This is a genomic window from Type-E symbiont of Plautia stali, assembly GCF_059731115.1.
Genome location: NZ_AP035906.1, coordinates 1,668,745 through 1,725,051, shown reverse-complemented (window position 1 = coordinate 1,725,051; position 56,307 = coordinate 1,668,745). Strand labels below are relative to the sequence as shown.

The 56,307-nt window shown below is 54.2% G+C and carries 58 protein-coding genes (2 of these 58 cut by a window edge); 24 read left to right on the top strand and 34 right to left on the bottom strand.

Annotation, left to right across the window (positions count from 1 at the left end; all coding sequences use genetic code 11):
• A protein-coding gene (treA, locus tag AC6I8L_RS07915; protein WP_058959683.1) for an alpha,alpha-trehalase TreA crosses the window boundary here: on the top strand, window positions 1-205 show its end. 1,475 nt of this gene lie to the left of the window's left edge; only the last 205 of its 1,680 coding nucleotides appear in the window; its start codon lies off the left edge, out of view; its stop codon occupies window positions 203-205.
• Window positions 206-603: 398 nt separating this feature from the next.
• Entirely contained in the window at window positions 604-2,700 is a 2,097-nt protein-coding gene (locus tag AC6I8L_RS07910; RefSeq protein WP_058959681.1) for a TonB-dependent siderophore receptor, read from the top strand.
• Window positions 2,701-2,759: 59 nt separating this feature from the next.
• On the opposite strand, the gene AC6I8L_RS07905 is transcribed toward AC6I8L_RS07910, so the two are convergent.
• Complete coding sequence (locus tag AC6I8L_RS07905) at window positions 2,760-3,008, bottom strand: GlsB/YeaQ/YmgE family stress response membrane protein (protein WP_038647498.1); 249 nt, start codon at window positions 3,006-3,008, stop codon at window positions 2,760-2,762.
• Between the two features lie 186 nt (window positions 3,009-3,194).
• Here AC6I8L_RS07905 and AC6I8L_RS07900 point away from each other — a divergent pair, with 186 nt between their 5' ends.
• Window positions 3,195-3,929, top strand: coding sequence for a flagellar brake protein (locus tag AC6I8L_RS07900; protein ID WP_058959680.1), 735 nt, complete (start codon window positions 3,195-3,197; stop codon window positions 3,927-3,929).
• Window positions 3,930-4,018: 89 nt separating this feature from the next.
• Complete coding sequence (locus AC6I8L_RS07895) at window positions 4,019-5,146, top strand: mechanosensitive ion channel family protein (protein WP_058959679.1); 1,128 nt, start codon at window positions 4,019-4,021, stop codon at window positions 5,144-5,146.
• 34 nt (window positions 5,147-5,180) lie between these two features.
• Here AC6I8L_RS07895 and AC6I8L_RS07890 read toward each other — a convergent pair whose 3' ends face one another.
• From AC6I8L_RS07890 to AC6I8L_RS07860, 7 genes are all read right to left on the bottom strand, one after another.
• On the bottom strand, window positions 5,181-6,668 hold the full coding sequence (locus AC6I8L_RS07890) for an FGGY family carbohydrate kinase (protein ID WP_498014374.1): 1,488 nt from the start codon (window positions 6,666-6,668) through the stop codon (window positions 5,181-5,183).
• 2 nt (window positions 6,669-6,670) lie between these two features.
• Window positions 6,671-7,615, bottom strand: coding sequence for a transketolase family protein (locus AC6I8L_RS07885; RefSeq protein WP_058962290.1), 945 nt, complete (start codon window positions 7,613-7,615; stop codon window positions 6,671-6,673).
• Window positions 7,608-8,438 (bottom strand): transketolase, encoded by an 831-nt coding sequence (locus tag AC6I8L_RS07880; RefSeq protein ID WP_058962291.1) that lies wholly within the window; start codon window positions 8,436-8,438, stop codon window positions 7,608-7,610. The genes AC6I8L_RS07885 and AC6I8L_RS07880 overlap by 8 nt, the downstream gene beginning before the upstream one ends.
• Before the next feature lie 198 nt (window positions 8,439-8,636).
• Complete coding sequence (locus AC6I8L_RS07875; protein WP_058962292.1) at window positions 8,637-9,737, bottom strand: ABC transporter permease; 1,101 nt, start codon at window positions 9,735-9,737, stop codon at window positions 8,637-8,639.
• 2 nt (window positions 9,738-9,739) lie between these two features.
• Window positions 9,740-11,254: a sugar ABC transporter ATP-binding protein gene (locus AC6I8L_RS07870; RefSeq protein ID WP_058962293.1), complete on the bottom strand. Its 1,515-nt coding sequence runs from the start codon at window positions 11,252-11,254 to the stop codon at window positions 9,740-9,742.
• Window positions 11,254-11,865, bottom strand: coding sequence for a DUF2291 family protein (locus AC6I8L_RS07865; protein ID WP_058962294.1), 612 nt, complete (start codon window positions 11,863-11,865; stop codon window positions 11,254-11,256). The genes AC6I8L_RS07870 and AC6I8L_RS07865 overlap by 1 nt, the downstream gene beginning before the upstream one ends.
• A gap of 13 nt (window positions 11,866-11,878) precedes the next feature.
• A complete protein-coding gene (locus tag AC6I8L_RS07860) occupies window positions 11,879-12,820 on the bottom strand; it encodes a D-ribose ABC transporter substrate-binding protein (RefSeq protein WP_034821972.1) in 942 nt (313 codons plus the stop codon).
• Between the two features lie 184 nt (window positions 12,821-13,004).
• Between AC6I8L_RS07860 and AC6I8L_RS07855 the strand changes: the two genes are divergently transcribed.
• The gene (locus tag AC6I8L_RS07855; protein WP_034821975.1) at window positions 13,005-13,952 is read left to right on the top strand and encodes a sugar-binding transcriptional regulator; all 948 of its coding nucleotides are present in this window, start codon (window positions 13,005-13,007) and stop codon (window positions 13,950-13,952) included.
• Between the two features lie 59 nt (window positions 13,953-14,011).
• Here AC6I8L_RS07855 and emtA read toward each other — a convergent pair whose 3' ends face one another.
• On the bottom strand, window positions 14,012-14,623 hold the full coding sequence (gene emtA, locus AC6I8L_RS07850; protein ID WP_034821976.1) for a membrane-bound lytic murein transglycosylase EmtA: 612 nt from the start codon (window positions 14,621-14,623) through the stop codon (window positions 14,012-14,014).
• A gap of 181 nt (window positions 14,624-14,804) precedes the next feature.
• Between emtA and ldcA the strand changes: the two genes are divergently transcribed.
• Together ldcA and AC6I8L_RS07840 are read left to right on the top strand one after the other, a co-directional pair.
• Window positions 14,805-15,728 (top strand): muramoyltetrapeptide carboxypeptidase, encoded by a 924-nt coding sequence (ldcA, locus tag AC6I8L_RS07845; RefSeq protein ID WP_058962295.1) that lies wholly within the window; start codon window positions 14,805-14,807, stop codon window positions 15,726-15,728.
• 23 nt (window positions 15,729-15,751) lie between these two features.
• The gene (locus tag AC6I8L_RS07840) at window positions 15,752-16,414 is read left to right on the top strand and encodes an MBL fold metallo-hydrolase (RefSeq protein WP_058962296.1); all 663 of its coding nucleotides are present in this window, start codon (window positions 15,752-15,754) and stop codon (window positions 16,412-16,414) included.
• On the opposite strand, the gene AC6I8L_RS07835 is transcribed toward AC6I8L_RS07840, so the two are convergent.
• From AC6I8L_RS07835 to AC6I8L_RS07820, 4 genes are all read right to left on the bottom strand, one after another.
• Window positions 16,415-16,828 (bottom strand): GNAT family N-acetyltransferase, encoded by a 414-nt coding sequence (locus AC6I8L_RS07835; protein ID WP_058962297.1) that lies wholly within the window; start codon window positions 16,826-16,828, stop codon window positions 16,415-16,417.
• A 22-nt stretch (window positions 16,829-16,850) separates the two neighbouring features.
• A complete protein-coding gene (locus AC6I8L_RS07830; protein WP_034821987.1) occupies window positions 16,851-17,234 on the bottom strand; it encodes a hypothetical protein in 384 nt (127 codons plus the stop codon).
• Window positions 17,235-17,366: 132 nt separating this feature from the next.
• Window positions 17,367-17,588 carry a YgdI/YgdR family lipoprotein gene (locus tag AC6I8L_RS07825; protein ID WP_058962298.1) on the bottom strand — a complete coding sequence of 74 codons (222 nt, stop codon included), beginning with the start codon at window positions 17,586-17,588 and terminating at the stop codon, window positions 17,367-17,369.
• A 175-nt stretch (window positions 17,589-17,763) separates the two neighbouring features.
• Window positions 17,764-17,943, bottom strand: coding sequence for a hypothetical protein (locus tag AC6I8L_RS07820; protein ID WP_034821992.1), 180 nt, complete (start codon window positions 17,941-17,943; stop codon window positions 17,764-17,766).
• A gap of 202 nt (window positions 17,944-18,145) precedes the next feature.
• On the opposite strand from AC6I8L_RS07820, the gene AC6I8L_RS07815 reads away from it, so the two are divergent.
• Together AC6I8L_RS07815 and AC6I8L_RS07810 are read left to right on the top strand one after the other, a co-directional pair.
• Complete coding sequence (locus tag AC6I8L_RS07815) at window positions 18,146-18,475, top strand: hypothetical protein (protein ID WP_034821995.1); 330 nt, start codon at window positions 18,146-18,148, stop codon at window positions 18,473-18,475.
• A 60-nt stretch (window positions 18,476-18,535) separates the two neighbouring features.
• A complete protein-coding gene (locus tag AC6I8L_RS07810) occupies window positions 18,536-19,087 on the top strand; it encodes a hypothetical protein (protein WP_034821998.1) in 552 nt (183 codons plus the stop codon).
• Window positions 19,088-19,112: 25 nt separating this feature from the next.
• Here AC6I8L_RS07810 and AC6I8L_RS07805 read toward each other — a convergent pair whose 3' ends face one another.
• Window positions 19,113-19,319 carry a DUF2767 family protein gene (locus AC6I8L_RS07805; protein ID WP_058962299.1) on the bottom strand — a complete coding sequence of 69 codons (207 nt, stop codon included), beginning with the start codon at window positions 19,317-19,319 and terminating at the stop codon, window positions 19,113-19,115.
• A 183-nt stretch (window positions 19,320-19,502) separates the two neighbouring features.
• Between AC6I8L_RS07805 and AC6I8L_RS07800 the strand changes: the two genes are divergently transcribed.
• Window positions 19,503-19,751: a DUF883 family protein gene (locus AC6I8L_RS07800; protein WP_034822005.1), complete on the top strand. Its 249-nt coding sequence runs from the start codon at window positions 19,503-19,505 to the stop codon at window positions 19,749-19,751.
• Window positions 19,752-19,783: 32 nt separating this feature from the next.
• On the opposite strand, the gene AC6I8L_RS07795 is transcribed toward AC6I8L_RS07800, so the two are convergent.
• Together AC6I8L_RS07795 and AC6I8L_RS07790 are read right to left on the bottom strand one after the other, a co-directional pair.
• Window positions 19,784-19,981 (bottom strand): hypothetical protein, encoded by a 198-nt coding sequence (locus tag AC6I8L_RS07795; protein WP_038647530.1) that lies wholly within the window; start codon window positions 19,979-19,981, stop codon window positions 19,784-19,786.
• A gap of 100 nt (window positions 19,982-20,081) precedes the next feature.
• Entirely contained in the window at window positions 20,082-20,279 is a 198-nt protein-coding gene (locus AC6I8L_RS07790) for a DUF6404 family protein (RefSeq protein WP_058962301.1), read from the bottom strand.
• A gap of 206 nt (window positions 20,280-20,485) precedes the next feature.
• On the opposite strand from AC6I8L_RS07790, the gene AC6I8L_RS07785 reads away from it, so the two are divergent.
• Complete coding sequence (locus AC6I8L_RS07785) at window positions 20,486-21,742, top strand: mechanosensitive ion channel family protein (RefSeq protein WP_058962302.1); 1,257 nt, start codon at window positions 20,486-20,488, stop codon at window positions 21,740-21,742.
• A gap of 125 nt (window positions 21,743-21,867) precedes the next feature.
• Here the strand turns inward: AC6I8L_RS07785 and AC6I8L_RS07780 are convergent, their stop codons facing one another.
• Window positions 21,868-22,716, bottom strand: coding sequence for a putative phage abortive infection protein (locus tag AC6I8L_RS07780; RefSeq protein WP_058962303.1), 849 nt, complete (start codon window positions 22,714-22,716; stop codon window positions 21,868-21,870).
• A gap of 113 nt (window positions 22,717-22,829) precedes the next feature.
• Window positions 22,830-24,080, bottom strand: a complete 1,251-nt coding sequence (gene icd / locus AC6I8L_RS07775; RefSeq protein WP_038647536.1) for an NADP-dependent isocitrate dehydrogenase — start codon at window positions 24,078-24,080, stop codon at window positions 22,830-22,832.
• Window positions 24,081-24,211: 131 nt separating this feature from the next.
• On the opposite strand from icd, the gene rluE reads away from it, so the two are divergent.
• From rluE to AC6I8L_RS07735, 8 genes are all read left to right on the top strand, one after another.
• Window positions 24,212-24,850 carry a 23S rRNA pseudouridine(2457) synthase RluE gene (gene rluE / locus AC6I8L_RS07770; RefSeq protein ID WP_236699797.1) on the top strand — a complete coding sequence of 213 codons (639 nt, stop codon included), beginning with the start codon at window positions 24,212-24,214 and terminating at the stop codon, window positions 24,848-24,850.
• A 45-nt stretch (window positions 24,851-24,895) separates the two neighbouring features.
• Complete coding sequence (locus AC6I8L_RS07765; RefSeq protein WP_058962305.1) at window positions 24,896-25,369, top strand: NUDIX domain-containing protein; 474 nt, start codon at window positions 24,896-24,898, stop codon at window positions 25,367-25,369.
• Between the two features lie 41 nt (window positions 25,370-25,410).
• Window positions 25,411-26,523, top strand: a complete 1,113-nt coding sequence (gene mnmA / locus AC6I8L_RS07760; protein WP_058962306.1) for a tRNA 2-thiouridine(34) synthase MnmA — start codon at window positions 25,411-25,413, stop codon at window positions 26,521-26,523.
• A 35-nt stretch (window positions 26,524-26,558) separates the two neighbouring features.
• Window positions 26,559-27,200, top strand: a complete 642-nt coding sequence (hflD, locus tag AC6I8L_RS07755) for a high frequency lysogenization protein HflD (RefSeq protein WP_034822031.1) — start codon at window positions 26,559-26,561, stop codon at window positions 27,198-27,200.
• A gap of 44 nt (window positions 27,201-27,244) precedes the next feature.
• Window positions 27,245-28,615, top strand: coding sequence for an adenylosuccinate lyase (gene purB, locus AC6I8L_RS07750; protein WP_058962307.1), 1,371 nt, complete (start codon window positions 27,245-27,247; stop codon window positions 28,613-28,615).
• A gap of 224 nt (window positions 28,616-28,839) precedes the next feature.
• Window positions 28,840-29,508, top strand: coding sequence for a two-component system response regulator PhoP (phoP, locus tag AC6I8L_RS07745; protein ID WP_034822036.1), 669 nt, complete (start codon window positions 28,840-28,842; stop codon window positions 29,506-29,508).
• Between the two features lie 3 nt (window positions 29,509-29,511).
• Window positions 29,512-30,972 (top strand): two-component system sensor histidine kinase PhoQ, encoded by a 1,461-nt coding sequence (phoQ, locus tag AC6I8L_RS07740; protein ID WP_058962308.1) that lies wholly within the window; start codon window positions 29,512-29,514, stop codon window positions 30,970-30,972.
• Between the two features lie 57 nt (window positions 30,973-31,029).
• Window positions 31,030-32,151, top strand: a complete 1,122-nt coding sequence (locus AC6I8L_RS07735) for a ribosomal protein uL16 3-hydroxylase (RefSeq protein ID WP_058962309.1) — start codon at window positions 31,030-31,032, stop codon at window positions 32,149-32,151.
• Window positions 32,152-32,284: 133 nt separating this feature from the next.
• Here the strand turns inward: AC6I8L_RS07735 and AC6I8L_RS07730 are convergent, their stop codons facing one another.
• The 6 genes from AC6I8L_RS07730 to lolC all read right to left on the bottom strand — a co-directional run bounded on the left by AC6I8L_RS07730 (window position 32,285) and on the right by lolC (window position 39,182).
• Window positions 32,285-33,601, bottom strand: coding sequence for an IS4 family transposase (locus tag AC6I8L_RS07730; protein ID WP_058962543.1), 1,317 nt, complete (start codon window positions 33,599-33,601; stop codon window positions 32,285-32,287).
• Between the two features lie 114 nt (window positions 33,602-33,715).
• Window positions 33,716-34,942: a peptidase T gene (gene pepT, locus AC6I8L_RS07725; protein WP_038647552.1), complete on the bottom strand. Its 1,227-nt coding sequence runs from the start codon at window positions 34,940-34,942 to the stop codon at window positions 33,716-33,718.
• Between the two features lie 119 nt (window positions 34,943-35,061).
• The gene (gene cobB / locus AC6I8L_RS07720) at window positions 35,062-35,895 is read right to left on the bottom strand and encodes a Sir2 family NAD+-dependent deacetylase (protein WP_034822045.1); all 834 of its coding nucleotides are present in this window, start codon (window positions 35,893-35,895) and stop codon (window positions 35,062-35,064) included.
• A gap of 149 nt (window positions 35,896-36,044) precedes the next feature.
• Entirely contained in the window at window positions 36,045-37,289 is a 1,245-nt protein-coding gene (lolE, locus tag AC6I8L_RS07715; protein ID WP_058962429.1) for a lipoprotein-releasing ABC transporter permease subunit LolE, read from the bottom strand.
• On the bottom strand, window positions 37,289-37,990 hold the full coding sequence (lolD, locus tag AC6I8L_RS07710; RefSeq protein ID WP_034822051.1) for a lipoprotein-releasing ABC transporter ATP-binding protein LolD: 702 nt from the start codon (window positions 37,988-37,990) through the stop codon (window positions 37,289-37,291). Before lolD ends, lolE begins: the two co-directional genes overlap by 1 nt.
• The gene (gene lolC / locus AC6I8L_RS07705) at window positions 37,983-39,182 is read right to left on the bottom strand and encodes a lipoprotein-releasing ABC transporter permease subunit LolC (RefSeq protein WP_479398300.1); all 1,200 of its coding nucleotides are present in this window, start codon (window positions 39,180-39,182) and stop codon (window positions 37,983-37,985) included. The genes lolD and lolC overlap by 8 nt, the downstream gene beginning before the upstream one ends.
• A 397-nt stretch (window positions 39,183-39,579) precedes the next feature.
• Between lolC and AC6I8L_RS07700 the strand changes: the two genes are divergently transcribed.
• The 3 genes from AC6I8L_RS07700 to AC6I8L_RS07690 all read left to right on the top strand — a co-directional run bounded on the left by AC6I8L_RS07700 (window position 39,580) and on the right by AC6I8L_RS07690 (window position 44,909).
• Window positions 39,580-39,789, top strand: a complete 210-nt coding sequence (locus tag AC6I8L_RS07700) for a hypothetical protein (RefSeq protein WP_034822057.1) — start codon at window positions 39,580-39,582, stop codon at window positions 39,787-39,789.
• A 140-nt stretch (window positions 39,790-39,929) separates the two neighbouring features.
• Window positions 39,930-43,373 (top strand): transcription-repair coupling factor, encoded by a 3,444-nt coding sequence (gene mfd / locus AC6I8L_RS07695; RefSeq protein WP_058962428.1) that lies wholly within the window; start codon window positions 39,930-39,932, stop codon window positions 43,371-43,373.
• Window positions 43,374-43,580: 207 nt separating this feature from the next.
• On the top strand, window positions 43,581-44,909 hold the full coding sequence (locus AC6I8L_RS07690) for an IS4 family transposase (protein WP_058962542.1): 1,329 nt from the start codon (window positions 43,581-43,583) through the stop codon (window positions 44,907-44,909).
• A gap of 64 nt (window positions 44,910-44,973) precedes the next feature.
• Here the strand turns inward: AC6I8L_RS07690 and AC6I8L_RS07685 are convergent, their stop codons facing one another.
• From AC6I8L_RS07685 to hinT, 8 genes are all read right to left on the bottom strand, one after another.
• On the bottom strand, window positions 44,974-45,516 hold the full coding sequence (locus AC6I8L_RS07685) for a glycine zipper 2TM domain-containing protein (RefSeq protein WP_034822117.1): 543 nt from the start codon (window positions 45,514-45,516) through the stop codon (window positions 44,974-44,976).
• A 295-nt stretch (window positions 45,517-45,811) separates the two neighbouring features.
• Window positions 45,812-47,116 carry an NAD(P)/FAD-dependent oxidoreductase gene (locus AC6I8L_RS07680; protein ID WP_034822063.1) on the bottom strand — a complete coding sequence of 435 codons (1,305 nt, stop codon included), beginning with the start codon at window positions 47,114-47,116 and terminating at the stop codon, window positions 45,812-45,814.
• 212 nt (window positions 47,117-47,328) lie between these two features.
• Window positions 47,329-47,871, bottom strand: a complete 543-nt coding sequence (gene ycfP, locus AC6I8L_RS07675; RefSeq protein WP_479398295.1) for an alpha/beta hydrolase YcfP — start codon at window positions 47,869-47,871, stop codon at window positions 47,329-47,331.
• Window positions 47,872-47,910: 39 nt separating this feature from the next.
• Entirely contained in the window at window positions 47,911-48,954 is a 1,044-nt protein-coding gene (gene nagZ / locus AC6I8L_RS07670) for a beta-N-acetylhexosaminidase (RefSeq protein ID WP_058959572.1), read from the bottom strand.
• Between the two features lie 15 nt (window positions 48,955-48,969).
• Complete coding sequence (gene thiK / locus AC6I8L_RS07665) at window positions 48,970-49,812, bottom strand: thiamine kinase (protein ID WP_374754035.1); 843 nt, start codon at window positions 49,810-49,812, stop codon at window positions 48,970-48,972.
• On the bottom strand, window positions 49,772-50,368 hold the full coding sequence (gene lpoB, locus AC6I8L_RS07660) for a penicillin-binding protein activator LpoB (protein ID WP_034822075.1): 597 nt from the start codon (window positions 50,366-50,368) through the stop codon (window positions 49,772-49,774). Before lpoB ends, thiK begins: the two co-directional genes overlap by 41 nt.
• Window positions 50,369-50,378: 10 nt before the next feature.
• The gene (locus AC6I8L_RS07655) at window positions 50,379-50,744 is read right to left on the bottom strand and encodes a YcfL family putative periplasmic lipoprotein (RefSeq protein ID WP_058959574.1); all 366 of its coding nucleotides are present in this window, start codon (window positions 50,742-50,744) and stop codon (window positions 50,379-50,381) included.
• An 18-nt stretch (window positions 50,745-50,762) separates the two neighbouring features.
• Window positions 50,763-51,113, bottom strand: a complete 351-nt coding sequence (gene hinT / locus AC6I8L_RS07650) for a purine nucleoside phosphoramidase (RefSeq protein WP_058959575.1) — start codon at window positions 51,111-51,113, stop codon at window positions 50,763-50,765.
• 358 nt (window positions 51,114-51,471) lie between these two features.
• On the opposite strand from hinT, the gene AC6I8L_RS07645 reads away from it, so the two are divergent.
• Entirely contained in the window at window positions 51,472-53,076 is a 1,605-nt protein-coding gene (locus tag AC6I8L_RS07645; RefSeq protein WP_058959576.1) for an MFS transporter, read from the top strand.
• The gene (gene bglB / locus AC6I8L_RS07640) at window positions 53,073-54,212 is read left to right on the top strand and encodes a beta-galactosidase BglB (RefSeq protein ID WP_058959577.1); all 1,140 of its coding nucleotides are present in this window, start codon (window positions 53,073-53,075) and stop codon (window positions 54,210-54,212) included. The genes AC6I8L_RS07645 and bglB overlap by 4 nt, the downstream gene beginning before the upstream one ends.
• 362 nt (window positions 54,213-54,574) lie before the next feature.
• Here bglB and ptsG read toward each other — a convergent pair whose 3' ends face one another.
• Complete coding sequence (ptsG, locus tag AC6I8L_RS07635; RefSeq protein WP_058959578.1) at window positions 54,575-56,008, bottom strand: PTS glucose transporter subunit IIBC; 1,434 nt, start codon at window positions 56,006-56,008, stop codon at window positions 54,575-54,577.
• A 283-nt stretch (window positions 56,009-56,291) separates the two neighbouring features.
• Window positions 56,292-56,307, bottom strand: partial view of a metal-dependent hydrolase gene (locus AC6I8L_RS07630; protein ID WP_034830707.1) — the end only. The gene runs 776 nt beyond the window's last position; 16 of the gene's 792 nt are visible here — the last part of the coding sequence; its start codon lies beyond the right edge, outside the window; the stop codon is at window positions 56,292-56,294.

The window sequence follows — 56,307 nt, the reverse complement described above, 5'->3', positions numbered from 1 at the left end:
TAAAGAGCACAAGCTGGTTGAAAAGTATGTGGTGGAAGGCGCGCAACTGGGCGGCGGTGGCGGCGGTGAATATCCGTTGCAGGACGGTTTCGGCTGGACCAACGGCGTGACGCTCAAACTACTGGATAAATACTGCCCGAAAGATCACACCTGTAATAACGCGAGCGATATCCCGAATATGCCCGCGCTGAGTGCGGGTAAATAACCCTCTCCCTCTACTTTAAAACCGCTGCTACTGCTTTGTTTGTCAAACGGTAGCAGCGCAATCGGTTCGCACTGTCAAAGCTAAGGTGCTCAATGCCATCATCTCAGGCAGGCGATGTCACCATTTAACGCAGCGAAGTCATCACCTCAGGTCTGCAAACCATCGTGCACCGCGACAGAGGGTATGACTGCATCATGAAACCTTTTCTCACATAAAGCCGCGCTCGCTACGCCACCGCTCCTGTTCATTTCCTCACAATCTCTTTCACTCACATTAACAACTTGAAACACACCCACTAAAAGATAATAATTCTCACTCTTAATTTTAATCGTATTCTCAATTTTCGGCATTGCCGGTTGAGTGCTGCTTTTGTTCTGCTTCCCGTTAAAGGATTTCCAATGACGCTTTTTACCCTTAATCGTACCCGCGTGCTCTGTGGACTGGCTCTGGCCCTCCCTGCTGCAACCTTCGCAGAAGAGTCCATCGTGGTCACCGCGCAACCGCAGGAGAGCGCCAACTCACCGACGCAAGGCTATCTCGCCACCCGCAGCAGCGGCGGCAGTAAAACCGATCAGCCGCTGATCACCACGCCGCAGTCCATCTCAGTGGTGACACGTCAGCAGATGGAAGATCAGGGTGCGCAGGATCTCAATCAGGTACTGAACTACACGCCGGGCGTATTCACCAACTTCGGCGGGGCCGCCACTCGCTATGACACCATTGCGCTGCGTGGTTTCCATGGCGGCGATGTCGATAACACCTTCCTGGATGGCTTGCGCATCATGAGTGATGGCGGCAGCTTCAACATCTTGCAGGTAGATAACTGGTTCCTCGATCGCGTTGATGTGATCAAAGGCCCCTCCTCCGCACTTTACGGCCAGACCGTACCAGGCGGATTAGTCAATCAGGTGAGCAAGCGGCCGCAGTTTGCTGAAGAGGGCCATTTCCGCCTGTCGACCGGCACCAACGCCACCAACAGCGCCGCCTTTGACTACACCAATGCGATTAACGATCAGTGGGCTTTCCGTCTCACCGGCATCACGCGTAACAGCGATACGCAATACGATCACACCCGTGAAGAAAAATATGCGATTTCGCCACAGCTGCTGTGGCAACCCAGCGAAGACACCAGTCTGGTGCTGCGTGCCTATCTGCAAAAAGAGCCATCCGGCGGTTATCATGGTTCCGTGCCCGCTGAAGGCACGCTTTATAGCCATAATGGCCGCAAGCTGAGTGATGGATTCTATGAGGGCGACAGCGCGCTGGATCAGTTCAAGCGCCACGAGCAGATCTACAGCTACGACTTCTCGCACCGCTTCAATGAAGTGTGGTCTGTATACTCCACCGCCAGCTATAGCCACGCCAATGTCGATCTCGATCAGGTGTATCAGATTGGCTGGGATGCCGCTAACCCGGACCTGCTGACCCGCTACTACTCCGGTGAACGTTCCTCGCTCAGCGCATGGGCCAACGATAACCGTCTGCAGGCCGATTTTGCCACCGGCGCGCTGCAGCATCGGGTGATCCTCGGTGCCGAATACCACCGTTATAAGAATGATTTGAGTAAAGCCAGTGGCTATGCGAGCTCATTAAACCCCTGGACGGGCGAAGCGGTCGGCAGCATGCCGGATTACAGCTGGACCGAACAAACGCGTCGCTATTATCAGACCGGACTCTACTTGCAGGATGAAATGCAGCTCGACCGCTGGCATCTGGATCTCTCTGGTCGTTACGATCGCATCGTCTCCAATAATGGCACCAGCCGTCGCCAGGATGACCACGTCAGCGGCCGTGCTGCGCTGCTGTATGCGTTCGACAGCGGTATTTCACCTTACGTCAGCTGGAGCCAGGCGATTACCCCGGCTTCTTTGACCGACCCAGACGGCAATCAGCTGAAGCCAACCACTTCCGAGCAGTATGAAGCCGGTGTGAAATACCAGCCGGTGGGCACACGCGATATGTACTCCATCGCGCTGTACGATTTGACGCAAAACGATGTGGCGAACCGTAACGTGGTGGACAGCACCTACAGTCCTTCCGGTAAAGTGCATTCACAGGGCATTGAGCTGGAAGCCCGCAACCAGCTGACGCCGCGACTCAGCACCATCGCCGGTTACACGCTGAACCATCTGCGTTTCAAAGATTCCGTTGACGGGAATGATGGCCATACGCCTTACGTCACGCCGAACAGCATGGCGTCATTCTGGGGTCACTATCAGTTTGATTACGGCTTGAGCGCCGGTGCGGGTGTGCGTTATATCGGTAAACAGTGGGCTGATAATGAAAACACCACACGTTTGCCGTCAGTGACGTTGTTGGATGCATCAGTCCGTGCCGACCTGAGTGCGTGGAATTCACGGTTGAAAGGGGCATGGCTGCAGATCAATGCCAATAACCTGACCGACAAAAAGTATCTCGCCGCCTGTTATGGCACCGGGTATTGCTATCGCGGCGCAGAGCGAACCATTACTGCCACCGTGGGCTACGACTTCTAACTGCCAAAAAAAATCCGCATCCCGGTGGGATGCGGATTTCATTAAATCAGGGTGTACTGCTAGGTGCGCACTTTACGGTAGATCCACAGCACCACGATGGCACCAATCACCGCCACCACGAAGCTGCCAAAGTTGAAACCGTCAACTTTACCGAAGCCAAACAGGGTACTGATCCAGCCGCCAACCACCGCGCCGACAATCCCTAAAACCACAGTGATGATGAATCCGCCGCCATCTTTACCTGGCATGATCCATTTAGCGATGATCCCGGCAATCAAACCAAAAATAATCCATGAAAGAATACCCATTTACTGCTCCTTACGTTATGAATCAAGGTGTTCACTGCGATTAGTATAGTCGGATATTTTTAATCTGCTTGATGAACATCACAGTAAATAGATAGTTAGCAGGCTAAAGCTTTCTGCCACCCTGTCGATAATAATGCGATAGCCGTGTCACCCGTGATAATAACAATCGGATAAGTGGAGCAGGATGTGAAAGAAGCCGATAACGAACAATATCTCAAACGAGGCACCCTTGCTGTTTTAAACGTAATGAAGGATTTGTTGCGTTTCCAGACCCCTTTAATGGTGAGTTTTTCGCGCGGTCAATTTATCAGTCGCATGCTGGATGCCGATGAGGATCGCGTGATCTTCGATCTCGGCAGCAATGCACTGGACAACGATTTAGCGCTGCAGGGCGGCGAAGTGAATATCGCGGCAGAAACGCAGGGGGCAAAAGTGGAGTTCGGCTTAATCAAACTGGAGCGCACCGAGTTCGAAGGCTTACCGGCTTTCACTGCCCCACTGCCTGAACTGCTGTGGCAGATCCAGCGTCGTGAGTTTTTCCGTGTTTCCGCCCCAATGGAGCCAGTGTTTTACTGCCATACGCAGTGGCCGGATGGCAGTAAGGCGCGTTTTCGTTTGCAGGATCTCTCTCTCGGCGGTGCAGGTGTATTGCTGGACGAAAGCTTGCCAGAGGGTCTGAACCGCGGTGACACCTTTAAAAATCTGCGCGTGGAGTTGGGCGAATACGGTCATTTTGAGGTCACGGCACAGCTGCTGAATATTGGCGAGCGCAGCACCGTCACCAGCAAGAATGAAACCCGCACAACCCCTCGTCTCAGCTTCCGCTTTACCGCCATTGAGCCGGTGCAGGAACGCCAGCTACAGCAGGTGATCTTTGCCCTGGAGCGTCTGGCGCGCGACAAAGCGAATCGCTTCCAGTAATTCCCTGCTGGCGCCACAAAAAGCGCCAGCCAGGCTATCCTTTCCTTGCTTTCACTTTTTATCGCCTCCCAGCAAGGAGAATCTCCCCAATGGAAAACTGGCTTTCTGCCCATCGTTTACAACTCATTTTTCTCAATCAAACCTTCTGGATAAACAGCGCCATCATCGTCTTCGGTACCCTGATGATGTATTGGCTTTTGCGTACCCTCATCCGTTTTGTATCCAACCGTATTGCGCACTACAGCGAGCAGCGGAATCACCGCGTCACCACACTGTTGGTGGAAATTCTGCGCAGTACCAGCCAGCCTTTGCTGCTGATTTTCTCATTACTGATTGCACTGAGGTTTGTCGACCTCCCCGCCAGCTGGAGCGTGACGATTGCACACGGCTGGTTCCTGGCCTTTATTCTGCAAATGACCATGTGGATTGACTGTGGCATCCGGCTCTGGCTACAGAGTTTGCTGCGTGATCCATTGCACGTGCGCAATCCGGTGACCACGGTGATCCTCGGCATTCTGCTGCGGGTGGTGGTGTGGGTGATGATGATGTTGGCAATCCTGTCCAACATGGGCATCAATATTACCGCACTGGTTGCCAGCCTCGGCGTCGGCGGCATTGCAATCGCCCTGGCGATTCAGACGGTGTTGAGTGACGTATTCGCCTCGCTGGCCATTGGCTTTGACAAGCCCTTTGAGCATGGCGATTTTATTGTGTTTGGCGATGTGGCTGGCTCAATCGAACACATTGGTCTGAAAACCACCCGGCTGCGCAGCCTGAGCGGCGAACAGATCGTTTGCTCGAACACCATCTTGCTGCAGCAGACCATCCACAATTACAAACGCATGCAGCAGCGTCGCATCGTGTTTAAGTTCGGCATTAATTACGGTACGCCTGCTGAGAAAGTGCGACAAATTGGTAGCATGGTGAAGGAGATCATTCAGGATGTGCCGGATACTCGTTTTGACCGCGCACATTTCCTCGCTTTTGATGAGTCGCAGCTGACATTTGAAGTGGTCTACTTCGTGCTCAGTGCCGAGTACAACAAGTATATGGACATCCAGCAGGAAATTAACCTCCAGCTGATGGCGCAACTGGAGCAGAAGCAGATTCGTTTTGCTTTCCCAATGCGTCGTGTCGAGTTTACGGGGGGTGTATTACCACGGATTAATCTCAGCGATGCCTCCAATGAATCCTCACCCCAGACGGCACAACGTTAGTGAGCGATGTTCAGGCGGTTACCCCGCCTGAACGCTAATGCGGTTGATAACGACAACGCGCCACCGCTTCCAGCCAGCCGCGATAATTCTCTTGCATAATGGTCGCGCGATCGCTGCGCGGCTCAATCACGCTGCCCCCCTGCAACGCCTGCATATCACTGCCCTGCTGCCACCAACCTAATGAACGCCCCGCCAGCAGCGCGGCACCCAGGGCGGAGACTTCAGCGGTAGGGGCACGTTTCAGCGGCCGCTGCAACACGTCTGCCTGCAACTGCATCAGCCAACTGTTTTCGGTTGCCGTGCCATCCACACAGAGCGCGGGTAACTGCACACCACTGGCCTGCTCCATAGCGAAGAACACATCGGCAATCTGGAAGGTGATTGATTCCAGCGCCACGCGCGCCAGCACCTCTGGCGTGGCGGCATCGGTAAGGCCACATACCATGCCGCGCGCCTTCAAATCCCACCAGGGCGCGCCCAGGCCTGACAATGCAGGCACGAAATAGATGCCCTGATTATGCTCGCTGCGTTGCGCCATCGCCGTCAGTTCACGCGGATCGCTGATGCCCAGCATGCGTCCCAGCCAGGCCGCGCCCGAACCGGTATGGGTGACGTTACCTTCAAAGGCAAATCGCAGCGTGCCATCGTGCCACGCCACCGTGGTGCTGAGGCCGTTCTCGGTCAGCAAAGGGGTGGCCATTGACATCATCAGCGATGAACCGGTGCCGTAAGTGGCTTTCACCACTTCTTCGCCTGCACTGCGTTGCGCCTGCAGTGCCGCATGGGAATCGCCAATGCGCGACAAAATGGGCGTACCCGCTTTCAGTCCGGCGATGTCCTGTACCGTGACAACACCCTGCGCACTGGCAGAGGGCACAATATGTGGCAGCGCCGCGCGCGGGATATGGAACAGCGCCAGCAGTTCCTCATCCCAGTCACCGCTGTGCAAATTGTAGAGTTGGGTGCGGGCCGCATTCGCGTGATCGGTAATAAAACTTTCGCCGCCGCTAAGTTGCCAGCTGAGCCAGCTATCAACTGTGCCAATGCAGAGTTCACCGGCTTGTGCACGCGCCAGTCCATCTGGAATCGTCGCCAGCATCCCGGTGAGTTTGCCTGCGGGAAACATGGGATCGACCGCCAGGCCCGTTAAGCCGGTGATGCGTGGCGCTTTACCCGCCATGCGTAAATCACGGCAAAAAGCTTCTGAGCGACGATCCTGCCAGCTCACCAGCGGCGTCAGCGGCTGACCGTCGCGGCGCTGCCAGATCAGCACCGACTCGCGCTGGTTGCTGATCGCAACAGCAGCCACCTCGGCTCCGCCGCACTGCGCCAGACAGCCTTCTATCGCCTGTTTCACCGCCTGCCAGATCGCCAATGGATCCTGCTCGGCCAATCCCGGCTGCGGATGGGCCAGCGTCAGAGGTTGACTGCCGCGTGCCACCACGTTGCCAGCGCGGTCCACCGCTATAGCTTTCGCGTTGGTGGTACCTTCATCAATTGCCAGTATTAATGGACCCGCCATGTTTACGCTCCTGCACACATGCGCACTGCACTCTTCACCACGCTGGCGGCGTCAATACCATGATGCGCGCGCGTGGAGGCACGATCGCCAGCAATCGCGTATTGACCATCGGGGATGCCCAGACGTAACAGCGGAATTCCGCAGCCGCCTTCAGCCAGCACTTCGGCCACCAGACTGCCGACGCCGCCGTTAACATTGTGCTCCTCTACGGTGATCACCGCCGGATAATGCTTTAACAGCTCTTGCAGCCGTTGGGTATCGCAGGGACGAATTGATGGAATGGCGATCACACCTGCGCTGATTCCCTGTGCATGCAATTGCTCGGCCGCACTCACCGCCTCATGCACGGTGGAACCCATCGCCACCAGCACGATGTCGTTGCCTTCACGCAACACATCGATCTGGCCGGGGCGGAACTGGTAGTTTTCATCGTGCAGCTGGGGCAGATCCTTGCCATCCAGACGGATGTAAACCGGCCCCACATGCGCAAGGGCATAATCGATGATCTGGCGGCACTCCAGCGGGCAGGATGGCGCGTAAATCTCGATATTGCCGAAGCCACGCATCACCGCAATATCATCAATGCTGTGGTGGGTGCTGGCCAGCGGGCCGTAACTGGCACCGGCATTCAGGCCAAACAGTTTGACGTTGGTATTGTTGTAACAGACGTCCACTTTTACCTGCTCGTTGGCGCGCGAAATCAGGAACGGAGCTGCATTACAGGTCACCGCCACTTTTCCACCGATTGCCAGACCGGCCGCCGTGCCCACCAGCGTTTGTTCCGCAATGCCAACGTTCACCAACCGATCGGGAAACGCCTTAATGAAAGGCGATATTTTTGCCGTTGAGGTGGAATCTGCCACCACCGGCACCAGATCCACACCGCGATTGACCGCGTCAATAAAGGCTTCCACCATCACCGTGGCCAGGTGTTTTGCATTACTCATCTTTTAATTCCTCCAGTGCCAGTTCGATCTCTTCCCCTTTCGGCACACGGTGATGCCACTCTGGTTTGCCCTGAATAAAGGAGATGCCAAAGCCTTTCTCGGTATGCGCCACAATCACCTGCGGTTTGCCATTACGTGGCAGGTTTTCAATGGTTCCCACCACGGAAGCCATGTCATTACCGTTGCATTCAGTGACCTCCAGACCGAAGGCTCGCCATTTTTCCGGCAGCGGATCGGTGTTCATAATGTCGCGCGTGTGCCCTGCCAGCTGCAGTTTGTTCTTGTCGTTGATGATCACCAGGTTATCGAGGTTGTAGTGCGCCGCCACCAGCGCAGCTTCCCAGTTACTGCCCTCGGCCAGTTCACCGTCGCCGGTGACCACGAAGATGCGGCGGTCGCTGTTGTCTTTTTTCGCCGCCAGCGCAATACCCACCGCCACCGGTAAGCCGTGGCCCAATGCACCGGTGTTGAGTTCCACGCCCGGCGTTTTCTGCCGCACCGGATGGCCCGGCAAATGTGAATCCGAATGCTGATAAGTGGGCAGCCATTCGGTTGGGAAGTAACCCGCCTCCGCCAGCACACAGTAATAGCCGCCGACCGCATGCCCTTTCGACTGGATGTAAATGTCACGCTGCGGATCGTTAGTGCGATCCGGTGCGCAATTCAGGATGCGGAAATAGAGCGCCGTCAGGATTTCGACCTGAGAGAGATCGGCACCGGTATGTCCACCCGCCGGACTACCGGCATTGAGCTGGATGATGCGGCGACGCACGGCGCGCGCTTTCGCTGCCAGGTCCGCCACCGAATATTTGAAAGGATTCATAGACACCTCTGCATTTTAAAGCGTTATTGAATATATATTCACAGCAGGTAAAAAAATTTACCCGGATTTTTCCCCTGAATAAGCTGAGTTGCGGGAAGGCGGCCAGCTCGTCAATCCCCCAGGAGCTTACTCAGGTCAGTGACTGGGGTGAGCAAGCGCAACCGACGCACCTGCGGCTCGGCTCATGACGGGTAACAATTAACCTTTGGCCTCACTTTCCTCAATCAATGCCTTCTGCGCCACCACGGCGGCTTTCTGCTGCATGCGGCTCTGCATCTGATCGATGATCACCGCCACGATAATCACGATGCCTTTGATCACCATTTGCCAGAACTCGCTGACGCCCATCATGATCAAACCATCCGCGAGGAAACCGATGACAAATGCCCCTACCAGCGTGCCGAGAATGGTGCCGCGCCCGCCAGCCAGTGAAGTACCGCCCAGCACGACCGCCGCAATCGCATTCATCTCGAATGAGGTGCCGTTCGCCGGATGGCTGGCCACCAGTTGCGAGGAGACCACAATGCCGGCAATCGCCGCACAGAAACCTGAAATGGTGTAAACCCAGATTTTCACCGACTTCACTTTGACGCCCGAGAGTTCCGCTGCTCGCTCGTTATCACCAATCGCATACACCTGACGGCCAAACGGCAGGCGACGTGCTACATAGGCAATCACCAGCGCCAGCACCACCATCATCCAGATCGCCCACGGTAAGCCGAGAAAATACCCCGCACCGATTTTGTCGAAACCGGTGTTACCCAGCAGCGGATTGCCCTGCAAGCCGGGGAAGGTTTCGCCGCCAGAGGTCAGCATCGCCGCCCCGCGCAGGATGTACATGGTGCCCAGCGTGCAGATAAACGGGGCCACGTTGTATTTGGTGATGATCCAGCCATTCACCGCGCCAATCAGTCCACCTACCACTAACACCACGGGCACAATCACCCAAACGCTGGGAAAGATGGCGATGCCAAACATCGGCAACACAATGCCTTTGGTAATCAACCAGCCGGCAATCATGCCGCACAAGCCCAGCGTGGCACCGATGGAGAGATCAATACCCGCGGTGATAATCACAAAGGTGATGCCGAGCGCCAGAAACGCATTGATGGCGATGTGTTTGACCATGATCACCATGCTGCCCACGGCGAGGAAATCCGGCACGGTGATAGCAAAGAAGCCGACGATGAGGAACAACGCGATAAAGGTGCGCAGTTTTAACAGCAGCAGAATCATGCCTTCACGCGAGTTGAAAACCTTACCTGGCGAAGCGAGCGCCATTGCGCCATTGTTTTTCATGCTCAGAACCCCTGTGCACTTGCTTTAACCAGCGCCGCCTCTTCCGCTTCCGCGCGCGGCAGGTCAGCTGTCAACTTGCCGCCAGACATCACAAGAATGCGATCGGCGACGGCCATAATTTCTTTTAAATCGGAGGTGGAGAACACCACGGCAATGCCCTGCTCTGACAGTTTCACCATCATGCGAAACACTTCCGCTTTGGCACCCACATCAATGCCCCGACTGGGCTCATCCAGCAGCAGTAAACGTGGATTGGTGAGCAATGAACGGCCAATCACCACTTTCTGCTGGTTGCCGCCACTCAGCGCACTGATCGCCACGTCGGGTGATGAGATTTTGATGGCCAGATTGCCTACCGTACTGTTTACCGCTTCGCGTTCAGCTTGTTCGGCGATCACGGTGCGATGCGATAAACGTCGCCACAGGCTGGCAATGGTGAGATTGCTGGCCACAGAGGAGACCGGGAAAATACCGGCCCGTTTGCGATCTTCCGGCACCAGGCTCATGCCCATACGAATACGTTCGGCCGTTGGCAAGCGTGTGGGTAACGGTTTGCTGTCCAGCCACAGTTTGCCGAGATAGTTGCGCTGGCTGCCGAGCAGGCACTCAAACAACTCGGTGCGCCCCGCGCCCATCAGGCCATAAATGCCGACGATCTCCCCGGCGCGCACATTGAAACTGACATCGTCCACCAGCGTATTGCCATGGGCACCGACACAGGTGATGTGCTCGGCTTCCAGCACCGCCGCCCCGAACTGACGATTAGGCGGCAGAAAGTTACTCACCGGTTCGCTGCCGAGCATTTCACGCACGATCCACGGCACATCGATGTCGCTGACCTTCGCTTCCGCCTGAAAGCGACCGTCGCGCAGGATGGTGATCACATCGCCAATCGCCATCAGCTCTTCCAGCCGATGTGAGATATAAATGATGGAAACCCCCTGCCGCGTCAGTTCGCGGATCACCCGGAACAGGATCTCCACTTCGGTTTTGCTCAACGCCGAGGTCGGCTCATCCAGAATTAAGATGTCGGCGTTTTCTGCCAGCGCTTTGGCAATTTCCACCAACTGCTGCTGACCCACTTTCAGGTTGCCGACCATCTCGTCCGGTGAAATTGGCTGGTCGAGACGTTGCAATAACGCAGCCGTGCGTCGCTTCTGTTCTGCTTCGTTAATCGGGCTGATGCCGCGCTGGATTTCCCGTCCCAGAAAGATGTTCTCCGCCACGCTGAGGTTTTCGAACAGGTTGAGTTCCTGATGCACCATGCCGATACCGTGGCGGGCGGCGTCTCGCGTACTGCTCAACACCACTTTTTCGCCGTTAAGGAACATTTCGCCGCTAGTGGGCTGCTGCACCCCGGCGAGGATCTTCATCAGCGTGGATTTACCTGCCCCATTTTCACCGATGATGACGTTCACTTTGCCGCGCCACACGCGATAATCGACACGATCCAGCGCCAGGGTGCCCGGAAACAACATCGACATCTGTTTGGCCTGCAGGATGATTTCATCGCTCATCATGGATTCCCTTGCTGCAACTGAATCGCCACCACGTCATTCACCTGATTCGGCTCCATACTGACGGCTAACAGCGCCTGCACCGGTTTGCCGACCCAACTGGCATCCACCGGCGGTAGTTGCTGGACGGCATGACGATTCAACGCTTTAGTCAGCTGTGCGTATTGCACCTGATTGGTGAACTCTTTAAAGCGATAGCCCGCCGCGTCACGAATCGCATTACTGCGCAGTACCGGCCCAATCAACACCTTGACCGGTTTGCCATTGATGGTGACAGTCAGGCTGCGTTCGCGTTCGTTGCTGTTATCAAAGGCGGTGACGGTTCCTCCGGCACGCACAAACACGCTTTCGCTGCCCCCGGCCTTGACGGTATGACTTTTGGTTTCCATATCCGCCCAGCTCAGCGCCTGCTTCTCAGCCGGTTGCTGCACCCGGCTGGCCCAGCTCGATTCGGCGATCTGCTGTGGCGTCTGGTTGCTGTAGCCGGGTTTGGCATTCGGATCTTTCGGCATGATGGGATTGCCGTTTGCATCGAGATCCACCACGGTGCAGGCGGTCAATATCAGCGATAAGAGCCCAACCATCAGCCCGGTTGCTGCTTTTCCCTTCATGCCGACCTCCGTATTATTTCGCCAGGTTGAAGTTTTTCAGCTTCGCGGCGTTACTGTCGTCGATCAGCACGCAATCCATCAGCTGCTTCTCTTCTTTTTGCGCTTTGCCGTTTTTCAGGTAGTAATCCACCTGCTCAACCGCCATTTGTGCCTGATCCCAGCCCGGCTGCAGCACCGTGGCTTTGATGTTGCCTTTATTGATGATGGAATCGCGCGTGTAATCGCTGCCGTCAAAGCCCACCACAATTACGTTGGTTTTACCGGCGGCTTTCAGCGCGGCTTCTGCCCCCAGCGCCATGGTGTCATTCCCGGAAATCACCCCGACAATGTTGGGATTTTTCTGCAGAATGGTTTCCATGCGGCTAAAGGCTTCGGTCTGGCTCCAGTTGGCACTCTGCTGCGCCACCATCTTCATATCGGGATAGTCATCCAGCACGTCGTGATAGCCCTGTGAGCGCACGCCCGCGTTGGTATCCGACTCTTTGCCCAACAGCTCAACGTAGTCGCCTTTGCCGTTCAGCAACTTAGCGAACTTCTCTGCGCCCAACTGCGCGCCCTGATAGTTGTTAGAGACAATCTGCGCCACGGCGACGCCGGTTTTGTTGATCTCGCGGTCAATCAGGAAGGTGGGGATTCCGGCATCTTTGGCTTTTTGCACCGGGCCAACGGTGGCGTCAGCACCGGCGTTATCCAGAATGATCGCTTTGGCTTTACGCGCGATGGCGGTTTCGATCAGCTGGTTCTGTTTGTTCACGTCATCATCGTGCGAGGCTACCAGCGTGGTGTAACCGAGCGCTTTGGCTTTCTCTTGCGCGCCATCGGCTTCAGCTTTAAAGAACGGGTTATCGTGAGAAGGCGTGATGATAGCAATCAAGCCTTTTTCTGCCGCCAGCGTTGCCGCTGAAGCTAACATCAGTGAAGCCAGTAGGGTCATTTTGAGGACAGAAGCTTTCATTGATTTTTCTCCGCTTGAATATATATTCAATTGCGATTTTATATGCATAATGACTATGCGCTGGCTTCCTGAACTCGTCCATCGCGCGATCCTGAAAAAGCGAAAACGATCACAAAATGTTCTGCGTTGTTATTTATGACAGCCTGATTAACAATACCAGGCAGGTTAAGAGAGAGAAAAAACCATGGCAAAACAGGACGAACAGCGGCTGATGGTAAAAATCGCCACGCTTTATTATGTGGAAGGCATGAAGCAGTCCGATATTGCGCAACTGCTGAAGCTGTCGCAATCCTTTGTGTCACGCATCCTCAATCGCAGCGTCAAAGAAGGCGTGGTGAAAATCAGCGTGGTGCCACCCGCCAATGTCTATCCCGAACTGGAGAAGGCGATTGAGCAGCAGTATCAGCTGCCACAGGTGATTGTGGTCGATGTGCCGGATCAGGCTTCCGCGCTGCAAATTAAACAGGCGATTGGCTCAGCAGCGGCGCACTATCTGGAAACCCGCCTGCGCGCCGATGAACTGATCGGCATTTCATCATGGAGTGGCACCATTCGCGCGATGGTGGACGCGTTGCATCCGCTGAGTGCGCCCTGCAAAGGCGTGATCCAGCTGCTTGGTGGGGTGGGTGCGAACGGCAACGTGCAGGCCACCATCCTGACGCAGAATCTTGCGGCGCTGCTGGATTGTCCGGCCTGGCTGCTGCCGTCGCAGTCGATTGAGCATTCAGTGCAGGATCGTCAACGCTTATCAGTAAACCCAGACGTGGCCGTGGTGCTGGAAAAGTTTGATCAAGTGGATCTGGCGATTGTCGGCATTGGCGATCTTGAGCCTTCCGCGCTGCTACGCAATTCCGGCAACTACTATGACGGCGAGATGCTGCGCACGCTGGCCGAGCGCGGTGCGGTGGGCGATATCTGTTTGCATTATTTTGATGCTGACGGAAAACCGGTGTTGAACGCCGAGGAAGATCCGGTGATTGGCATGGAGCTGGCGCAGGTTAAACAGTGTGCGCAAGTGGTGGCACTGGCGGGCGGCAAAGAGAAAGCCCAGGCGATTCGCGGAGCGTTGCGCGGTGGATATGTGAAAGTGCTGATTGTGGATTATCCCACCGCACGATTGCTGATGGAATGACCGATTTAACCGGGCACCTTAAGGCGCGGCCCTGACGAGCCGCGCTTCGCAAAGACGACTTATCCGATGGTTCGGTAGGCCGTTGTGACCTTCCACAAATAACGTGGTGCCTGTGCCGCCGGATGTTTATCCTGCACATGCTGATAAAACTCGTCTGGCGTCATGGAATTGATCATCGCAATCGCTCGATCGCGATTACGTGAGAAGGTGCGCAGCAGCGCGCCGGCGCCGTTGGCGTAGGAAACGATCGTCGCATAGCGCAGCGTGAGTGGATTTCGAATACCGGCCAACTCAGAATCCTGCAGCAGCTTGAGATATGCCGCACCGATATCGATATTTCTCGCTGGATCGCGCAATTCCGAAGACGTCGGCTGACCGTGACGCCCCTGAGTGCGATACACCGCACGCCCCGCCGTTGAGGCTTTAATCTGCATCAACCCTACCGCGTTTGAACGGCTGGTAACGGTGGGATTGCCCCCGGATTCGACACTAATAATGGCGCTGATTAACTTCTCATCAACGCCATAATGACTGGCGGCATCTTCGGTAAACATTGACCATGCATCATTCACTTTCGACGGTGGTGCCTGGGTTAATGGCGTATTTTTCTCTGGCACGACCGTTTTTTCTGGCTCACTGGCACAGCCCGCGAGCAACAGCGCAGATAGCATAAGTAGTCGAATTTTCACTGATTTTTGGTTCCGCAATAGAGTTGGCGCAAGCTATCATACCTGGCGCAGCGCAATGCAAAATTACCGTTTATCCTAAATACGTAAAAAACCTTGTGCTGCCGTGACATCGGTAACGGATTTCGCCATCATCGGCAGGCCACTTTAAATCAGGATGAACGCTATGCTTTCCCCCCGATCTATTCGTCTGATCGCCCCCTCCGGCTATTGCCATAATCAGGATGCGGCCCAACGTGCAGTGAGTCGTTTACAGGCTCAGGGACATCAGTTGGACAACTTATCAGCGATTACACGCCGCTTCCAGCGTTTTGCGGGCGAAGACGGGGAACGGTTGAATGATGTGAACCAGCTGGCAACACTGAGCACGCTGCCCGATATTGTGCTGGCGGTGCGCGGTGGGTACGGTGCCTCGCGTTTGCTGGATCAGATTGATTATGTCGGTCTGCAGCGCCGGCTGCTCAATCAACCTATCGCGCTTTGTGGACACAGTGATTTTACCGCGATTCAACTGGCGTTACTGGCGCAAACCGGGCTGGTGACCTTCAGCGGCCCGATGCTGGCCGGCAACTTCGGCGCAGAGGCATTATCCGAATTTACCCTGTCACACTTTTGGCAGGCGCTCTCTTCTCCTACAGTCAATATAGGCTGGCCGACCCACAGCCCGGATGCGGGACGCTGGCAAGGGACCTTGTGGGGCGGCAATCTGGCGATGATCTGCTCACTGATCGGCACACCCTGGATGCCACAAATTGAAAACGGCATTTTGGTGATCGAGGATGTGAATGAGCATCCTTTCCGCATAGAGCGTATGCTGATTCAACTGCAACAGAGCGGCATTCTGGCGCGCCAGCGGGCGATCATCACCGGCAGTTTCACCAGCACGTCACTGTCGGCTTATGACAATGGTTTCGATTTTGCCAGCGTATGGCAACGCATCCGCGATGAATACCAGATTCCGGTGATCAGCGATCTGGCGTTTGGCCACGATGCCGATACCGTTACACTGCCGCTCGGCGCCAGTGCGACCTTACAACTTGAGCAGGGCGAAGCACAGCTTGCCTTCACCGGCCACCCGACATTGCGCTAACGTTTTGCCGCAGGAGACCGACATTGAAGCCACTGTACGAAGATTTGTGGATCTCCACCCCGGAATTTCCCGCCGAAGAAACGGCGAATGATTTAATGATGCATGGCTTTATGCTGCGCCATCCGCGCGGCAATCTGGTCATCGGCCGTGTCGAACATCCGCTCGATCATGAGTTTCTCAATGATGCGGGCGGGGTGATTCGCCACTACCTCACCCACTGGCATGAAGCCGCGCCCGGCGCCGTGGCGATCCAGCAGCGTTTTAACAGTGCGCTCTACTGCCACAGCCGTTCACTGGGGCCCGTCAGTCTGATTGTCGAACCTGATGAGACCTTCATTCAGCAGGAAAGCCACTTTGGTGATTTCCATCTGCTGCCCACACCCGGCCACACACCGGGCAGCTGCAGTTACCTTTATCACTCCCCGCTGGGCCAGACCTATCTGTTTGTTGGCGATACCTTAACCTGTGACTACAACCGCTGGATCAGCGTGTTGGTACCGGAGAGTAATCCGCTGGAGTTACAGCAATCACTGGAGCTGTACCGCGCGCTGCGCCCCGATGTCGTGCTGATGAGTACCACGCGTGGTCACTTATCATGGGCCAAAGTTGATTTGCAGAGTTGGCTGGCGGCGATTGATGAGGCAGAGCAATCGCCGCTGGATTTACGCCAGCAGCCACTGATCTAGTTACAGCGATTTACTGAGGTAATGACGCTGATGCAGACGCGGATAATTATCGAGGCTAAAGCGTAAGGTGTAGCCCATCTTTTCATAGAACGGGCGCGCCTGGAAACTGGCCGTATCAACCTGCGCATAAAGGCAACCACGGGCGCGGGCTTCTGTTTCGGCGGCCTGAATCAACTGTGTACCAGCGCCCTGCCCACGTAACGCATCGCCGACCCATAGCAGGTCGATGCGCAGCCAGTTACCAAAGGTGGAACCGGTCAACCCGGCCAGCTTGCGGCCAGAAGCATCCTTAATGAAGACGCCAATCGCCTGCATCTCACTGGGATCGATAAAGCGTCTGTTATATTCGGTGAGGCCGAGACGAACATCATCCAGATCCTCTGCGGTAACGGTGTCGGTTACGCTTAATTGCATCGTCTTCTCCTTTGACAGGCAACTATGAATTGGGGCGCTGGCTATCGTCGTAACGTTCCAGCGAAAGAATTTCCGCATCGCGTTTTTCGGTGCGATTGCAGGGGATGAGTTTATCGCTATCGGCATAGACAAAGAACGTATCGTCATTGTTTTTGTTCACAATCAGCTGATCGCCATTACGAAAACGCGTGATCGCCACTTTATCCCCGCCTTGCAAACGCGTGCGCTGTTGCCCTGCTGCAATTTGAAAATGACGTGTTGGCCACATCAGCGTACTTAAACCGTATTCCGCACGCGATACCGTCATGGTCGGGCGCCCCGGACAGGTAATTTGAAATTCGGTTTCGCTCCAGGCCGGCGCGATATGGCACGCCATTAAGCCAACGGCAATAGCTATCGCCTTCATTGGGATCTCCGCTGAGGTTAGATGATGATTTCGTTGGGTTTTATGCAGAGAAGCCTAACACAGAAAAAAGTGAGAAGACGAATAATGGCCCGTTGAGTACGGGCCTGCAAGGATAGAAGGGTAAAGAAAACGTTAGTTAACCGAGTTCATGTCTTTGATTTGATTACGGTTTATCTGCTGTTCTTTACCATCAATATCTTTGTAAGTAATCATGCCGGTATCTTCATCCACTTTAGGTTTACCCTGCACCACAATGGTCTGCCCATCGGTGGTGTGCATGACGTGATCAGATGCGCAGCCCGCCAGCAGTAGGCCGAGGCTAAAAGTACCGATTAAAAGCAATGTCTTTTTCATCTCATCCTCCTTTTGGATTCACTGTCAGGTTTAGCACAGCGCGCAGTAATGTGAACCAGGAGAAAGATTAATCTGTGCAGAACAATTGCTGCGCATCAGCCGATATCGACTGAGCAGCAGCTATATTGCATGGATTTCCATCGCAAACGGATGGGGAAGGAATGACCGAAAGGGATTACTCTGCTGCAACCTGTGCGGCAACTAACATTAACGCCAGACCCGCATCTTCCGGATCGAAGCCTTGCATCACTTCTTGTATGGCCGCTACACAGTTCATTACCTGCTTTTTTTTGTCGGCTTCTAATTTATCAATCGCGTGCTGAAGAATCATTAAACTGGCTTCTTCTTCTTTCATAGATTTGCCCTTGTTTTGCTTACCTGATGCGCAACGCTGGCAAGAATAACGTTTATCTGCTACCAAAGTCACCCCTTTACATTCTTACCGCTTAACGATTAAGCAAATGACAAATGGGAAGCGGTGCCAGACCTGCTATGATCAGCATATCAGTGGGCATTGACGGGCCACTGCAAACAAGGAATCGAACCAGGACAGGATCATGTTGCGAATCACGGTAGTACTCACCCTTCTATTATTGGCTGGTTGCAGCTCCACGCCCAAAGGTGTCGACTGCCCGGGCGAAGTCGCGACCATTTATGGACAATCAATGGGGCAGACGCAGGCGCGCATTTTCGATTTGGTGAATGCCTTTACGGTCACGCGTGATGGCGTGGCGGTGAAAAGTGGCACATTGCACTCCAGCGATCGTTTCCAGTATGTCCCTTCTGCCGTGACGCCTGAGGGCTTCACCGCTCAGCGGCTGTCAGATAAGCAATTCCGTCTGATCAACCCTTATCAGAACACCATGATTACCTGGACGTGCCCTTAAACGTGCTTAGCCGGGAAAGATGGTTTATTGTCAGGCTTCCTCACGCTGCGGACCTGTACTATGGAAAAGAGTCTGGACAATAACGGCTACATCGATTTCCCCTTCCCCGCTTCCACCAACGCGGATGGCTCGGTGAATCCTTGTGGATTTGACCTCACGCTGGAGACCGATCGCATCGACGAAATCTCAGCGGGTAAACATTCCGAAAATTTACGGCGTTTACTGGAAGAGGTGAATTTGCAGGAGGGGGTATTTATGACCTTAGCCTGTGACTGGCAGCAGCGTGATGACGGCGTGTGCGGATTTATCGATGTGGCATTACGCCCGGCGCTATCGAGTGGCAGCAGTGAGGAGACGCAAAGTCTGGATCAGGCATTTGAACTCTATCTGAGCCGACAAGAGAAGCAGCACAACATGCAGAGCGGCACCCTGGTCAATTACGCCCGCGCCGTGCTGGATTGGGGCTGGTCACCTTTGCATCAGCGTCATATGCGCTATGAGAAAGTCACCATTCGCTATTATTGTCAGCAAGCCGACGATGCCGAGTGGTGTTTCGATCATCTTCGCCATTTTTTGGTGACCTGGTATCCGGCTTATCGCGGCAATCCCTAAGGGCGTCTCGTGACACCCTTAGGGATTAGGGTTTGACCAGACGAATCGCATGCTCCAGCATCCGCTGTTCGTCGCGTTCATCATGCGCGCGATGAGGGCGGGTTCGCTGCAATAAATCGGTGATTTCAGCGCGTTTAGTTTCGTGGCCACATTCGGATAGGACAATCACCGCGTCACCAATGACCCGACACACTTCATCGTAATCGTCTTCACTTAATACATCACGTTTCATCTCTCCTCCTGGTGTGACACGGCCTGATTTCCGCAAATCAAAAGGCCTGCTACTTCGTTTAAGCCTGGACAGAGTTCAACGATCCTGCAAACCACTGTTACAACCTCGTTGGCCTGCGGGTTGCTGGTCTGAAAATCTGTGACTACGCTGAATCGTAATATTCACAACCAGCAGGGAGTCATCATGACTGATAAAGCGGAAGCAAAATTGAATGAAGCAGCGGGCGCAGTTGAAGAAAAAATCGGGGAATGGACCGGCTCTCGCAAACATCAGGCTAAAGGTGCCGCGCGTCGTTATCCCGCGCAAGCCAGTTATGCTGTGCAGGATGCAGCAGATTGCGTGGTCAAATCGGTACGTGATAATCCGGCAACTGGCCTGGCGGTAGCGGCCAGCATCGGCATTATTGTCGGTTTCCTGCTGGGCAGGAAATAAGCGGCGATGGGGGGCCTTTCTGGCCCCAACGCTTATTGATGATGACCGGCCTCATCCAACCTTTCCTGAATATGTTCATCCGGCGTCTCTGCCACATCAGCCGTGCTGTTATTCACATCCAGATGACGCCCCTGATGCACAGTGATATTCACTGGCACGTCAGGTAATTGCGCACAGCTGCCAAATGACACCAGTAAAAAGAACCACGCGGCTAATGACGTCTTTGCCATCTTCACTTCCACCCACACTGTTTTGAGTCGGGCCAGATTGCCTGACAGAGTGCAAATTAGCGTCAGTGCTGCGCAAAGCTGTGTGGGGAGATGTGAGCAATCAGCCTTGCGAACGGCGTGCTTTGAAGCGCACCACCATGGTCATCAATGCCTGATAAATCAATCCAGCGTACAAGCTTTTCACCACCACCATACTGATGGCCTCACCCTGCGCCTGCCACGAAGTGAACCACATGAAAATGCCCCACAGCAGCGAAAACAGCAACCAGCCCTTAACGAATTTGATGACACCTTGCATACCACCTCCAGAATCTGAAGCGCAGAACATAGCGGGTTTTGCCGGAAAAGGCACGACGAGGGGTTCATGGATGCTATCTGTTTCAAAGTTTTGCGAAATGTATTGTCAGGCGCGAACCGCCGTTAAGAAATTGCGCACTTGTCGCATACAGTATGATCACAGTTTGTGATTGAATCCCCGCCATCGTTGTCAGGCATGTTGTGAATATGAATTATTTAAGCGATATCCAGAAATTTATTGAGAGTAACACCCTGCTATCCACCACTTTTAGCTTGCTGCTGCTGGTGATCGCGGGGATGGTGACGCATCTGATCTGCAAATTCTTTGTGGTAAAGGTGGTGCGCAAGGTCTTCTTCAGCACACACAAAAAACAGGTTCCACTTGATAAAGATGTGCGGCTATCTGAAAAGCTCTCAAACTTTATTCCGGTGATCACGGTTTATTACCTGCTGCAGTTTATGCCAGATCTGCCCGAGCATCTGCTGATTGCTATTAAGACTATCTGCGGCATTTTGTTCTTTGTTTATCTGTCGCTGTTCTTCACAGAAGTGCTGGAGATTGTTAACAACTCCTACTCCCGCAAATCAAAGCGTAAGAATCACTCGATCAAGGGCTATATTCAGGTCGGCAAGATCCTGGTGCACATTATTTCGGCGATCATGATTCTGGCCATTATGTCGAATAAATCGCCAGTGATTATTATCTCGAGTTTGGGTGCGGTTGCTGCGGTATTGATGTTGGTGTTCCAGCACACCTTAATGTCGCTGGTGGCGAATATTCAGGTGTCATCCAACGATGTGCTGCAACTTGGTGACTGGATTGAGATGCCGGATAAAGGCATTAGCGGCGAAGTGATTGATATTGCACTGCACACCATTACGCTGCGTAACTGGGATAACACTTTGTCACGCATCCCGACGAAAAACTTCCTCACCGAAACCTACACCAACTGGCAGGCGATGTTCTCCTCCGGCGCGCGCCGTATTATGCGTAGCTTCCACCTCGACCAAATGTCGATTCGCTTTCTCGATCACGAACTCATTCAGCAGATGAGCCAGATTCGCGGTGTTAACGAACAGCTGTCAGCGTTAATGGATGGCCGTGACAGCAATGCAGTGGGCGATCGTTGGTTTGCTGACAACGGCATGACCAACTTGACGGTGTTCCGCAAATATCTCACCGCGTGGCTGTCGCAGCGCGATGATATTAAGCAGGATATGTATATCGTGGTGCGCACCATGAAGCCCTCGCCGGAAGGTTTGCCGGTAGAAGTCTATTGCTTCACCTCGTCGATATTTTGGGTCGAGTATGAGAATTCGCAGTCAGCGATCTTCGAATATATCTATGCGATTGTCGGCCAGTTTGGGCTGCGCATGTATCAGCATCCGGGCGGCAATGATTTCTGGCGCTTGTCGCAGCAGCATGCGTCATCCGTCAAATCTGTTGAACAGCAGGCCGATTAACTTAGCGCATAAAAAAACGGGAGCCATAGGCTCCCGTCTCAATTTCTGGCTGGCAGAAATTACATGTTCGCGATGATCGCGTCACCAAACTCTGAACATTTCATAAAGTTAACGAAAAGTCAGCATCAAGGCATTAATCTTATCTTCCCACTATTAATTATTGCTAAAGCGCCTTTATTATCACCCCAGCACTTTTCATTCACCAGTAAAACATGGTTTCTATATGTCAATTTCAATACAGGTAGATTATCTAGGACCTCATATTTTTCAAAATAGCTTTTGAATTTTTCACCATTTTCTGATAGGGAGTTATAAAACAACATCAATAGTTCATAATTAGATATTTGCGCTCTCAATATATTAGCGTATTTCTTTTTATCCTCATTTTCTATATCTGACTCATCAATAAATTTATAAAAGTTAAATAAGAATCGATAATAATGAGATAGATTTTGTGATCTATTGTTAAAATGATGGCTGTATTGTAGGCCTATATTTTTCGCGGAAATTTCTAACTCATTCTGATTGCTGATTTGGCTTACACGATATTCCCCTTCCCTTAACATCTTACTTCTAAATGGCTTATAAAAATAAAGAAATACGCCTCTTCCTTCTGCAAGAACATCTTTCGACATTTTATTTACAACTCTCATGTCATTAATTATAACTTGAAGTAGATTCAGCATATTAAAAAATGAATTTTCAAAATCTCTCTTGGCTTCATTTTTTTCCTTTCGACTGCTCTCAATTTCAACTCTTCTTATTGATTCATTCTGAGTTTTGAGCGTCCAAAGCACACCACAGAAACCTAACGCTGAAAAAAAAGAGGTTAGCGCTCCCCATGAATCTCCAAAGGTTCCACTTTGACTAAAGTCAAAACCTCCAAAAATATTGGGAATTTGCAGAATAAATAGTACATATAAAATAGAAATAATCATTACGCCAAGAATTGCTATAAATATGAACTGAACCATAATCTGTCCTTGAATTGTGTCAAACTTATTTGATTAATTCTTGATTAACATCTGAAAATTAATAATAAAAACGGGAGCCATAGGCTCCCGTCTCAATTTCTGGCTGGCAGAAATTACATGTTTGCGATGATAGCGTCACCAAACTCTGAACATTTCAGCAGTTTAGCGCCATCCATCAGACGCTCGAAGTCATAGGTCACGGTCTTAGCAGCGATTGCGCCTTCCATGCCTTTAACAATCAGGTCTGCAGCTTCGAACCACTCCATATGACGCAGCATCATTTCTGCGGACAGGATAACGGAACCTGGGTTCACTTTATCCTGGCCAGCGTACTTAGGTGCCGTACCGTGGGTTGCTTCGAACAGTGCGCACTCGTCACCGATGTTCGCGCCAGGTGCGATACCGATACCGCCAACCTGTGCCGCCAGGGCATCAGAGATGTAGTCACCGTTCAGGTTCATACAGGCGATAACGTCGTATTCTGCTGGACGCAACAGGATCTGCTGCAGGAAGGCGTCAGCGATCACGTCTTTAACGATGATCTCTTTGCCAGTGTTTGGATTCTTGAACTTCATCCATGGACCGCCATCGATCAGCTCGCCGCCGAACTCTTCTTTCACCAACTGGTAGCCCCAGTCTTTGAATGAGCCTTCGGTGAACTTCATGATGTTGCCTTTGTGAACCAGGGTCAGAGAATCACGATCGTTGGTAATGGTGTACTCAACCGCAGCACGCACCAGACGTTTAGTGCCCTCTTCAGAGCACGGCTTCACGCCGATACCACACTGCTCAGGGAAGCGAATTTTCTTCACGCCCATCTCTTCGCGCAGGAACTTGATCACTTTGTCCGCTTCTGGTGTGCCCGCTTTCCACTCGATACCCGCATAGATATCTTCTGAGTTCTCACGGAAGATCACCATGTCGGTATCTTCTGGGCGTTTAACCGGGCTTGGGGTGCCGGTGTAGTAGCGAACCGGACGCAGACACACGTACAGATCCAGCTCCTGACGCAGCGCCACGTTCAGAGAACGAATACCGCCGCCAACTGGCGTAGTCAGTGGGCCTTTGATGGCAACGCGGTACTCTTTGATTAAATCGAGGGTTTCTTGCGGCAGCCAGACGTCCTGGCCGTAAAGTTCTACTGATTTCTCACCAGTATAAATTTCCATCCAGGAAATTTTGCGCTCGCCGTTGTAGGCTTTCTTCACAGCGGCATCAACCACTTTCAGCATAACAGGGGAAACATCAACGCCGATGCCATCACCTTCGATGTAAGGAATGACTGGGTTATTCGGAACAGTGAGTTTGCCCTGAACCAGGGTGATTTTTTGACCTTCCGCCGGAACAACTACTTTGCTTTCCATCAACCTCTCCTTCGAGCGATTTTTTGTTAATGATTTGTAAGATGCGGGTCAATACTACTTGAATATTTCCGCTACGCCAATCACCGCAGTTTCGCGTTATAATGCGCCGATTGTTTCTGACTGCAAAGCCCATGCGAAAAACTTCTCAACGAATTCACCAGGATAAGCGTCCAAACACCGCAGCACGCCAGCCCGTGCGCCGTGACACACGTCCAAAAGGACCGCGACGCGTCATACTCTTTAACAAACCTTTCGATGTTTTACCGCAGTTCAGTGATGAAGCGGGACGCCGCACGCTCAAGGATTTCGTGCCGGTTAGCGACGTTTATGCCGCCGGCCGCCTCGATCGCGACAGCGAAGGTTTGATGATTCTGACCAACGATGGCGCGCTACAGGCGCAACTTACGCAGCCCGGAAAGCGCACCGGAAAAATCTATTATGTGCAGATTGAAGGTGCACCACAGGAATCAGATTTATCCCTGTTACGCAACGGCGTCACCCTCAATGATGGACCCACGCTGCCTGCTGGCGTGGAATTAGTCACTGAACCAGAGTGGCTGTGGCCGCGCCAGCCGCCGATCCGCGAGCGTAAAGCGATCCCGACCAGTTGGTTGAAAATCACCCTGTACGAAGGACGTAACCGTCAGGTGCGGCGCATGACGGCGCATATTGGTTTTCCCACCTTACGCCTGATTCGCTTTGCCATGGGCAAATATCAACTGAACGATTTAGCCCTGGGAGAGTGGCGCGATGTCAGTGCCAACGTTTAGATCACGACTTTTCAATAACTTTTAGTTAACAAATTCGGAGGAAGGATGTTTAAACCTCATGTAACCGTAGCCTGTATTGTGCAGGCACAAGGCGAATTGCTGGTGGTCGAGGAGCGTGTTCATGGCCGTATTACCTGGAATCAGCCGGCGGGCCATCTCGAAGCTGATGAAACGTTGCTCGAAGCCGCACAGCGTGAGTTATTTGAAGAGACGGGAATAGACGCTAAACCTGAGTATTTCCTCGGTGTGCAGCAGTGGATCGCGCCTGACGATACACCTTTTGTGCGTTTCCTGTTTGGCCTCGATCTGCCAGACAAATGCGAGACGTCCCCGCACGATCGCGACATCGATTGCTGCTGGTGGCTGCCGCCAGAGCAGATTCTGACGGCGAATCGCCTGCGTTCACCGCTGGTCGCTGAGAGTGTACGATTGTGGCAGCAAGGCGCACGTTATCCGCTGCAACTGGTGGCGCCGTTCCAATGGCCGTTTCACGAAGGTGCGCGCCCGGCTTCGGCATGATAGAATGCGCCGCCTGTTTTTATCGTAATTAAGAGTGCGTCATGTCTGACAACAGCCAGAAAAAAGTGATCGTCGGGATGTCCGGCGGCGTCGATTCTTCCGTATCCGCCTGGTTACTGCAACAGCAGGGCTATCAGGTTGAAGGCCTGTTCATGAAGAATTGGGAGGAAGACGACGGCGAGGAGTATTGCACCGCCGCTGATGATCTGGCTGACGCTCAAGCCGTGTGTGACAAGCTCGGCATGAAACTGCACAAAATCAACTTCGCCGCTGAATACTGGGACAACGTGTTCGAACACTTCCTGGAAGAGTACAAAGCGGGCCGCACGCCAAACCCCGATATTCTGTGCAATAAAGAGATCAAATTTAAAGCCTTCCTGGAATTCGCGGCTGAAGATCTCGGTGCAGACTTCATCGCCACCGGTCACTATGTGCGCCGCGCCGATGTGAATGGCACCAGCCAGTTACTGCGCGGTCTCGACGGCAATAAAGATCAGAGTTACTTCCTCTACACCCTGAGCCATGAACAGATTGCGCAAAGCTTGTTCCCGGTGGGTGAACTGGAGAAGCCTGAAGTGCGCCGTATCGCTGAAGAACTGGATTTGATCACCGCGAAGAAGAAAGACTCGACCGGCATCTGCTTTATCGGCGAGCGCAAATTCCGCGACTTCCTTGGTCGTTACTTACCTGCACAGCCGGGCGAAATCGAAACCGTTGAGGGTGAGATTGTCGGTGAGCACCAGGGGCTGATGTATCACACGCTGGGTCAGCGCAAAGGATTGGGTATTGGTGGTCGCAAAGAGAGCAATGACGATCCCTGGTATGTGGTCGACAAAGACGTCGCACGCAATCGCCTGGTGGTGGCTCAGGGTGCGGAACATCCACGCCTGATGTCCGTAGGCTTGATCGCTCAGCAACTGGATTGGGTTGATCGCCAAACGATGACGGCCCCGTTGCGCTGCACGGTGAAAACCCGTTATCGCCAGACCGATATTCCCTGTGAAATCATTCCGCTCGATAGCAATCGTATTGAAGTGCGTTTTGACGAGCCGGTTGCGGCCGTCACGCCTGGCCAGTCGGCCGTATTTTATCTGGGTGATGTTTGCCTCGGCGGCGGCATTATTGAACAGCGCCTGCCATTGGCAGAAGCCTGAGGTCGGCGCTGCCGACGCGATGACAGGAGTTAAGCGTGGCCAAGAACTATTATGAGATAACGCTCGCGCTGGCGGGTATTTGTCAGTCCGCGCATCTGGTGCAGCAATTAGCGCATCAGGGCAGTTGCAACAATGCCGCATTAACCGTGTCGCTGCGCAGCCTGCTGGATCTGAACCCCGGCTCGACGCTGGCGGTATTTGGCAATGATGAAGCGAATCTGCATCTCGGCCTGGAATCGCTGATGGCGGTGTTGAACAGCGGCAGCCGCCAGGGTGCCGGGGCCGAACTGACACGTTACACCCTGAGTATGATGGTGCTGGAGCGCAAATTGCACGGCAACAGCGCGGCGCTGAACACCCTTTCTCAGCGTATTGCCCAGCTTGATCGCCAACTCGCGCATTACGAGCTGGAATCTGAAACCATCACCAGTGCCATGGCAGGGATTTATGTCGATGTCATTAGCCCACTGGGTCCGCGCATTCAGGTCACCGGTTCGCCGCAGGTATTACAGAATTCTCAGGTACAGAGTAAAGTGCGTGCCACCTTACTGGCAGGTATTCGTGCTGCTGTGCTGTGGCAGCAGGTTGGCGGTGGCCGCCTGCAGCTAATGTTCTCGCGTCAGCGTTTGCTGCGTGAAGCCAAAACCATTTTATCCCGGTTGGGCCCGGCGTATTAAGCGCCGCCCTGCCCTAATTTGTTAACGATTCAGGAGTTGCACTGATGGAATTATCCTCTCTGACCGCCGTCTCACCTGTCGATGGCCGTTATGGCGATAAAGTCAGCCCGCTGCGCGCCATTTTCAGCGAATACGGTTTGCTGAAATTCCGCGTTGAGGTTGAAGTTCGCTGGTTACAGAAACTGGCTACGACCGCAGAGATCAAGGAAGTTCCTGCATTTGAGGCTGACGCAAACGCTTTCCTTGATGCCATTGTCGCCAATTTCAGCGAAGAAGACGCGGCGCGCATCAAAACCATCGAACGCATCACCAACCACGACGTCAAAGCGGTTGAGTACTTCCTGAAAGAAAAAGTGGCTGATGTCCCTGCGCTGCATGCGGTATCAGAGTTCATCCACTTCGCCTGTACTTCTGAAGATATCAACAACCTGTCGCACGCGCTGATGCTTGAAACCGCTCGCCGTGACGTCATCGTGCCTTTCTGGAACAAAATTATCGATGCGGTGAAAGGTCTGGCGCAGGAGTATCGCGATATCCCGCTGCTGTCGCGTACGCATGGCCAACCCGCTACGCCATCCACCATGGGTAAAGAGATGGCTAACGTCGCTTACCGTATGGAACGTCAGCTGCGTCAGTTGAGCAAAATCGAAGTGCTGGGCAAAATCAACGGCGCGGTCGGCAACTACAACGCCCACATCGCTGCGTATCCGGAAGTGGACTGGCATCAGCTGAGCGAGCAGTTTGTCACCTCACTGGGTGTTACCTGGAACCCGTACACCACTCAGATCGAACCGCATGATTACATTGCGGAACTGTTCGATTGCATCGCGCGTTTCAACACCATCCTGATCGACTTTGACCGTGATATCTGGGGTTACGTAGCTCTCAATCACTTCAAGCAGAAAACTATCGCGGGCGAAATTGGTTCTTCCACCATGCCGCATAAAGTGAACCCAATTGACTTCGAAAACTCAGAAGGCAACCTCGGTCTGGCGAATGCGGTGATGCAGCACCTGTCGAGCAAACTGCCGGTTTCCCGCTGGCAGCGCGATCTCACCGACTCTACCGTACTGCGTAACCTCGGCGTCGGCGTGGGCTATGCGCTGATCGCTTATCAGGCGACGTTGAAAGGTATCTCTAAACTGGAAGTGAACCGCGATCGTCTGCTGGACGAACTGGATCACAACTGGGAAGTGCTGGCCGAGCCGATCCAGACCGTGATGCGCCGCTACGGTATCGAGAAGCCATACGAAAAACTGAAAGAGCTGACGCGTGGCAAACGTGTAGATGCAGCCGGTATGCAGGCCTTCATCGACAGTCTCGAACTGCCGGAAGAAGAGAAAGTGCGTCTGAAGCAGATGACACCGGCCAACTATCTCGGCCGCGCCATTCAGATGGTTGATGATTTAAAATAATCATTAAGGGTGTGCCTGTGCGCACACCCTACCCTTTCCCTCAGGCAGTCGAGCACCAGCAAATCGGCAAGTACATCAATCCTTTGTTGCCTGCGTCCGGAATGAATGCTCGCCGCTTTTTGCTGCTGTCGTTCAAACGATGACAATCAAGTGTTGTTCTCTTGTTTAGCTCGCTTAACATATACTCTTGCCATCATCACTGAGTTTGAAGGTAAGGAAATTCTATGCGTGTTCTGGTTGTGGAAGATAATGCACTGCTGCGTCATCATCTCGCCGTGCAGTTACGTGAAATGGGTCATCAGGTGGATGCTGCCGAAGATGCCAAAGAAGCCGACTATTTCCTGCAGGAACACATTCCCGACATTGCGCTGGTCGATTTAGGCTTGCCTGATGAAGATGGCATGTCGTTGATTCGTCGCTGGCGCGGCGATGCTGTGCGTCAACCGATTCTGGTGTTGACGGCACGTGAAGGCTGGCAGGCTAAAGTGGAAGCACTCGAAGCCGGTGCCGATGACTACGTCACCAAACCTTTCCATATCGAAGAAGTCGCTGCACGTTTGCAGGCGCTGATGCGTCGCAATAGTGGACACGCTTCGCAGATCATTGCGATGCCGCCGTTCCAGGTTGATCTGTCACGTCGTGAAGTCACCGTCAATGATGCACCGGTCAAACTCACCGCCTTTGAGTACACCATTGTAGAAACCTTGATCCGCAACGCCGGAAAAGTGGTCAGCAAAGATTCGCTGATGCTGCAACTCTATCCCGATGCCGAACTGCGCGAGAGCCACACCATTGATGTTTTGATGGGGCGCCTGCGTAAAAAGATTCTTGCGCTCCATCCGACCGAAGTGATTAACACCGTGCGCGGCCAGGGCTATCGCTTTGATCTCTGATTTATGAATTGGCTGAATCGCTTACGTCCTTTCTCATTACGCGCCCGGTTTTTACTGGCGACTGCCGCTATTGTCCTGTTTCTGTCGCTCTCCTACGGCATGGTTGCCGTAGTGGGCTATGTGGTGAGTTTCGATAAAAACACCTATCGCGTGATGCGCGGCGAGAGCAACCTGTTCTTCACCCTGGCGCAATGGCAAAACAATAAGCTGACCATTGCCCAGCCAGAGCGGATGACGCTCAATTTCCCGACGCTGGTGTTCATCTACGATGAACACGGCAAGTTGCTGTGGCAGCAGCGTGATGTGCCTGACATCCGCAAAAACATTCGGCGTGAGTGGCTGCTCAAGCCCGATTTTTATGAAATCGACACCACAAATCGCACCAGTCTGGCCGCCATCGGCAACAACTCCGAGGTCAAAGAGCGGTTACATCAACTGGACAGCGACAACAACGACACCTTTACCCACTCGGTCGCCGTCAACCGTTACGATGCCACCACCAACTTACCGGCACTGACCATCGTCGTGGTGGATTCCATCCCTCAGGAACTGCAGCACTCGGATGTGGTGTGGTCATGGTTTAGCTATGTGCTGGCAGCAAACCTGCTATTAGTGATTCCGCTGCTGTGGCTGGCCGCGCACTGGAGCCTGCGCCCTATTGGTGATTTGACCGCGCAGGTGCGTGAACTGGAAACGGGTCATCGCGAGAATCTGGACGACAATCCACCGCAGGAGTTGCGCAGCCTGGTGCGAAATCTCAACCTGCTGCTGACCAATGAGCGCCAGCGCTACACGCGTTATCGCACCACCCTGTCTGATTTAACGCACAGCCTGAAAACCCCGCTGGCGGTGTTGCAGAGTACCTTGCGATCCCTGCGCAGCGGCAAGGAGCTCACCGTGGAGCAGGCCGAGCCGGTGATGCTGGAGCAGATTAGCCGTATTTCACAACAAATTGGCTACTACCTGCATCGAGCCAGTATGCAGGCCGATCATAATCCGCTGCAGCGCGATCTGCATTCGGTGTCGGCACTACTGGATAGCCTTTGCTCGGCGCTGAATAAGGTTTATCAGCGCAAAGGTGTCGAAATCACCCTGGATATCTCCCCCGAGTTGACCTTTATCGGCGACCAAAATGACTTTATGGAAGTGCTGGGCAATGTGCTGGATAACGCCTGCAAATACTGCCTGGAATTTATTGAGGTCAGCGCACGACAAACCGACAAGGCACTGCATCTGTTTATTGATGATGACGGCCCCGGCATTCCTGAAAGCAAACGCGATCTGATCTTCGTGCGCGGTCAGCGTGCCGATACGTTACGTCCCGGCCAGGGCCTTGGCTTAGCCGTGGTCCGCGACATCCTCGAACAATACGCCGGTAAGGTGATCGCCAGCACCAGCCCACTAGGCGGTGCCCGCATGGAAGTGATTTTCCAGCGTCAGGAAGTTGAACATCACCGCGAGTAGAAAGGCCTGCGGGCTGTTATACTTGCCTGCATTCATGGCCCTAACCGGAACACTCGTATGGACTATCAGCTCGAAATTAACTGGCCCGACTTTATTCAGCGCTACTGGCAAAAACGTCCGGTGGTGCTCAAGCGTGGTTTTAAAAACTTCATTGATCCCATTTCTCCTGATGAGCTGGCGGGTCTGGCGATGGAAAACGAGGTGGACAGCCGCCTGGTGAGCCATAATAACGGCAAATGGCAGGTTAGCCATGGTCCGTTTGAAAGCTATGATCATCTCGGCGAGAGCAACTGGTCGCTGCTGGTGCAGGCGGTAAATCACTGGCATGAACCTTCTGCTGCCCTGATGCGCCCGTTCCGCTTCCTGCCAGACTGGCGCATTGACGATCTGATGATCTCTTTTGCCGTTCCGGGCGGCGGCGTAGGCCCGCACTTCGACCAGTATGATGTGTTTATCATTCAGGGCACCGGCCGTCGTCGCTGGCGCGTAGGCGAAAAAGTGCCGATGAAACAGCACTGCCCGCATCCCGATCTGCTTCAGGTTGAGCCGTTTGATGCCATCATCGATGAAGAGATGGAGCCGGGCGACATTCTGTACATTCCACCAGGATTCCCGCATGAGGGCTATTCGCTGGAAAATGCCATCAATTATTCGGTCGGTTTCCGTGCACCTAACGGTCGTGAATTGATTAGCGGCTTCGCTGATTACATGCTGGCGCACGAATTAGGCAGCTATCGTTTCAGCGATCCGGATGTGCCGTCGCGTGATTGCCCGTCACAAATTTTGCCTTCTGAAGTGGAAGGGATTCGTCAGGTGATGCTGGATGTCATTAATCAGCCAGAACAGTTTAATCAGTGGTTTGGTGAGTTTATCTCACAGACACGTCACGAACTGGATATCGCACCTCCTGAGCCGCCGTATCAGCCTGATGAGATTTACGATGCGCTGCAGCAAGGCGATGCGCTGACACGTCTTGGTGGCCTGCGCGTGTTAACGCTGGGCGATGCGGTGTTTGTGAATGGCGAGCGCGTGGCGTGCAGCCACCCGGAAGTGCTGGCGGCACTGGCACACAATCAGGTGTTAACGCTGGAAGATTTCGGCGATGCGCTGGACGATCCGTCGCTGCTGGCACAGCTTGCAGCGCTGGTGAACAGCGGCTACTGGTTCTTTGGTGAGTAATCTGTTGCGCTAAAATCGCGCCTCTTTATCACGGCGCGATTTACCACAGATGTTTGCCGCGACAGAGACGCTGTTGACTGCGCCGCCACGTAAGATGTTGATAAAAGGCCTGCTTAGCAGTAATGCTTGTCAGTTAAGATCTTAATGGAGGCCGCAACGGATAACGTTGCGGCTTCTTTTTTACCGCCCTTGGGTAATGCCGCACTCTTCTTTCCGGCAACACCAGCCCTGGCGCCATCGCCATTATCTCTTCCATTATCCGCGGTATTTTTCCCGGTGAGATGCCCGGTAGCAGGCTCAGATGACTTCTCAGATACAGTGCGGACTGCTTAAAACTCATCTGATAAGGTTCCACGCCTTTCAGACTGTACGCCATTTGCGCCATCATGAACCTCAGAAGGTTATAGGCCAGGACCACGCCCCACAGCTCCTGACGCACAAGTTCTGGCTTTTTGCTTCTCAGCGTCAGCTCATTATTCAGCAGGTGTTGTTTCATCTCGCGGAACCCATGCTCTATTTCCCAGCGATGGCTGTACAAATCCACGACATCTGCTTTGGGATACCTCAGGGGGTCGCACATAGATGTCAGGATTTGAACCGTTTTTCCGTTGAGTTCTTTGCTGATAAGCCTTGCCGTCAGCGTGTCTCCAGCACCCTGCCATTTTTTCTTCGCCTGCGGCGACAGCTGTAATTCCACCAACTCCTGCCCGGCTCCTAAGCTACGGACTACACGGTACTGTGCTCCTTTGCGCAGCGGCAGCATCCAGTGTCTTTCCGTTCCCGCTGAGTGCCAGGCGTGCAGCAGACCCAGCGCATAAAAACCTTTATCAAAGAGAGTCAAAGAGTGGTCGGGGGTCTGTGGGATAAGCTGAGCGGCAAGATCGGCTTCGCCGACAGCTGAGACGCTGTCGAACGCTACTGCTGACAGCAGGTGACTGGTGACTTCCATCTGACAGACCATTCGCACCTGCGGCCACTCAGAGCACTTATTAATATTGGCCGTTCGCCCGAAGGCGGCATCATTCTCTGGTGTGTCAGGGATGCGCCATACGGTGCCATCCACCGCCATCAGAGTCAGTCCGTTCCAGTGCGACAGCGGTGTCTTTTCAAACCACAGGCGCTGCGTTTTCTCAAACATTAACCGGATAACATCTTCTCCAAATCGCTGTCGGGCCTGCACAACCGCGCTGGGCGCAACAAAGGGCCTTTTCCCCGGCAGAAGGATATCCAGGTGTGAGACGAGCTGGGTCATCGAATGGGAGCGAAAAAGTGCCATGCCGGTCACAGCCCAGACCATCATTTCCATCGATAACCGGCGCTTCCGTAACGTCACTGTGCCGGTATCAGCAAGACACTCATCAATGAGCTCAGGAGAAAGGAGATCAGAAAGCGCCGAGAATTCCTGAGGCGTAAAGTGATGAACGATATCGAGAGCCTGACTGAGAAGCATAAAAAAATCCGTAATCCCTGAGAGATTACGGATTCTTGCAGAACTGCCGGATCGTTCAACCGATCATTTTTGTCTTAACTGATCGGCATTACTGCTTAGCAGGCCTTTTTCATATTATTTCTTCTCTGCTGCCAGCGCAGACAAGCGCACAATCACATCCACCGCCTGCGACATCACATTTAATGACGCGAACTCGTGTTTACCGTGGTAGTTATAGCCGCCGGTGAACAGGTTCGGACACGGCAAACCTTTCCACGATAGCGCAGAACCGTCGGTGCCACCGCGAATCGGCTTCACCACTGGCTCGATACCGCAATCACGAATGGCCTGCAGCGCCAGCTCAATAATCTGCGGATGTGGCTCAACTTTCTCACGCATATTGCGGTAGCTGTCGCTAATCTCTACTTTCACTGAGCATTCAGCCTGCAGCCCCTTCCCAACGCGCGCAGCAATCTCTTCCAGCAGCTGTTTACGCTGTTCATAACTGTCGGCGTCGAAATCACGAATCAAATACATTAACTCGGCATGCTCAACCGTGCCTTTGATGGTATGCAGATGGAAAAAGCCTTCATAACCGTCGGTGAACTGAGGTTTTTCTTTGGCGGGTAGCTCCGCGTGGAAACGCATTGCCAGATCCAGTGCATTCACCATGACGTTTTTCGCACTGCCGGGGTGCACGTTATTGCCGGTGATTTTCACCATCGCGGTAGCCGCATTGAAGTTTTCAAATTCAAATTCGCCGAGGTCGCTGCCATCAATGGTATACGCCCAGTCCGCAGCAAAACCTTCAACGTCGAAATGAGAGGTGCCGCGACCAATCTCTTCATCAGGGGTAAACGCCACACGAATCGCGCCGTGCGGAATATTCTCTTTCACCAGGCGCGCCATCGCCGTCATGATTTCAGCGATACCCGCTTTATCATCTGCGCCCAGCAAGGTTTTGCCATCGGTGGTGATCAGCGTATGGCCAATCAGCTTGTGCAGGATCGGGAACATCACCGGCGAGAGGATTTCATCGCCATTGCCCAGCGCAATATCGCCGCCACGGTAGTTTTCGATAATCTGCGGATTGACGTTTTTAGCGGTGAAATCCGGTGACGTATCCATATGCGAGATAAAGCCGATCACCGGGGTCGGCCAGTCAACGTTGGCGGGCAAAGTGCCCATCACGCAGCAGTGATCGCTCAGGGACACATCAACAAATCCCAGTGCAATCAGCTCTTCCTGTAACTGACGCGCCAGCGTCCACTGCCCTTCACTGCTGGGCACCTGACGCGCCTGCGGTTTTGACTGAGTTTCTACGGCCACATAACTGAGAAAACGCTCAAGTAATTGATCCATTTGTCATCCCTCTAAAGAACCTGCGTTATTATCATGGCGCGTGAGGCGCGCCATGTTGCGTCAAATCATTATCCTTCAGGTTAGCGTTCTCAGCGCAAAGTGCTTAACCAGATATCGTCTTACTTATACAGCCCGCGTAGAAAGGTATGCACAAAATCCGGTACCACCTCACTGGCCAAGCCGTACTGGCTTTCCGCGAACTCATTGCCCACCTGACTCGGCTCCAGATTAAGCTCAACGGTATGCGCACCCTGCAGTTTTGCTTCATGCACAAAACCGGCGGCGGGATAGACATGCCCGGAGGTGCCAATGGCGATAAACAGATTGGCTTTCTCTATCGCCTGATAAATCTCTTCCATGCCGAGCGGCATTTCTCCAAACCACACCACATGCGGACGGAGTCGGGCCGGGAACTGGCAGCAGGTGCAACGATCGTCCGGCTTAACATCTTCCGTCCAATCCAGCACCTGGCCACTGCTTTCACAGCGCACTTTTAGCAATTCACCGTGCATATGCAACACGCGCTGACTGCCTGCCCGCTCATGGAGATTATCAATGTTCTGCGTCACCAACAGGAAGTTGTCGCCCAGCACCTGTTCCAGTTCGGCCAACGCTTTGTGCGCGGCATTTGGCTGAATCTCCGGCTGTTGCAACTGACGGCGGCGCGCATTATAGAAACCCTGCACCAGATCGGGATTACGATGAAAACCTTCTGGCGTGGCGACATCTTCAACCCGATGCTCTTCCCATAATCCGTCGGCAGCACGGAAGGTTTGAATGCCTGACTCGGCGGAGATGCCAGCGCCGGTCAGTACCACGACGCGCGGTTGCGGGTGCGCAGCCAGTTCAGCTTTGCGATCGCGTTCAAAGATGCGCTGGCGAAAGCGCTGATGCACTTTGCGGCGATTTTTCTTGTCGCGGGCGAGTCGTAGGCGGCGGCGCGGTATGCGCATAAAAGCTCCTTATGCTGCGGTGGTTGTCACCGCATGTCGGGTGTTTGGCTCGGGATAATGGTTCCCGATAATAGCGGCTGCGCATGACGGCTGCATGCCACAGACGCTGAAAATGTGCGCAGCCGCGAAGGCGGCTGCGTTTTTTATCATTACTGTCCGCTCAGTACGCGAGCCGGATCGATTCGACTGGCACGCCGCGCCGGATACCAGCTGGCAATCAGGCTGAGCAGGATGGCGGTCACCAGCACCGAAATCACATCAATCCAGTGCAACTCCGATGGCAGGAAATCAATAAAGTAGATATCCCCCGCCAGCAACTGATGACCGGTAAGGTGCTCCAGCCCACGCACGATCGGCGTCAGGTTGAGCGCCACCAGCACGCCCACCACCACGCCGCTGATGCTGCCGAGCAATCCGGCCAGCAAGCCATACCAGATAAAAATGGCGCGGATCAGTCCATCTTTAGCACCCAGCGTGCGCAGCACCGCAATATCACTGCTCTTGTCTTTCACCGCCATCACTAATGTGGAGACGATATTGAAACAGGCCACGCCAATCACCAGCACCATCGCCAGATACATAATCGCGCGTATCATCTGGATATCGCGGTACATGTAACCGTAAGTGCCAATCCAGCTTTTAATGTAGACATAAGAGTGCGTCACTTCACCGGCATCGCGAACCAGTTTTTGTGCCTGGAACGGATCGCTCATCTTCAGCGCAATGCCACTGACGCTGTCACCCATATCGAGATATTTCTGTGCATCCGCCAAGGGTACCAGCGCCAGACTGTGATCCAGCATCCCACTGAGTTGCAGAATGCCCGACACCTGCAGCCGAATACGCTTCGGCTGCAGCAGCTTATTTTCACCGTCGTTATTCGGGATCATGATGGTGATCCAATCGCCCTGCTTCACGTTAAGCGATTTCGCAATGCCGCCACCAAGGATGATCTGCTGTTTATTCGCGCCGAATTGCTGCCACGCATCGCCATCGACAAAGCTCGGTAAAGCGCTCAGGTGTGATTCCTGTTGTGGATCGACACCTTTTACTTGCAGCGCCTGCATCTTCGCGCCGCTCTCAATCAAGCCGGTGAAGTTAACGTAGGGCGCCGCTGCTGCAATGCCGGGCACCTTTTCAATCGGTGCGATCATCGGCTGCCAGTTGCGGAAAGGCTGATTCACCGGTTCGATTTCACCGTGCGGTACCACGGCCAGAATGCGTTTGTTCAGCTCGCGTTCAAAACCGTTCATCGCGCTCAGGCCAATAATCAACACGGCAACACCCAGGGCGATGCCGATGGTCGAGATGATGGAGATCAGTGAGACCATGCCACCACGCCGCCGACCGCGACTGAAGCGCAGGCCAAGCAGCAGGGATAATGACGAACCCATCAGATGGCTCCCAGCGTCAGATGCTCGCTCAGCTGACCGTCGCGCATCTCCATCTGGCGATTCAGACGTTTAGCCAGATTCAGATCGTGCGTCACCACCAGAAATGCGGTGCCCTGCTGCTGATTCAGCTCGCCCAGCAGTTTGAAAATCGCATCGGCATTACGCGCGTCCAGGTTACCGGTCGGTTCATCCGCCATCACCAGGCGCGGACGGTTCACCAGCGCACGCGCGATTGCGACACGCTGACGCTCACCGCCCGACAGCTCAGAAGGACGATGCGCAGCGCGTTTTTCCAGCCCGACCGCTGCCAGCATTTCCAGCGCGCGCGAGGCGGCCTCCGCTTTTGCGGTTTTGCCAATCAGCAATGGCATCGCCACGTTCTCCAGTGCCGTGAAGTCTGGCAATAGATGGTGAAACTGGTAGATAAAGCCCAGCTCGCGGTTACGCAGCTCGGCTTTGGCAGCAGAGGACATCGCATTCAGTGATTTGCCGTCGAACACCACGTCACCCGAAGTGGGCGCATCGAGGCCGCCGAGCAGATGCAGTAAGGTACTTTTACCCGAGCCGGAGCTACCAACGATGGCCGTCAGTTCGCCTGGCTGCAGGCTAAAAGCCACATTGCGCAGCACATCGGTCTGCACGCTGCCTTCCTGATAGCGTTTGCACAGGTCACGACACTGCAACAAAGGGGTATTACTCATAACGTAAAGCCTCAGCGGGTTGAACGGCGGCAGCGCGCCATGACGGATAAAGGGTTGAGAGCAGCGCAACGATCATCGAGACCAGCGCAATCGTGACCACCTGCCAGACGTTGATATCGACCGGCAATGCCGCGCCATCCAGGAACAGGCCAATCACTGGCATCAAATTATTCAGCTGGCTGGCGAGCAGCACGCCGAGCAGCGTACCGAGCAAGGTACCGATAATGCCAGCACTGGCGCCCTGCACCATAAACACCGCGACGATCTGTCGGCGGGTTAAGCCCTGTGTTTGCAGAATCGCCACTTCACCCTGCTTTTCCATGATCAGCAGGCCGAGTGAAGTAATGATGTTAAACGCCGCTACCGCGATGATCAGACTCAGCAGCAGCCCCATCATGTTTTTTTCCATGCGTACCGCCTGGAACAGATCGCCTTTGCGCTCGCGCCAGTCTTTCAGCGTCAGGCCATCCGGCAATTTCTGTTCGCTGAAAGCATCCACATTCAACGGTTTCTCCAGCCACAGACGCCAGCCGGTGATATTCCCCAGTGGATAGCGCATCACGCGGGAGGCATCCTGCTGATTCACCAGAATCTGATAGGCATCGACTTCGCTGTTGGCGGCATAAGTGCCTGCGACGGTGAAGATACGCTGGCTCGGCAAGCGGCCCACCGGCGTAAACTGGCTCACCGTCGGCACCATCAGACGCAGCTGGTCGCCACGTTTAACGCCCAACTGAGACGCCAACTGTTCGCCGAGAATCACATTGTATTGGCCCGGTTGCAGCACGTTCTGTTGCGTGTTCACAAGATAAGGGGTGAGCGGATCTTGTTCGTCCGGGTTGATGCCCAGCATCACGCCCACTGAGACATTGCGCGCGCTTTGCAGCACCACATCAGCGGTCGTCAGCGGGGCCACACGCGTGACGCCCTGCAGTTTGAGGCTCTCCGCCGTCACCTGTTGTGGATTGATGCTGCCTTTGTCGCTGGTGACCAACGCTTGCGGCATCAGGCCGAGGATATTGCCCTCCAGCTCACGCTCGAAGCCGTTCATCACCGACAGTACGGTGACCAGCGCCAGCACGCCCAGCGTGATACCGATGGTCGAAAGCCAGGAGACGAAGCGACCGAAGCGGTCTGAGGCACGTCCACGCATGTAGCGCAAACCGATGAATAACGCGACTGGTTGATACATGAGATCCGTCTTGGCAGTTGCCTGAAAATAAGTAGTGGGATGATAAAGGAGCAGCCCTGTTTATGAAACCTCTAACCCTCTGAGTCTGTGGCAAAGTTGCATCCAAATACGTCGCAATCTGCGTCAATGCATAAAATTGCGACAAAATAATGATACTTATTGTGCGTTTATTAGGCATACCCTACGGTAGACTTCTCCATGTAGCACAAATTTATGTCCAGCCGGCACCGCAGTATGCCCGTTTAATCAGCACCGCAGTCAGCCCAAAGATTTCGTGCTGTGGCAAGGCGGCAAGCCTGCTAATCCCCAGGAGCTTACATCAGTAAGTGACTGGGGTTAGTAGGCGCAGCCAACGCCGCTACGGTGCGAAAGATGCCGGGCGAAAAGGAGTATACCCATGTTCAGATTTCCGAAGGGCAGTATCGTGAAACACAAATCGGGAGAAATCAGAGGCGAGATCGTCAACGTCTTTGAACAGGGAGATGCGGCAACCGGCTATTACGTGAAGTGGGACGACGGCAATCACAGCTATCATCTGGAAAAAGAGCTGTCCTGGGCTAACGTCGATCGTCCGCGCATGCACTACACACAGCAATCAAGTAAGTGAACGGGGTTCGCAGACGCAGCTAACGCGGCCACAGCGCGAAGTACGAAGGGCGATGAGAAATAGCACCGCGACAGATGATCCTGGGGGCGGATTATGGAATGATGACGCCCTGGAATCCAAGGAGAGAATGTCGAGTCCTTATGTCGGAACAGAGTCGTTATACCCTGCCTGCGAAAGCGGGCGATCATCGTCAGCTCGGCGAACTGATTGGCGCCGCGCAGGCGGTTGAGTGCGCCAGTATCACCGAACGCCACCCGGGTCCGGTGCTGATGATTACGCCGGATATGCAATCTGCCCTGCGTCTGCAGGAGGAGATTCGCCAGTTCACCGATCTGCCGGTCACCAATCTCGCCGACTGGGAAACGCTGCCTTACGACAGCTTCTCGCCGCATCAGGACATTATCTCTGCCCGTCTTTCGACCCTTTATCAACTGCCCAATCTGACGCGCGGCATGCTGATTATGCCGGTCAACACGCTGATGCAGCGCGTCTGTCCGCACAGCTTCCTGCATGGCCATGCGCTGGTGATGAAGCAGGGGCAAAAACTCTCACGCGATGCGCTGCGTGATCAGCTGGAGCAGGCTGGCTATCGCCATGTCGATCAGGTGATGGAGCACGGCGAGTACGCCACGCGCGGCGCGCTACTGGATCTGTTCCCGATGGGCAGCGATCAGCCCTATCGTATCGACTTCTTTGATGACGAAATTGACAGCCTGCGCCTGTTCGATGTGGACAGCCAGCGCACGCTGGAAGCGGTTGAGGCTATCAATCTACTGCCTGCACATGAATTTCCGACGGATAAAGCGGCGATTGAGCTGTTCCGCAGCCGCTGGCGCGAGCTATTTGATGTGCGACGCGAGCCGGAGCATGTCTATCAGCAAGTGAGCAAAGGCACGCTGCCTGCCGGGATCGAATACTGGCAGCCGCTGTTCTTTGAGCAGGAGTTGCCCACCCTGTTCAGCTATCTGCCTGCTAACACGCTGGTACTCAACAGTGGCGATCTGCACGGCAGCGCCGATCGCTTCTGGCAGGATGCTAACGCGCGTTTCGACAATCGCCGCATCGATCCTATGCGCCCGCTGCTGGAGCCTGCAACGTTGTGGCTGCGCCCGGACGCGTTGCTCGGCGAACTGAAAGCCTGGCCACGCATGCAGCTCAGCAGCGAAACGCTGCCAGAAAAAGCCGCCAATACCAATCTCGGCTATCAACCGCTGCCGGAACTGACGGTGCAGGCCCAGGCGAAAGCGCCACTCGATCTGCTGCGTCAGTTCATGGAGCAGTTTGATGGGCAGATCATTTTCTCAGTAGAAAGTGAAGGCCGTCGTGAAAGCCTGCAGGAATTGCTGGCGCGCATCAAACTGCGCCCACAGCCGATTGAACGCTTTGAAGAAGCCGCCAAACAGCCGCACAGTTTAATGATTGGTGCCAGCGAACGCGGCTTTATTGATAGCACGGGCCATCGCGCGTTGATTTGTGAAAGCGACCTGCTGGGTGAGCGTGTCAGCCGTCGTCGCCAGGATAATCGCCGTACCATCAATCCCGATGTGTTGATCCGCAATCTCGCCGAGCTACATCCCGGCCAGCCGGTGGTGCATCTGGAACACGGTGTGGGCCGTTATATTGGCCTGACTACACTGGAAGCCGGCGGCATTGTCGCGGAATATCTGATGCTCTCCTATGCGGGCGACGCCAAGCTGTACGTGCCCGTTTCATCACTGCACCTGATCAGCCGTTATGCGGGTGGCGCGGATGAGAATGCCCCGCTGCACAAGCTGGGCAGCGATGCCTGGTCACGCGCACGCCAGAAAGCGGCGGAGAAAGTGCGTGATGTGGCGGCCGAACTGCTGGATATCTACGCCCAACGCGCGGCCAAAACCGGCTTCGCCTTTAAGCACGATCGCGATCAGTATCAACTGTTCTGCGAAGGCTTCCCGTTTGAGACTACGCCGGATCAGGGCCAGGCCATTAATGCGGTGCTGAGCGACATGTGCCAGCCGCTGGCAATGGATCGTCTGGTGTGCGGTGACGTAGGCTTTGGTAAAACTGAAGTGGCGATGCGCGCCGCCTTCCTCGCGGTGGAGAATGCCAAACAAATCGCCGTGCTGGTGCCCACCACCCTGCTGGCGCAGCAGCATTACGATAACTTCCGCGACCGTTTCGCCAACTGGCCAGTGCGCATTGAGATGCTGTCCCGCTTCCGTAGCGCCAAAGAGCAGAGCCAGGTGCTGGAACAGGCACGTGAAGGCAAAGTAGATATTCTGATCGGCACGCATAAGTTGCTGTCAAACGACCTGAAATGGCACGATCTCGGTCTGTTGATTGTCGATGAAGAGCACCGCTTTGGCGTGCGTCACAAAGAGCGTATTAAAGCGATGCGCGCGGACGTTGATATCCTGACGCTCACTGCTACCCCCATCCCACGTACGCTGAATATGGCGATGAGCGGCATGCGCGATCTGTCGATCATTGCAACACCGCCAGCCCGCCGTCTGGCAGTGAAAACCTTTGTGCGCGAGTACGACAGCCTGGTGGTGCGTGAAGCGCTGCTGCGTGAAATTTTACGCGGCGGTCAGGTTTACTATCTCTACAACGATGTTGAGAACATCGAAAAAGCCGCACAGCGTCTGGCGGAGCTGGTGCCGGAGGCCCGCATCGCCATCGGCCACGGCCAGATGCGCGAGCGCGAGCTGGAACGGGTGATGAATGATTTCCACCACCAGCGTTTTAACGTGCTGGTGTGTACCACCATCATCGAAACCGGTATTGATGTGCCGAGCGCCAACACCATCATCATTGAGCGTGCTGACCACTTTGGCCTGGCGCAGCTGCATCAGCTGCGTGGCCGCGTCGGGCGCTCACACCATCAGGCCTATGCCTGGCTGTTAACGCCGCATCCAAAAGCCATGACCACTGATGCGCAGAAGCGTCTGGAGGCGATTGCCTCGCTGGAAGACCTGGGCGCGGGCTTTGCGCTGGCGACGCACGATCTTGAGATTCGCGGTGCCGGCGAGCTACTGGGCGAAGATCAGAGCGGCCAGATGGAAACGATCGGTTTCACGCTGTATATGGAACTGCTGGAAAACGCCGTGGATGCCCTGAAGGCCGGGCGCGAGCCGTCGCTGGAAGATCTCACCAGCAACCAGACCGAAATCGAACTGCGCATGCCTGCGCTGCTGCCGGATGACTTTATCCCGGACGTGAACACGCGTTTGTCACTCTATAAACGCGTTGCCTCAGCCAGTGACGAGCAGGAACTGGCTGAGCTGAAGGTTGAGATGATCGATCGTTTTGGCAAGTTGCCGGATGCGGCGCGCAACCTTCTGGATGTGGCGGCTTTACGTCTGGTGGCGCGAGAACTTGGCGTGCGTAAAATTGAAGCCAGTGAAAAAGGCGGATTCTTCGAATTCGCGCCACAGAATCATGTCGATCCCGGTTGGTTGATTGGCCTGCTGCAAAAAGATCCTAAACAGTGGAAGTTGGATGGTCCAACCCGTCTGAGATTCACTCGTGATTTGGAAGAGCGCAAAGTGCGGATGGAGTGGATTCAGAGCTTCATTGCCGAACTGGCGAAGAATCGGATTTAGCGTCCTCAGCCGCATCTCGCCTGGCGAAGCGATACATTGCGCTTCTGCATGCAACATGGTGGCTATCGGGACGCGAGATGAATCTCGCCGCGCCGGTTTACACCATAAAAAAAGCGCCTTACGGCGTAATGCCGATCAGTTAAGGATCAGTTGAACGATCCAGTGGCTGTGTAAGAATCCGGAAACGCTTCGTTTCCGGATTTTTTTATGCAGCTCAGTCAGGCCCTTGATATCGTCTCTCGTTACGATTCTCTTCGTAATCCTCTGAATACGCTCGCGGATGTTCTTGACCCTGCGCTCATCAGCCGCTGCCTTGAGGAAGCTGGCACGGTCACGCTCCGTAAGCGCAGACTCACTACAGATATGATGGTCTGGTGTCTCATCGGCATGGCCCTTGAGCGCAAAGAACCCCTTCACGCCATCGTTAATCGCCTTGATATTCTTTTACCGGGAAACCGTCCTTTCGTTGCGCCCAGTGCCGTAGTGCAGGCAAGGCAGCGGCTGGGGGACGACGCTGTACGGCGGGTTTTCGAACAGAGCAGCGAGCTCTGGAATGCACAGACTTCCCACCCTGACTGGTGTGGTCTGACGCTGTACGCTGTTGACGGCGTTGTCTGGCGCACGCCAGAAACACCTGATAATGAGAAGGCTTTCGTCCGTTCAGGCACGGTGGCAGGCGCCTCTCCTTATCCGCAGGTTCGCATGGTCTGCCTGATGGAACTCACCAGCCATCTTATCAGCGGCGCCGCGATGGGCTGCCAGAACGAGAATGAGATGGTGCTGGCAGAAGGTCTCATTGAACGCGCGTGCGACAACAGCCTGACCCTCTTCGATAAGGGCTACACGTCATTCGGTCTGCTTAGCGCCTGGCATGAGGCCGGCGAAAATCGTCACTGGATGATAGCGGCACGTAAAGACCTGCAGTACGAAGAGGTACGTCGTCTGGGGAAGGGAGACATACTTATCCGGGTAAAAACCTCCGCTCATTCACGGAAGAAATGGCCACATCTGGCGGCGCACACAGAGATGAGGATGATAAGCCGGGAAATAAAAGGCCGGACGTGGCGGTTCCTGACGTCGATGACGGATGCGATGCGTTACCCGGGTAAAGAAATAGCGGATCTCTACAGTCATCGCTGGGAGATAGAGCTGGGATATCGTGAAATAAAGCAGGGTCTCCAGGACAGCAGGCTCACGCTTCGCAGCAGGAAGCCGGAGATGATAAGGCAGGAGCTGTGGGGCGTGCTGCTGGCCTACAATCTGGTGAGATATCAGATGATAAGAATGGCCTCAACGCTGAAGGGATACTGGCCTAACCAGCTCAGCTTCAGGGAATCGACAGCGTGGGTGATGAAACTGCTCTGGACACTTGAAGGCGCATCGCCTGGGCGTATCCCGGAACTGGTAAAGGACGTAAGTTCGATAGCAGAGATGGTCAGACTACCGGGACGACGGGAGCGCTCGTTCCCAAGGGTGGTGAAAGAGAGACCCTATAAATATCCGACAGCCAGAAGAAAAAATGCCAGTCAGGCTTAACTGACTGGCATTACGCCTTACGGCGCTTTTTTCGTTACTGCTGCTGTGACGTGTCTTTGCCCAATCAGGCCTGATTCGAATTCAGGATCAGCTGACCATTACGGTCAAGCGGAATGCGGGTGCCAGGGTCATTTTCCATGCGGATTTTGCCCTGCTGGTCGCCTATTTTATAGGTCACATCATAACCCAGCATTTTTTCCTGTTTGTCATAAACGGTTTTGCAACGCTGCTCGTTGGTGGTGTAGGTATCACGATCCTGCAGTGCCCCCTGCACCTGGTTACCACCGTAACCGCCCGCCAGCGCGCCCGCTACCGTTGCGACATCGCGCCCACGACCGCCACCAAACTGGTGACCGAGCACGCCGCCCGCCACTGCACCCAGTACCGAACCGGCGATGCGGTTCTCATCCTGTACCGGACGACGATGCGTTAACGTCACGTTGCGACACTCCTGTCGCGGTTGTTTAATGCTCTCTTTGATCGGCGTAGCCGAGAGAACTTGTGCATACTGCGGGCCGCGATCAAAGACATCCATGCTGGCGACTGCGGCAACCCCTAACGCTGCTGCCACGCCGATACCGATACCCGCTAACATTGATTTATTCACAGGAATGTCCTCCTGAATGTTGTTACCGCGCATTCCTGCCGCTACGAAATCCTGTGTAGCCGAGGCATAACCGGCGTGCGCGCCGCGCCGTGTTTGTGGATATAAGTTTTACAGATGGTCCGTAATTGCAACATCAGATTAATGGAGGAAACGCAGCGGAAAGCCGTCAGGGCCAGTTTTTCGGAGAGTTCTGAGAGAGGCTGAAATACCGCCGTAACCTTAAACTGAATTGTCGTTTTTCAGCGGGTTACGGCAGGCAGAGCGGCATCGGGCGGCAGAGGACCGCCCGAAAACATTAGTGCAACTTGAGGCGAGGACGCAGCACGCGGTTCAGGCTACCGACCAGCATCATCAGGCCGGTTTTGAAGTATCCATGGAGCGCAATCTGGTGCATGCGATATAGAGAAATGTAGACGAAACGCGCAATGCGCCCTTCTACCATCATCGAGCCGCGCATCAGGTTACCCATCAGACTACCCACGGTGGTGAAGCGCGACAGTGATACCAGGGAACCGTGGTCTTTATAGACGTAGGCTTTGAGCGGTTTGCCTTTGCGTTGCGCCAGAATATTTTCCAGCGCGCGTGACGCCATCTGGTGTGCAGACTGCGCGCGCGGTGGCACAAAACCGCCGCCCGGCAGTGCGCAGGAGGCGCAGTCACCAATCGCGTAGATGTCATCATCCAGCGTGGTTTGCAGCGTGTCTTTCACCACCAACTGATTGATGCGGTTGGTTTCCAGCCCGCCAATCTCTTTCATAAAGTCCGGCGCTTTAATACCGGCAGCCCACACCATCAAGTCAGCATTAATAAATTCGCCGCCTTTGGTATTGAGCCCCTCTTCTGTTGCGCTGGTCACCATGGTTTGCGTCAGGACGCGCACGCCGAGCTTGGTCAATTCCTGGTGTGCCGCAGCAGAAATGCGAGGTGGCAATGCTGGCAGAATACGCTCACCGGCTTCCACCAGCGTCACGTTCAGTGCAGAGCTATCAAGGCCTTTGTAGCCATAGCTGTGCAGCTGCTTCACGGCATTGTAGAGTTCTGCTGACAGCTCAACGCCGGTGGCACCGCCGCCGACAATCGCAATGTTCACTTTTTCCAGGCTACCTTCACTGGCGGAGAAGCGCAGGAACAGGTTAAGCATCTCGTTGTGGAAACGACGAGCCTGATGCGGGTTATCGAGGAAGATGCAGTGATCTTTCACACCCGGAGTGCCGAAGTCATTGGAAGTACTGCCCAGCGCCATCACCAGACGGTCATAAGCCATCTCGCGCTGCGGTACCAGTAATTCACCGTTAGCATCACGGATTTCCGCCAGCTCAATGGTTTTGTTTTCGCGGTTGATTTGCGTCAGCGAACCCAGCTGGAACTGAAAACCGTGATTACGCGCGTGCGCCAGATAGCTCAGGGCATCGATCCCTTCGTCCATCGAACCGGTTGCCACTTCATGCAACAATGGCTTCCACAGATGGCTGTGGTTGCGATCAACGAGAATAATCTCGGCTTTCTTGTTCCTGCCCAGCTTGTGACCGAGCTGCGTTGCCAGCTCTAAGCCGCCGGCACCACCGCCAATAATGACGATTTTTTCCATAGATGTAGTCAACAAAGACCCCCTCAAAGTTGTAAACCAATAGTTAATTAATGGTTACTAAAAACCTTAATAAACATAGGGTTGGCGACGTTAAATCGCGAGCTGAGGGCAGAATATCACGGCGCTAACGACATATCATAAGAAAATTGATGTACATCAATCTTTCAAGCGCATTATCAGAATGTTAAACGTTTTGTGCGCCGCATCACACGGCGCGCGGAGGCTCAGGCAAGGGATTTAAAGGCCTTAATGCGGTGTAAATGCAGCGAGATGTTCTTGAATTTATGGCTGGCCTGTTCGTCCCACACGATTTCATAGAAAGGATGCAGTTGTGCGGCCGTGCGCTGATTATCCAGCGCCTCGTCATGGCGGGACAAAATGGTCAGGCAGCGATCGCGATTCTTTTCACGAAAATCACTGACGCACTTGGTGGCGATATCCAGATACTCTTCCGGACGATCAATCTTGCCTTCCATGTTCTCATACGGGAATAGGTTGGGATTGAAAATCACCTGACGCATACCGCAGAGAAAACCGATACGTTCGGCCCAGTAACCACCCAGCCCCACCCCGCAAATCAAGGGATACGCATCACCGCCCTGCTGCTGCAATTTATCGCACTCTTTCAGCAGAAACTGCATGTCATGTTTGGGGTGCTGCGTGCTGTAACTGATGAGTCTGACGTCCGGGTCAATAAACTGCAGTTGCAGCACTTTTTCGTGGTTGCCCGGACTGTTGGAATCAAAACCGTGCAGATAGATGATCATGATTATCCTCAGCGTGGAATGAAATCCGGGCAGCGACGCTTATCTGCCCGACGCTTTATGCTCCAGCCAGCGCTCCTGTAATGCGCTCAGCTGATGATGATTCTGCTTCCAGCGTTCACTGGATTGCAGCGCTTCTCGGGTATAACGCCCCTGATGGTATAACTGCGTCACACGTTCCGCCTGGATCGGCGTCAAGTTATCCAGCACACTCACCGCTCCGGCGCGCTGATTGCACACCAGGATCATGTCGCAGCCCGCATTGAGCGACTGCTGCGCGCGCTCAGCATAACTGCCCATTACCGCAGCACCTTCCATCGACAGATCGTCGGAGAAAATCACCCCGTTAAAACCGAGTTCTTTACGCAACACGGTTTGCAGCCAGTAAGGTGAGCCGCTGGCAGGTAATGGATCGATCTCAGTATAGATAACGTGCGCCGGCATCACGGCATCCAGCAGTTGCTCATCAATCAACTGCTTAAAGATCGCCATATCATGCTGGCGCAGCGTGGCGGCATCGCGCGGATCGCGCGGGGTCTCTTTGTGGGAATCAGCACTCACCGCACCGTGACCGGGGAAATGCTTGCCAGTGGTTTTCATGCCGGCTTCGTGCATGCCGTTGATAAAACGGCGAGCAATTTGCAATGCAATCGCGGGATCTTCATGGAAGGAACGGTCGCCAATCGCCGCGCTGATGTGGCCAATATCCAGCACTGGCGCAAAGCTGATGTCGATATCCATCGCGATCATTTCCGCTGCCATCTGCCAGCCCGCCTGCTGGGCGACTTCACCCGCCGTGGCGATATCATGCAGGGCGGCAAAAGATTGCATCGCGGGGAGTTTGGTAAAGCCTTCACGGAAGCGCTGCACCCGTCCGCCTTCCTGATCCACCGCGACCACTAAGCGATTGCGCGAAGCAGCGCGAATCTGTCGTACCAGTTCCGCCAGCTGATCCACATCGTGGAAGTTGCGGGCAAACAGAATCAGTCCGCCCACCAGCGGATGCTTCAGAATCTCGCGCTCTTCGGCGTCGAGTTCGTAGCTTTCAACATCCAGCATCAGCGGGCCGGGAGTATGCATGGTCATGGTTACAATCCTGAGTTAAAGATCCTGCCAGCTGGCCTGCGCCAGCTGTTGTAAATGAGGGTCACCGCTCTGCTCAGCACGCAGCTGATACCAGCTCGCCATCAGCAGATGCAGCCACGGCTGCCAGCGCCGCATATGTCGCTTAAGTCGCGCTTCGTTAAGCTGGCTGCGTTGCGCGTAACCCGCAATCCAGTCGATTGGGTGTTCACCATCGACCGCGCAGAGCGCCGCGAGTTCCAATGCCACATCGCCATCGGCAGCATATTCCCAATCGATGAGACGTAAGCCGTCTGACGTGGCTATCACATTGCCCGCGTGAACATCCATATGAATCGGCACGAGGCGTAACGGCCGGGGTTCACCCTGCCTGATCAGGCGCTGCAGTTGATGTTGCCAGCGCCAGTGGCGTTGCTGGCACAGCTGCCAGTAGTGTTGCAACAGCGGTGTCAGTCGCAAGCGATAGCCTGTCAGCGGCTGCTGATGCAGGCGATGCAGCAAGGTGAGCACCGCGTCGCGCTGTTGATTGAACTGCGCGGGCGTCAACACATCACCAGGCAGCCAGCTCTGTAAAAGCCAGGGATGGTACCAATCCAGCGGTGTCGGCCCGAGTTGCGCAGCACGCATTCGACGCAAGATGCGATATTCGCGTTGGCGATCAACAAACGGGAGCGGTTGCTGCGGCGCACGACGCGCCAGCAGCTCACCCTGCTCGGTTTTCACCCGCACACTGTTGCCACTCAATCCCGGCAGCGCGAAAAAATGACCGGCAGCTTGCGCCGTCGGCCATTGTTGCTGAATCCGTTGTTGCAGTATGGGATCAGGGTTGAGCAATACCATTGCCTGACCAGATAATTTCACCGGTCTGCACCAGCATCAGCTGCATCTGCAGCGTTGGCGCTTTCACATCGCCCTGAGCACTGCTGTAAAGCACATACTGCGCGTTGACATTACGTGCCAGGCCAATGGCTTTGCTGCGCGAATTGAGGCTGTCATCGGCGGATAAGCCCAGCGTCTGTTTTGCCTGTGCCAGCTGTTCTGGCGTTACCAAAGTGAATTTGCCGTTGTTCGCCAGCGCATTCTGAATCGCATCGGTGGCTTTATCACTCTGCAACGAACCGTTGGTGCTGTTCTTGATGCGATCCACCAGCAGCACGCTGCCTGGATTCACACCGGCAGACTGCACCATGTTCCCCACTAACGGCTGCACGCTGGCATTCCAGTTAATGGTTTTGAGTTTTGGCGGCTGCGGCACCGTTTCCGGCGGCGGTACCGGCTGCACAGGAGGCTGCTCCGGTTGAGTTGGCGTCGTCGGCTGGGTCGGTTCAACCGGCGCTGGGGTTTGCTGTTTCACCACACAACCGGTGAGCATCAACGCAAATAACAGCGCGCTGGAACGTTTTACACTGCGAATCACAGGTTACTCCTCAGAGATAAAGATAGAGACGCACCTTACTGGCGGTCAGGTTACCGATTTGCGAGACAACTTCTGTGCTGCCATGCGCCGGGACGATTTGAGTTTGAGCCGGCTCTTCCGGTGTTATCTCCAGCCCCTTCTCGTCGTACCAATAAAAACGATAGTGAACGGTCACCGGCGTTTCCCGCTGATTATAGAGCACACTTGAGGCACGCATCTGCCCATCACGGCTGGCCAGCGTGGGTTCGTCGGTAATGATGCCCGCAGAAAGCACGGAAGATTCCATTACCAGCGATTGCGAGGTGTTGATCATCGGTTTGTCACTGCTGCACCCGACAAGGGTCAGCAACAGCAGGCCACTCAGCCATTGACGCATCACAAGGTCCGCCTGAGGTTAGATAGACAGCATCGGACCCAGCGGCTGACCGCCGACCAGGTGCATATGAATATGATAAACCTCCTGACCACCATGCTGATTACAGTTCATGATCAGACGATAGCCATCCTCGGCAATCCCTTCCTGTTTCGCGATTTTCGCCGCCACGGTAATCATACGGCCCAACGCATGCTCGTGTGCTTCCTGCACGTCATTGGCGGTGGGAATCAATACATTAGGGATAATCAGAATGTGCGTTGGCGCTTTAGGCGCGATGTCGCGGAAGGCGGTGACCAGTTCGTCCTGATAAACCACGTCGGCGGGGATTTCGCGACGAATGATCTTACTGAAAATGGTTTCTTCAGCCATGGTGCATTTCCTTAAGCCTGAGTTCAGTCAGGCAGTATGCGCGAGGAATTCGTTTGCTTTCAACCTCAGTACCACTTTTCTTCTGTTAAATGGCTGCCTTTACGCCATTTCATCTCCCAGACAGCATTGCTGTGCTCTCCCTCTCAAATTTACGCCATCGCAGATCACCAAAATGAAACGGTGTTTTATAAATTAGAGATATCACGCCAGTTTCTTTGTGTTTTTGCCACTCAACCGACAACCCTTGCCAAATCACGAAGGTTTGCCGTTGCGCGGCGCTCTACTTTCTATCCAATCCGGGCAAGCAGTACGGAGCAATGAGGGATGTGTCATCCGTCGATTTCAAGGAGAAGCTGCCATGCAGTCTCGTAAGATTGGTCTGGGCCATTATCTGGCTTACGGTTCCGGGGATTTCCTCGGCGCCGGCACCACGGCGCTTACCGCCGCCTGGTTGCTCTATTTCTACACTACCTTCTGTGGGCTTTCGCCGATTGAAGCCACCTTTATTTTTGCTGCTGCCCGCGTGCTGGATGCGGTCGTCAGCCCGTTAATGGGCTTTCTCACCGATAACTTCGGATCCACCTGGCTTGGCAGACGCTTCGGCCGTCGTAAGTTCTTTATCCTGCTCGGTATCCCGTGCGTGTTCAGTTATAGCCTGATGTGGATCGGCGATATGAGTTTCTGGTGGTATCTGCTGACCTATCTGTTGTTCGATATGGTCTACACCATGATTCTGGTGCCGTACGAAACGCTGGTGCCGGAGATGACCGACGACTTTAAACAAAAGACCCGCTTCTCCGGCGCGCGTATCGCGCTGGCACAACTGTCATCGATTCTGGCCGCCTTCCTGCCAGGCATCCTGATTGGCTGGTTTGGCAAAGAGAATCCCATCTCCTTCCTTTATGCCAGCCTGGTGTTCTCGGTCATCTGTGCGCTGGTGCTATTCCTGGTGTGGCGCTTCACCTGGGAACGCGCGCCGGAAGATTTTTCCGCTGAGTCACGTCGAGCTGAAGAAGAAAAAGCGCAACTCTCGCTGTTCCAAAGCCTGAAACGACTGTATATCGAACTCGCCTCCACGTTGCGCATTCGTATCTTCCGTCAACACCTCGGCATGTATCTGGGCGGTTACATCGCTCAGGACGTGTTTAATGCGGTGTTTACCTGGTATGTGGTGTTTGTACTGATGCAGAGCGCGCAAATCGCTTCCAATCTGATGGGCACGATGGCGGTGCTGCAATTTATTGCGGTAATGGCGATGATCCCGCTGTGCATTCGCATCGGACCCGCTCCGGCCTATCGTATGGTGGTGATGCTGTTTGGCCTCAGCGCCCTCTCCTACGCTGGACTGTGGTACAGCGGGATGAACGATAACTTCACGCTGTTGGTGCTGATCTCTGCCTTCGCCGGTTTAGGACGTGGCGGCATCAACTATGTGCCATGGAATACCTACACCTATATCGCCGATGTCGATGAAGTGATCACCGGACAGCGACGTGAAGGCATATTTGCCGGGATCATGACATTGACGCGTAAAGCCTCGCAGGCCGGTGCCGTGATGATCGTTGGCATCCTGCTGCAGCTGGCCGGTTTTACCTCCGGTAAAACTGAACAGATTCCTGCGGTGGGCCATACCATTCTGCTGATCCTCAGCGTCGGCACCGTCGGCGTGCTGATCTGCGGATTTATTGTGTCGCTGCGCTTCAAACTTAATCTGCATACCCACACTGTTCTGCGCGAAGAGACGCTGAAGATGCGTGAAGCGGGCCGTGTGGTTCCGGAACGTATTACACCGCAGGCGCGCACCATCGTCGAAACCCTGGCGGGTATGCCGTATGAAAACTTATGGGGCAACAACAACGTCGGTTACCTCAACCGTAACAAGCCCGCAGCGCCCGCGCTATCCACGCATCGCGGCACGCTTCACTCTCTCCCTACCCTGATTAACGATAGGAATGAACCATGACTGTATTTCCTGTAAAACACAGCGCCTTGTTGCGCCAGCCTGAATACCTGTTGCCGCGCAGTGAGTTAGTGCAGCTGATCCACAAACTCACTGACAATCTGGTCAACATCACCGATCACAGCGGCGAGTTTTTGCTGCGGCTGGACGATGGCCGCGTCATTGATACCAAAGGCTGGGCAGGCTGGGAATGGACGCATGGTATCGGGTTGTACGGCATGCTGCATTACACCCAGCAAACCGGCGATCAAGCGACACTCAAGATTATCGATGACTGGTTTACCGCGCGCTTAGCAGAAGGCACACCGACAAAGAACGTGAACACGGTATGCCCGTTCCTGACGCTGGCTTATCGTTATGAAGAGACCGGTCATGCAGCATGGCGGCCGGTGCTGGAACGCTGGGCTGAGTGGGTGATGTATGAAATGCCGCGCACTGAGCAAGGCGGTCTACAGCACATCGTTTACAACAACGAAAATACCCAGCAGCTGTGGGACGACACCTTAATGATGAGCGTGATGGCGCTGGCGAAGATCGGCCAGTTACTGGATCGCCCCGAGTTTGTCGAAGAAGCCAGTTATCAGTTCCTGATCCACACTCAATACCTGATGGATCGTCAAACCGGTTTGTGGTTCCACGGCTGGACCTTTGATGGCCGACACAATTTTGCTAATGCCCGCTGGGCACGCGGCAACAGTTGGCTGACCATCGTGATCCCGGATTTCCTCGAAATGATGAACTGGCCGGAACAACACGCCACACGCCGTTTCCTGCAGCAGGTATTGGCTAGCCAGGTCAAGGCATTAGCCGCTTGTCAGCACAGCAGCGGTCTCTGGCATACCCTACTCGACGATCCACAAAGCTATCCGGAAGCGTCTGCCACGGCGGGATTCGCTTATGGAATTCTCAAAGCGGTGCGTAAACGGTATTTGTCTGACGAGTATCGCCCGATGGCGGAAAAAGCCTTGCGTGGCGTGATCGCCAATATTGATCAAGACGGGGAGTTAAAACAGGTGTCGTTTGGCACCGCAATGGGCAGCGATTTGGAGTATTACCGCCAGGTACCGCTGACGTCGATGCCCTATGGTCAGGCGATGGCGCTTCTGTGTCTGACGGAGTATCTGCGGGTTTATTTGTAGTCGCATTTACGCTGAAGTGGAAGATAGCGGTAGCAGACGTTTAAAGCTTTCCGAGTCATGAACTCCAGGCAGTGGAATTTAGCATGGACATCCCATACCGCTCGCTAACACCGAAACCCTAATTTCTGACGATGAGTCTGTTAGGTCCAGTGAAGGACGAGGGTTTTATCCAATACCGCACCTAAGGTGAGGTGCGAGGGAGCGGCGGCAGAGGAGTAAAGCGTCCCGCGACAGGGATGGTTTATGGCGTCTTTACGATCTGCCGCCGCTTCATCGCACAGGCTCGGCCTCTGCCTTGACCTAGGCCTTGACCTTGACCTCAGCCTCAGCCTCAGACCGAGCCCAACCCCAAGCCCAATCCTTTACATATTACGAATATAATCATCCATCTCAGTTTTCAGGTTATCGGACTTGGTCCCGAAAATCGCCTGAACACCGGAACCGGCCACCACCACGCCACGCGCGCCGAGGTTTTTCAGTTCAGTTTGATTCACTTTTGCCACATCCGCGACACTCACACGCAGACGCGTGATACAGGCATCTAGATTGGTAATGTTCTCTTTACCACCAAATGCAGTCACCAGTTTGCCTGCCATCTCGCTACCGGTAGCGCTGCTCTGCTCCATTGCAGTGTCCTCACGTCCAGGTGTTTTCAGATTCAATTTCACAATCAGCACACGGAAAACGGTGTAATAAATCAGGCCGTAAATGATACCAACAATCGGGAACAACCAGATCTTGCTGCTGTTACCGCTCAGCACCACAAAGTCAATCAGACCGTGTGAGAAGCTGGTGCCATCACGCATGCCCAGCAGAATACAGATTGGGAACGCCAGACCCGCCAGAATCGCATGGATGACATACAGAATCGGCGCCACGAACATAAACGAAAATTCAATCGGTTCGGTGATACCGGTCAGGAACGAGGTCAGCGCGGCGGAGATCATAATGCCGCCCACTTTGGCGCGGTTTTCCGGCTTAGCCGAGTGCCAGATAGCAATCGCAGCCGCAGGCAGACCGTACATTTTGAACAGGAAGCCGCCAGAGAGTTTACCTGCGGTTGGATCGCCCGCCATATAGCGTGGGATATCACCGTGGAACACCTGACCTGCGGCGTTGGTGAACTCACCAATCTGCATCTGGAAAGGCACGTTCCAGATATGGTGCAGACCAAACGGCACCAGCGAACGCTCAACGACACCGTAAATGCCGAACGCCACCACCGGGTTCTGATAGGCTGCCCACTGGGAGAAATCCTGAATCGCGGTACCAATCGGTGGCCAGATAAAGGACAACACGATGCCAGTGAAAATCGCGGTCAGACCGGAAATGATCGGCACAAAACGTTTACCCGCAAAGAAGCCAAGATATTCAGGCAGCTTGATACGGTAGAAACGGTTGAACATATACGCGGCGATTGAACCGGCAATGATCCCGCCCAGCACCCCGGTATCGGCAAGGTGTTTGGCCTCAATTTCCGCTGGCGGTAAGTGCAACACCAGTGGTGCAACCACCGCCATGGTTTTCACCATGATGCCGTAAGCCACCACGGAAGCCAGCGCCGATACGCCATCGTTATTGGTAAAACCGAGCGCCACGCCAATCGCAAAGATCAGCGGCATGTTGGCGAACACGGAACCGCCCGCCTCCGCCATGACATGTGAAACGACAGCAGGCAACCAGCTGAAGTTAGCCGAACCAACACCTAATAAAATACCGGCAATCGGCAAAACCGATACCGGCAACATTAGCGATTTACCTACTTTTTGCAGGTTCGCAAATGCGTTCTTGAACATAAAAGCTCCTGAGTATGAGTGCATATTTGCGCAGTGCGCTGGCAAAGGGGGAGGATCCTTCACCGGGGTGACGCTGAGCGTCTTTTGATTTATTACGAAGGGTAAAATAAATCGATATTTGTTACTTTGACGGCTATCACGTTTCGCTCAAGACGAACGCTTGCTTTCTGTTGTTTTTGACTGAATTGCCTGGAGAAACAGCAATAAATCACTGCCCGTGCCGCGTTATATGCCGCACAGGTCAGTGATTATAGAATTATTACAGAGTTTAAAATAAAGCGGCTTAGCCGCCGAGTCGG

What these genes read in the sequence shown, in the direction of transcription:
- AC6I8L_RS07910 (WP_058959681.1), top strand. Translation starts at nt 604, where the DNA reads ATGACGCTTTTTACCCTTAATCGTACCCGCGTGCTCTGTGGACTGGCT.
- AC6I8L_RS07905 (WP_038647498.1), bottom strand. Translation starts at nt 3,008, where the DNA reads ATGGGTATTCTTTCATGGATTATTTTTGGTTTGATTGCCGGGATCATC.
- AC6I8L_RS07895 (WP_058959679.1), top strand. Translation starts at nt 4,019, where the DNA reads ATGGAAAACTGGCTTTCTGCCCATCGTTTACAACTCATTTTTCTCAAT.
- AC6I8L_RS07890 (WP_498014374.1), bottom strand. Translation starts at nt 6,668, where the DNA reads ATGGCGGGTCCATTAATACTGGCAATTGATGAAGGTACCACCAACGCG.
- AC6I8L_RS07885 (WP_058962290.1), bottom strand. Translation starts at nt 7,615, where the DNA reads ATGAGTAATGCAAAACACCTGGCCACGGTGATGGTGGAAGCCTTTATT.
- AC6I8L_RS07880 (WP_058962291.1), bottom strand. Translation starts at nt 8,438, where the DNA reads ATGAATCCTTTCAAATATTCGGTGGCGGACCTGGCAGCGAAAGCGCGC.
- AC6I8L_RS07875 (WP_058962292.1), bottom strand. Translation starts at nt 9,737, where the DNA reads ATGAAAAACAATGGCGCAATGGCGCTCGCTTCGCCAGGTAAGGTTTTC.
- AC6I8L_RS07870 (WP_058962293.1), bottom strand. Translation starts at nt 11,254, where the DNA reads ATGAGCGATGAAATCATCCTGCAGGCCAAACAGATGTCGATGTTGTTT.
- AC6I8L_RS07865 (WP_058962294.1), bottom strand. Translation starts at nt 11,865, where the DNA reads ATGAAGGGAAAAGCAGCAACCGGGCTGATGGTTGGGCTCTTATCGCTG.
- AC6I8L_RS07860 (WP_034821972.1), bottom strand. Translation starts at nt 12,820, where the DNA reads ATGAAAGCTTCTGTCCTCAAAATGACCCTACTGGCTTCACTGATGTTA.
- AC6I8L_RS07855 (WP_034821975.1), top strand. Translation starts at nt 13,005, where the DNA reads ATGGCAAAACAGGACGAACAGCGGCTGATGGTAAAAATCGCCACGCTT.
- emtA (WP_034821976.1), bottom strand. Translation starts at nt 14,623, where the DNA reads ATGCTATCTGCGCTGTTGCTCGCGGGCTGTGCCAGTGAGCCAGAAAAA.
- ldcA (WP_058962295.1), top strand. Translation starts at nt 14,805, where the DNA reads ATGCTTTCCCCCCGATCTATTCGTCTGATCGCCCCCTCCGGCTATTGC.
- AC6I8L_RS07835 (WP_058962297.1), bottom strand. Translation starts at nt 16,828, where the DNA reads ATGCAATTAAGCGTAACCGACACCGTTACCGCAGAGGATCTGGATGAT.
- AC6I8L_RS07830 (WP_034821987.1), bottom strand. Translation starts at nt 17,234, where the DNA reads ATGAAGGCGATAGCTATTGCCGTTGGCTTAATGGCGTGCCATATCGCG.
- AC6I8L_RS07825 (WP_058962298.1), bottom strand. Translation starts at nt 17,588, where the DNA reads ATGAAAAAGACATTGCTTTTAATCGGTACTTTTAGCCTCGGCCTACTG.
- AC6I8L_RS07820 (WP_034821992.1), bottom strand. Translation starts at nt 17,943, where the DNA reads ATGAAAGAAGAAGAAGCCAGTTTAATGATTCTTCAGCACGCGATTGAT.
- AC6I8L_RS07815 (WP_034821995.1), top strand. Translation starts at nt 18,146, where the DNA reads ATGTTGCGAATCACGGTAGTACTCACCCTTCTATTATTGGCTGGTTGC.
- AC6I8L_RS07810 (WP_034821998.1), top strand. Translation starts at nt 18,536, where the DNA reads ATGGAAAAGAGTCTGGACAATAACGGCTACATCGATTTCCCCTTCCCC.
- AC6I8L_RS07805 (WP_058962299.1), bottom strand. Translation starts at nt 19,319, where the DNA reads ATGAAACGTGATGTATTAAGTGAAGACGATTACGATGAAGTGTGTCGG.
- AC6I8L_RS07800 (WP_034822005.1), top strand. Translation starts at nt 19,503, where the DNA reads ATGACTGATAAAGCGGAAGCAAAATTGAATGAAGCAGCGGGCGCAGTT.
- AC6I8L_RS07795 (WP_038647530.1), bottom strand. Translation starts at nt 19,981, where the DNA reads ATGGCAAAGACGTCATTAGCCGCGTGGTTCTTTTTACTGGTGTCATTT.
- AC6I8L_RS07790 (WP_058962301.1), bottom strand. Translation starts at nt 20,279, where the DNA reads ATGCAAGGTGTCATCAAATTCGTTAAGGGCTGGTTGCTGTTTTCGCTG.
- AC6I8L_RS07785 (WP_058962302.1), top strand. Translation starts at nt 20,486, where the DNA reads ATGAATTATTTAAGCGATATCCAGAAATTTATTGAGAGTAACACCCTG.
- AC6I8L_RS07780 (WP_058962303.1), bottom strand. Translation starts at nt 22,716, where the DNA reads ATGGTTCAGTTCATATTTATAGCAATTCTTGGCGTAATGATTATTTCT.
- icd (WP_038647536.1), bottom strand. Translation starts at nt 24,080, where the DNA reads ATGGAAAGCAAAGTAGTTGTTCCGGCGGAAGGTCAAAAAATCACCCTG.
- rluE (WP_236699797.1), top strand. Translation starts at nt 24,212, where the DNA reads ATGCGAAAAACTTCTCAACGAATTCACCAGGATAAGCGTCCAAACACC.
- AC6I8L_RS07765 (WP_058962305.1), top strand. Translation starts at nt 24,896, where the DNA reads ATGTTTAAACCTCATGTAACCGTAGCCTGTATTGTGCAGGCACAAGGC.
- mnmA (WP_058962306.1), top strand. Translation starts at nt 25,411, where the DNA reads ATGTCTGACAACAGCCAGAAAAAAGTGATCGTCGGGATGTCCGGCGGC.
- purB (WP_058962307.1), top strand. Translation starts at nt 27,245, where the DNA reads ATGGAATTATCCTCTCTGACCGCCGTCTCACCTGTCGATGGCCGTTAT.
- phoP (WP_034822036.1), top strand. Translation starts at nt 28,840, where the DNA reads ATGCGTGTTCTGGTTGTGGAAGATAATGCACTGCTGCGTCATCATCTC.
- phoQ (WP_058962308.1), top strand. Translation starts at nt 29,512, where the DNA reads ATGAATTGGCTGAATCGCTTACGTCCTTTCTCATTACGCGCCCGGTTT.
- AC6I8L_RS07735 (WP_058962309.1), top strand. Translation starts at nt 31,030, where the DNA reads ATGGACTATCAGCTCGAAATTAACTGGCCCGACTTTATTCAGCGCTAC.
- AC6I8L_RS07730 (WP_058962543.1), bottom strand. Translation starts at nt 33,601, where the DNA reads ATGCTTCTCAGTCAGGCTCTCGATATCGTTCATCACTTTACGCCTCAG.
- pepT (WP_038647552.1), bottom strand. Translation starts at nt 34,942, where the DNA reads ATGGATCAATTACTTGAGCGTTTTCTCAGTTATGTGGCCGTAGAAACT.
- cobB (WP_034822045.1), bottom strand. Translation starts at nt 35,895, where the DNA reads ATGCGCATACCGCGCCGCCGCCTACGACTCGCCCGCGACAAGAAAAAT.
- lolE (WP_058962429.1), bottom strand. Translation starts at nt 37,289, where the DNA reads ATGGGTTCGTCATTATCCCTGCTGCTTGGCCTGCGCTTCAGTCGCGGT.
- lolD (WP_034822051.1), bottom strand. Translation starts at nt 37,990, where the DNA reads ATGAGTAATACCCCTTTGTTGCAGTGTCGTGACCTGTGCAAACGCTAT.
- lolC (WP_479398300.1), bottom strand. Translation starts at nt 39,182, where the DNA reads ATGTATCAACCAGTCGCGTTATTCATCGGTTTGCGCTACATGCGTGGA.
- AC6I8L_RS07700 (WP_034822057.1), top strand. Translation starts at nt 39,580, where the DNA reads ATGTTCAGATTTCCGAAGGGCAGTATCGTGAAACACAAATCGGGAGAA.
- mfd (WP_058962428.1), top strand. Translation starts at nt 39,930, where the DNA reads ATGTCGGAACAGAGTCGTTATACCCTGCCTGCGAAAGCGGGCGATCAT.
- AC6I8L_RS07690 (WP_058962542.1), top strand. Translation starts at nt 43,581, where the DNA reads ATGCAGCTCAGTCAGGCCCTTGATATCGTCTCTCGTTACGATTCTCTT.
- ycfP (WP_479398295.1), bottom strand. Translation starts at nt 47,871, where the DNA reads ATGATCATCTATCTGCACGGTTTTGATTCCAACAGTCCGGGCAACCAC.
- nagZ (WP_058959572.1), bottom strand. Translation starts at nt 48,954, where the DNA reads ATGACCATGCATACTCCCGGCCCGCTGATGCTGGATGTTGAAAGCTAC.
- AC6I8L_RS07655 (WP_058959574.1), bottom strand. Translation starts at nt 50,744, where the DNA reads ATGCGTCAATGGCTGAGTGGCCTGCTGTTGCTGACCCTTGTCGGGTGC.
- hinT (WP_058959575.1), bottom strand. Translation starts at nt 51,113, where the DNA reads ATGGCTGAAGAAACCATTTTCAGTAAGATCATTCGTCGCGAAATCCCC.
- AC6I8L_RS07645 (WP_058959576.1), top strand. Translation starts at nt 51,472, where the DNA reads ATGCAGTCTCGTAAGATTGGTCTGGGCCATTATCTGGCTTACGGTTCC.
- bglB (WP_058959577.1), top strand. Translation starts at nt 53,073, where the DNA reads ATGACTGTATTTCCTGTAAAACACAGCGCCTTGTTGCGCCAGCCTGAA.
- ptsG (WP_058959578.1), bottom strand. Translation starts at nt 56,008, where the DNA reads ATGTTCAAGAACGCATTTGCGAACCTGCAAAAAGTAGGTAAATCGCTA.